Genomic DNA, 57,671 nt, shown 5'->3' with positions numbered 1-57,671 from the left:
TTCCGATATTAAAGGAAGCAGAGAAAGTACAAATTCCTTTAGAGAATAAAGTTAGTTCTGTACTTCCACCTCCAACATCTACATATAAATAGTCTTTCTGTGGATCAAGTTTATCTGCAATTTTGTTATCGAAAATGATACTTGCCTCTTCCTTCCCATTGATTATGTCAATTTTTATATTGCTTTCTTCCTCTATCTTTTTAATGATTTCGGCTCCATTGGCGGCTTCACGCATTGCCGATGTTGCACAAGCTCTATAGTTAACAACCTCATGTACATCCATTAGCTTTTTAAACGCTTTCATTGAGTTGATTAATTTATCTGCTTTTAGAGGAGATATAAACTTATCAATAAAAGTATCAGTTCCTAATCGAATAGGGACTCTGATTAAGGATGATTTTTTAAAGTACGTATTATCGCCAACCTCAAAAACATTCATAAACAACAAGCGGATAGCATTTGATCCGATATCAATGGCGCCAAATTTCATTATTTTCATACGTAGATTATTGAGTGAGTAACTACCATATGGATTCTACTAGTTTATTTATTTCTATATTATTTTTAAAAATTATGAACGATTATTATTTTGTTGAGTACTGAGATATTGAATAGATAATGCTTAATACGATCTATTCCACAGGTAAATAAATTTATTCTTAATCGCTGCTATTTTGTCTTAATTAAATTAAAGTAAATTTCACAAGAATGCAACTTGAAGTTTTTATAGTAGATTACTAGCCAATTCGGCAAGATGACTTCTTTCTCCTTTTATCAGATTTACGTGTGCAAATATATCTTGTCCTTTCATTCTGTCGGATAGATAAGCCAGTCCATTAGATTTTTTGTCCAAATATGGCGAGTCTATTTGTTCAATATCACCAGTGAAAATCATTTTTGTTCCTTCGCCTGCCCGAGTTATAATTGTTTTGATCTCGTGAGGCGTAAGGTTTTGAGCTTCATCAACGATAAAGAAGGTACTGGAAAGACTTCGTCCCCGAATGTAAGCTAATGGAGTTATCTGTAATTTTTCTTCTTTTAGTAATTCGTCGATTCTGAGAAATTCTTTACTGTGAATGTTGAATTTATGCTTGATCACACTAAGATTATCGAAGAGGGGTTGCATGTAAGGTCCAATTTTATCTTTTGCATCACCAGGTAAGTAACCTAAATCTTTATTTGCTAGTGCAACAATTGGCCTTGCAAGAAATATTTGGTCATACATGTCAATTTGTTGCAGAGCAGAGGCTAAGGCGAGCAATGTCTTTCCAGTTCCTGCACGTCCGGTTAAAGCAACTAATGAGATAGTTGTATCTAAAAGAGCGTGCATGGAAAAAGTTTGTTCGGCATTTCGTGGATAAATACCGTAAGAGCTAGGCTTTTCCACTCTGGTAATCGTCTTTTCAATAGGATTATAGTGTGCTAATGCACTAGAGGAATTACCTTTTAATATAAAATATTCGTGTCCTAAAATTGATTTACCAATGTTAAATTTAGATTCAGGAATTCCATTATTTGATTTGTATAATAAAGAAATTTTATCATCGTCGAAATTCTCTAAGGTTGAAATTCCCAGACTTAGGATATCATCTAAATCCTGCACTTGATCATTTTTGTAATCTTCAGCAGGAACGCCAAGGGATTTTGCCTTCATTCGCAGATTAATATCCTTTGATATTAGAACTACTTTTTTTCTTTTATTTTGATTGAAAATATATTCAGCAATAGCTAGAATCCTATGATCAGGAATATTCTCATGAAAAGAAGATTTCATCTGAGGTGAAAACTCTTTTCCTGTTTCGATAAATAATTTTCCTAGACCTTTCCCCAATTTAACTCCATCAGTAAAAAGGGAGTCACCGGATATCCGATCTAATTCTCTGCTAAATTCACGCGCATGATAATTGATTTGATCATTTCCTTTTTTGAATTTATCAAGTTCTTCAAGCACAGTAATTGGAATGATAACATCATTTTCTTCAAAATTGTAGATAGAATTAAAGTCATGAAGGATTACATTTGTATCCAAAACGAAAATTTTTTTGAGTTTTGTCATACTTATTAGGATTTAAGATGATTTAATACGAATAAATCATCATGTTTGATCAACTTATTCTGTCAAAGTGATTGACTTTTAGACATTTGATTACGATAAAATAAAATTGCTAAATAGGTCTATTTTATTCGGGTATAATTTGATACTATTAATGTACCAAATTTTAGAGGAAATATAGCGTAAGAGTCTCGTTTTTGGGAAATTTTTATTCTTCTTTGTAGCATCATAATTTGATAACTGTTGAAAAAATGAATTATCAAGAAACTTTAGATTTTTTGTTCACTCAGCTTCCTATGTATCAGCGAACAGGGAAGGCTGCCTATAAAGCAAATTTGGATAATACGATTGCCTTAGATACCTATTTTTGTCATCCACATCAAAAATTTAAAACAATTCATGTTGGAGGTACAAATGGTAAAGGTTCTGTTTCTCATGCACTTGCATCCGTGCTACAAACATGCGGATTGAAAGTTGGCTTGTATACTTCTCCACATTTGCGTGATTTCAGAGAAAGAATAAAAATTAATGGAGTACCTATACCGAAACAAGAGGTTGTGGATTTTATCGCTAATCATAAAGATGAGTTTAAACAAATAGAACCATCTTTTTTTGAGATGACAGTGGCATTGGCGTTTGATTTTTTTGCACGTAAAAAGGTTGATATTGCAATAATTGAAGTTGGTTTAGGCGGGAGATTGGATTCTACGAATATTATTTCACCAATACTCTCTGTTATAACAAATATTAGCAAAGATCATACTGTTTTGTTAGGAAATAATCTTATGCAAATAGCAAGAGAAAAGGCAGGGATTATTAAATCAGGAATACCTGTCGTAATCGGTGAAGAACAAAACGAGTCTGCTGATGTTTTTAGGGATATTGCTCTAGAAAATAATAGTGATATTGTTTTTGCCTCGAATTGTTATGAGCTCAAGAAAACTGAAATTTTAAACGATAAACAGTTATTATACTACAAAATAAAACGAACGGGAGAATTTGTTAGAATAGAATGTGATTTGCTAGGGCAATATCAACAAAAGAACCTTAAAACCATTCTTAGTGTTTTAGAATTATTGATACAAGCAGGAATTACTATTCATCAGGAAGATATTCTAGATGGACTTGGCAGAGTTGTTTCTAATACTGGCTTATTAGGGCGATGGCAGATTCTGCAAGAAAGTCCACGAGTAATTTGTGATACGGGGCATAATATTGCTGGTATTAAAGAAATAATAGAGCAAATACAACGAGTTGATTATAGAAAATTGCATGTTGTATTTGGAATGGTGAATGATAAAGAAATCGATGAAGTATTAAACTTATTACCCGAAAATGCCATATATTATTTCACTAAAGCTTCTATTCCAAGGGCTCTGAATGAAAATATACTTAAAGAGAAGGGCAGGCAGTTTAATTTGATAGGAAATGCTTATTCAACGGTAACCTTGGCATATAAAGCAGCTATTTCTGCATCCCATGTTGAAGATCTGATTTTTGTTGGTGGAAGTACATTTGTTGTGGCTGAGGTGATTTAATTAAACGATTGAAATATTGTTGTGCAGGATTTTTCTGCGTATATTTGCAGCTTTTAGGGCGGTTAGCTCAGCTGGTTCAGAGCACTTGGTTTACACCCAAGGGGTCATAGGTTCGAATCCTATACCGCCCACTAAATTTGATGTTTAGCTTTTTGCTAGTCTTATTTCCCCAGCGCCGGTTTTTCAAAATGCTAATTTGTCTAAGACAATTAATAAGGAAATTATTCTTTATTAAAAACTTATTTAATTTTGTTTTACGGAATAAGTAAATGACTATGATTCAAAATTCAAAAAAAATGCAAGGGGTACCAGAACCTACACTCAGACGCATGCCTTGTTATCTGGCTTTTGCGGAAGGATTACTAAGAAAAGGACAACAATTTGTTTCATCTACACAGATTGCAAACTACATGAATATTGATCCCACCCAAGTCACAAAGGATTTATCTTATACGAGTATCGTTGGTAAAACCAGAGTCGGCTATGAGGTTAAAGCCATCGTTGATGTGTTGTCAGACTTTTTAGGATTTTCTGTGATGGATAGTGCATTTTTGGTGGGAGCAGGCTCGCTTGGATCAGCGCTATTACATGATAATGGTCTAACACATTTTGGCCTTAATATTGTAGCTGCATTTGATATTAGTCCAATCACTATTGGTCGAAAGATCAATGATATTGAGGTCTTTCATATTGATCAATTTAGAGATCTGGCTCAAGAGTTAAGTGTAGTAATGGGAATTATTACTGTTCCGGCTGAAAATGCTCAAACGGTTGCAGATTTAATGGTTGCCTGGGGAATTAAAGCAATTTGGAATTTTACCCCTGCTAGAATTAAGGTTCCTGAAGATATAATAGTTCAAAATACCAGTTTGTATTCTAATCTAGCTATTATATTTAATAAACTGCACACCGAAAAAAATTAAAAGAATAGAGAATATCCTCTGATAAAGAAGGCGGATTAAAAAAGGGTCTTAGAAAATTATTCTAGGACCCTCTTTATTTATTTGATGATTCAATTTTTAGGCATTCTCCAAAATACGAATAGCGCAATCTAAAATAGTTGTATCGTCGAGTTCAACAATTCCTCCATCGGGACCTTGTTCTACGTGTATACCTACACTTTTGCCTTTTTCAAAATTTGTTCCACCAAAATAATTTCTAACTGTTTCAACGTTTAATTGTAAATCTTGTGCAATCCTTTGCATGCTTCCTTCTGGTAAGCGATCCTTAATTTGTCTTAACTCATTAAATGTTATTGTCTTAGTCATATGCTGTAAAGTTTATTAAGGGTTATAAATTGATTAGCCCTTTAAATTTAATGAAAGAATTTCTTAAATTAAAATTATTAGGAAGTTTAATTATATTCCTCTTTCCGATTAAAAAGTCAATGTAAAACTAGTTTTTTCATCTGGTACAGATTGAACTGTTATGGTACCACCATGTAGGCGTAGAATCTGTTTTGACAGACTTAGCCCGATGCCAGAACCCCTTGGTTTAGTTGTGAAGAATGGTATAAATACTTTGTCTAAGACCTCCTTAATTATGCCTTGACCGTTATCATTAACTTGAATAGATACACGTCCACGTTTATTTAGGAAAGCTTTTAATTCTATTTTAGGATTTGTTGTTTGCTCTAAAGCATGAATAGAATTTTTGATCAGATTTATTAATACTTGTTCAATTAATTGTTCATCAGCGGAAAGTTCGATACTTTCTGGTTTAATAATTATCTCACATGCAATATTGTTTCGTTTTATTTCCTCTTCCATTAAACGATTTATATTGCTAAAAAGCTTTTGAACCTGAAAAATACTAAAATTAGGTTTTGGTATTTTCGTTAAATTCCTATAAGTATCAACAAAGTGAAGTAGACCAGAACTCCTTTTATGGATAGTTTCCAAGGCTAACTTGACTTCGTTAAGTGTTTCTAAATCTTCTGATTTGAAATTATTTGTATTGTTTTCTCCAAAGTCATCTAAAATGGTTGTAAGTGTGGTTGAAAGAGATGAAATAGGAGTAATAGAATTCATGATTTCGTGTGTAAGCACGCGAATTAACTTTTGCCAAGATTCTATTTCCTGTTCTTCCAATTCATACTGAATATTCTTTATTGAAACCAATATAACTTGCCGGTTGTTGATTTTAAATTCAGTAGCATACACTGCTAATTGTAGAATATCTTCATTATCACTTACCTTAACCAGCGTATTTTCACCATGTTTTAATTTAAGTAATGCATCTACTAATTCCGGACTAAAACTATTTAAATCCTGGATTTTTTTAAGATTGCTCTTTTGGAAAAGTTTTTTAGAGGCATTATTTATCATCTCAACCGATCCATCTCGATGAAAAGCCACCAAACTAATGCCAATGTGCTGTATAACCGATTGCAGATAGAAATAGTGTTCTTCTTTTTCAGCTCGAATTTTTTGAAAATCAGTTATTACTGCATTAAATGATTCCTGCAATTTATCGAATGAACTTCCAAGACCTTGAACCTGAAAATTTCTCGTAAAATCTGAATACCTGATAGACTCCAGAAAGTTCTTTAATAATCGATTTGTTTTTTCTACATATTTTATGATTTCGTAGATTTGATACACAATCGCCAGGAGTGTTAGGCTCGCGGTGAAGTACAAATTCTTTTTTGTAAGCAGGTAGAATAGCAGGAAAATTGTAGCCGAAAGCACAATTATCCTAATAATAAAATTTATGCGGAAACTTTTATAAACCATATTTTTCTAATCTTCGATATAATGATGTACGGGTGAGACCCAATTCTCCTGCCGCTTTGGAAATATTTCCTTTATTTGTTTTTAATACTTTCTGGATGATATTTTTTTCGACCTCTTCCAAATTATAGGAATCAAATTCTACATCACCTTGCAAATTTCTTTCCATACTAATTTGGAAATCGGAAGGTTCAAGATTTTTCTCATCCGCCATAATAATTGCGCGTTCCATTAAATGTTGCAATTCTCGTACATTGCCTGGCCAGCTATAATCGTATAATTTATTTATACATGCCTTGGAGAGTGCGTTGATGTGTTTTTTGTATTTTTTTGAATAAATCTCTAAAAAGTGATTTGCCAGTAAGGGGATATCTTCATATCTCTCTCGTAAAGGAGGAAGATCTATTTCTACTGTATTAATCCTATATAATAGATCTTGTCGGTATTTTTCTTCAGACGCCATTTGTTTTAAAGGCATATTTGTTGCACAGATAAGTCTGATGTCGATAGGAATTGGTTTGTTTGAGCCGACTCTTATAACTTCTCTACGTTCCAGTACGGTTAGTAATTTTGCCTGCATCGGCATACTGAGGTTTCCAATTTCATCCAAGAATAAAGTTCCTCCTGATGCAATTTCAAATCTACCTGGCCGATCAGAGCGTGCATCAGTAAAAGCACCTTTAACATGACCAAACAATTCACTTTCAAACAAGTTTTCATTTATAGATCCTAGATCCACACTCACAAAAACTTCATCTCTTCTACTTGAATTTCTGTGTAGCGCTCTCGCAACTAGTTCCTTACCGGTGCCATTTTCGCCTAAAATTAAAACGTTAGCATCTGTTTTTGCAACTTTCGAAATGGTTGAAAAAACCTGTTGTATTTCAGGAGAGGATCCGATAAAATCATTAAATGGCTGATCTAGAACGGCATTTAACTCTTTTTGCTTGGTTTTCAGTTCACTTACTTCCTCTTTTGATTTACGGAGTTTGATAGCCGCAGAAATAGTAGCAAGTAACTTTTCGTTTTGCCAAGGCTTTAATATGAAATCTGTCGCTCCGGCTTTAATTGCTTTCACCGATTTTTCAATATCTCCATAGGCTGTAATAAACAAAACAACTGCCTGGGAATCTATCTGTAATATTTTATTCAACCAAAAATAGCCCTCCTGTCCACTTATTGCATCTTTGGTAAAATTCATATCTAATAGAATAACATCATATTGTTGCTGTTTCATTAGCTTGGGAATCATTTCAGGATCAGATTCGGAGTGGATAAGTTCAACATGTTGTTTCAAGAGAAGCTTTAATGAGAATAAAATATCTTCATTATCATCTATAGCTAATATTTTGCCACTTTTTTTAATTGTCATAACTAGAATGTATTAATAGTTTCAGGATTTGATTTATTATTAATGACTCAAGTTATCATTATTAAATCAAAATTAAAAGAAAAATGTTCGTTATCGTACATTAAATGTGCTAATTTCGGTCATATTGAGAGGGAGATATTTAGATTTACTTTATCTAAAGAATTGGTAGTCAGGTGTGAGTTTTGTTTGGCACGAAAGTAGCTAAAGAATTGTTGTGTTTGAAAAAGGTATAAAATAAGTAAAATAATGGATAGAACTATTGAGCGTAAGCCATGGTATCAGCGGAAAAAAAACTGGTATATGGCTTTAGGAGTTTTGGGTATTGTATTCCTTTATAGTGTTTTTCTTGGAAACTCAGGAAGCACGTTGAAAATCAAAAAAGAAAAATTATCTATTGCTGAAGTTAAGATGGACTTTTTTCAGGAATATATTGCTAGAACTGGTACAGTAAACCCGATTACAACGGTATATTTAGATGCGATTGAAGGAGGTAGGGTTGAGGAGATTTTATTGGAAGAAGGTAATATGGTTCAGAAAGGCGATGTCATCCTGAGATTGAGTAATTCTGAGTTAAACCTTCAGATATTAAATTCCGAAGCAGCTTTCACAGAACAAGTAAACAGGCTTAGAGATACTAAATTGAGTATGGAGCAAGATCGCTTAAATATCAAGCGAAGTTTATTGGACATCGATTTGAATTTATCAAAAAGTAAAAGAGAGTATAATAGAAACAGAATATTCTATGATAAGGATTTAATTTCTCGGGAAGAATTTGAATCCTCTAAAGATAATTTTAGCTATTATACAAAAACCCGAGAATTACTTTTGGAGCGACAAAAGACAGATTCTTTATCCCGAAGAATACAAATTCAGAATCTGGAGAACAATCTGAAAAATATGGAAAAGAATTTGATTTTGGTGCGTGCAAAACTACAGAATTTAAATGTAAAAGCTCCGGTGAGTGGTCAATTGGGAACTTTAAATGCAGAATTAGGAGAATCTAAATCAAGAGGACAACGCCTTGGGCAAATAAATGTGTTGAGTAATTTTAAAGTGAATGCTTTAGTGGATGAGTTATACATCACTAGATTAACGAAGGGATTGAATGCAAGTTTTCACTTTAATAATCATGATTATGATCTATTGGTTTCAAAGGTTTATCCTGACGTTAGAAATGGGCAATTTGAGATAGATCTGAAATTTAAGGGTGAACGACCTGTTGGGATTAGAACCGGGCAAACTTTTAGAACTAAAATTGAGCTTGGAGAACCTCGTGAAGCAATGGTAATTCCAAGAGGTGGTTTTTTTCAAAGTACAGGTGGGCAGTGGGTGTTTGTTCTTGACCCATCTGGAGATTTTGCAGTAAAGAGATCTATTAAATTAGGGAATCAAAATCCAAAATATTACGAGATCTTGGATGGATTAAAAACTGGAGAAAAAGTATTAACTAATAGTTATGAGTCTTTTGATAAATTTGACAAACTTATACTAAAATAAAGCATGATTAAAATTCTGCTGCATACCGTATTAAGAGGACTGTCTCGACAAAAGGTATATTCTCTGATAAATATTTTGGGATTGGCTACAGGAGTAACTTGTACACTTTTAATATTGATTTGGATAGAATTTGAGACTTCTTATGATACTTTTCACCAGGATGTTAAACAGATATATTCTGTGTATGAGAATCAAAAATATGCTGATGGTGATATTTTTTCGGTTTATTCTACACCTTCGCCATTAGCCGAAACTTTAAAAAAAGATATACCTGAAATAGAAAATGCTACCCGTATCGTTTCCTCGTGGGGGCAGTTGACGGTAAATGTTGGAGGGAGAAATTTCATTGAGAAAGGTGGAAAAATTGTAGATGCGGATTTCTTTAAAATATTTTCATTTGAAAAGATTTATGGTGACACTACAAATTGTTTTTTGAATCCAAACTCCATTGTATTATCTCAGAAAATTGCAAACAAATATTTTGGCGATATAAACCCTGTAGGGAAAACTGTTGTTATTAACTCTAAATATAAATTTGAAGTTAGTGCAGTACTTGAAAATGCAAGGGAAAATTCTTCCATTACTTACGATTTTTTGCTTCCGTTCAATTTTTTTCAGGAATTTTGGGACTATGATTTAAAAGACTGGGAAGCCAATACATTTCACACTTTCGTGAAATTACGTAAGAATGCAAATAGGAATGATGTTCGAAAAAAAATAAGTAAAATTATTTCAAAGCATGTTCTTAATTCAAATGTGGAACTAGACATGCAGGCATTTGGAGATTATCATTTGTATTCAATCAATAAGGGCAGTGCTGGACCTATTTGGTATGTCCGGTTATTTTTTATTGTTGCGATAGTAATATTACTGATAGCTTGTTTTAATTATATGAATTTGGCGACTGCAAGATCAGAAAGGCGATCTAAAGAAGTTGCTATTCGTAAAGTAGTTGGTGCTCAAAGGCGTGGTTTGGTTGGGTTATTTCTCGGAGAATCCCTTTTTTTTACCATTATCGCCCTAGGAATTTCGATTGTATTGGTTGAATTATTATTGCCGGAATTTGGAGATATGATTAATCGCCATCTGGAATTGAATCCCGGAAATTATAAATTTTTCTTTGCAACGATTATTGTAGTACTTCTTACAGGAATTGTATCAGGTAGCTATCCTGCCGCATATCTGTCTTCTTTTGCACCAATTCAAATAATTAGAGGATTTTCAAGACACGACTCTGCTCTGGTTAGAAAAATATTAGTTGTTATTCAGTTTACTATGTCTGTAGCTTTGTTTATCTCTACGGGTATAATTTATCAGCAATTAGCATTTTTAAAACGTTCGGATATTGGTTACAATAAAGATAATATCGTGTATGTAGAGTTGGGAGGGAATTTCAATAATAACTACGAGCAATTAAAGAATGAATGGATTAAGATACCTGGAGTTAATTGGGTTACAGCAGCGAATCAAATGCCTGTAAATTTTGCAAATTCAACATGGGATGTGAATTGGTCAGGAAAATTAAAGGAAGCAGGAGATATATTATTTCAACTTTCATTTGTGGATTTTGATTTTATCGAAACTTTTGAGATGAATGTTATACAAGGAAGAACTTTCTCGAAACAATATGGAGCAGACACGCTTCAATTCATTATCAATGAATCAGCTGCGAGTAAAATGAATATGGAGAATTCTATAGGAGAAAAGTTAACCATCTGGGGGAAGAAGGGACACATTATTGGGGTTGTTAAGGATTTTAATTTTAATAGTTTAAAAGTTGGAGTAGATCCCTTAATAATAATGCGAAATCCCGCAGCCTTTAAATATGTAGGAATTAGAATTGGTAAGGATAGGCAGCCTGTTATTATTAATAAAATAAGAAAATCCTGGAATAAAATATTACCGGAAATTCCTTTTACATACAGGCGATTGTCTGATGATTTCGACTATTTCTATCAAGCAGAATCTCGTATGAGTAAATTATTTCTATCGTTTACTCTGGTGGCATTTATCATTTCCTGTTTAGGTCTGTTTGGATTGGCATCCTTTATTACTGAGAGAAAAGCACGAGAAGTGGCGATGCGAAAAGTATTTGGGGCGAATATGGATCAGGTCTTTCATCTTCTATTAAAGGATTTTCTTAAATGGATGTTGTTCGCTATTGCTGCAGCATGGACGATGGCATATTTTGTCATGGAGTGGTGGTTGAATGGGTTTGCGTATAGAATACATATTGGCATTGGAATTTTTTTAATATCTGCTATGCTAACTTTTTTAATTGCCTTTTTAACCATTTACAAACTTATTTCAAGTCTATCTGGTATTGCGCCGGCAAACATGTTAAAATATGAATGATAATAAAAATATAAGGCTATGATTAAGACAAATAATTTAGTTAAAGTTTTCAGAACTGATGAGGTTGAAACTACAGCTTTGAATAATGTTAATTTGGAAATAAATAATGGTGAGTTTGTTGCTATAATGGGACCATCAGGTTGTGGAAAATCTACATTGTTAAATATTATAGGTTTATTGGATAATCCTAGCCAAGGCGAATTACATTTTAATGGATATCAGGTAGAGAAATATACCGAAAGACAAAGAACCAATTTACGTAAGGAAAATATTGGGTTTGTTTTTCAGAGCTTCAACTTAATTGATGAATTGACTGTTTTTGAGAATGTTGAATTGCCTTTGCTTTATTTAAAAGTTTCAAGCTCGGAAAGAAAGAAGAGAGTGAATGAAGCTTTGGAAAGAATGAATATTGCCCATCGTGCCAAGCATTTTCCTCAGCAACTATCGGGCGGACAACAACAGCGTGTAGCTATAGCAAGAGCGGTTATCTCCAAACCGAATTTAATATTAGCCGATGAGCCTACGGGTAATTTAGATTCTGGAAATGGAGAGGAAGTAATGAATCTATTGTCACAACTCAATGAGGAGGGAACCACTATTGTAATGGTAACACATTCTCCGTCAGATGCGGATAGAAGTCATCGGATTATTCAGCTTTTTGACGGTCATGTTGTAACCGAGAATATGCGTCAGAAATTATAATTGATAGGATTTAAATCCTGATGAATAAATAGATAAGTTTAAATCGTTCAAATTAGGAGACTCTCAATCTTCCCATCTAGAATTTTTATTTCTTAATTAAATGGCAAATGTATAGAAATTTTTTCATCAATATATTAAGGACTTTTGGTCGTAATAAATTTTATACAGCACTTAATATTATAGGATTAACTATTGGATTGGTTTGCACCATATTAATTCTGCTATTTATTCAGGATGAATTATCCTACGATAAGTATAATGTCAATTACGAAAGAATTATTCGCCTGGGGTCGGATTTCACATTAAATGGAAAGCGGGATCGGGTGGCAACCTCTGCTTTACCCTTTGGCCCTACTTTTAAAGAAGAGTTTCCTGAAGTAGAGGAATTTGTACGGTTCTTGGGTTCTGGGCGTCAGCAATTCAAATATGGAGACAAGATTTTTTATGAGGAAAGAATAGCTTATGTTGATTCTTCTGTATTTAAGGTTTTTAGTTTTGATTTGATAAAAGGGAATCCCGATAAGGCATTAACAGAACCGAATGAAATCGTATTAAGCGAGACCTTGGCAAAAAAATATTTCGGACAGATGGATCCGATTGGTAAAATATTACTTGTGGGTGAAAATAAGTCCTATAAGGTCACTGGTGTGATGAGGGATTTACCAAGTAACAGCCATTTTCGATACAATGCATTTTATTCTATGAAAACCCTCGAAAAAATAAGGGGGACGGAGGAATTTAATAGTACGAAACCAATTTCATTTTGGAGTTTTAGTAATTATACTTTTTTACTACTAAAAAAACATGCTAATAGTAAGGTATTACTGGAAAAGTTTCCAATGTACTACAATAAATATATGAAGACCTTAGGAGATCAGCTTGGAGTGTCTTATCATTTGATAATACAAAATTTAGCTGATATTCATTTGCATTCTGATTTACAATGGGATGCTCCAACAGGCAATGTAAAGTATATTTATATATTGTTCATTATAGTCATATTCATCCTGTCTATAGCTAGCATTAATTACATGAATATGGCAACCGCCAGATCTACAAAAATAGCAAAAGAAGTAGGAATAAGAAAAGTTGTAGGAGCTTATCGGGAAAATTTAATTCGACAATTCTTAGCCGAGAGTGTTTCGATCACTGTATTTGCATTTGGAATCGCCCTCATTATCGTGGAGTTAATTCTGCCATTATTCAATTCTCTGGTGAATAAGAATATGGTGCTCAGTTTTTCAAAAACACCGGAATTATTACTTTATAGCGTGGGGATTACCATTTTATTAGGATTGATTTCTGGAATTTATCCTGCCTTCTACTTATCTTCATTTCATCCATCTGTAATTTTAAAGGGGACATTTTATAAAGGGAAATCAAGTGGTTTGCTTAGAAAATTATTAGTGATTTCACAATATGCGATTTCTGCCATCATGATTAGCGGAACTATAATTGTTGCATCTCAATTTGTATATATGAACAATAAAGATGTTGGATTTAACCAGAAAGATATTCTAGTTGCCGTAGTTAGAGATTCTGTTTTAAGGGCAAGAATTGAACCGTTAAAACAGGAGCTTAAAAAGAATCCCAATATTACAGCCGTTGCAACATCGAGTGGATTAATCGGATTTGGAGGATCTAAAACAGTTCATTTGTTTGAAGGGACACAAGGGATGGAACAGTATGCACTTAATTTTAATATCGTAGATTTTGATTATATCGACCTGATGGAGATGAAGGTAATTCAGGGACGTAATTTTAGTCGGAAGTTTGCTTCAGATACCAGTAGCGCTTTTATAATTAATCAAGCGGCAGCGCGTAAATTTAATTGGAATGAAAATTCTATAGGTAAAAAGATGCAATTTGGAGTGAAAATTGAAGGAAGTGATGGTGATGTAAGGCCTGGAAATGTTATTGGAGTTGTTAGTGATTTTAATTACCAAACATTAGAGAATAAAATCGAACCTATTAATTTATTGGTTAGTGAAGATCCTCGAACAAGAAGGATCTTGCATATTAAGATTAATCCAAATAATCGTTCTGAAACTATAACCTATATAAAGAAGGTGTGGGATAAATTTAGTCCCAATATGTCTTTTTCCTATTTCTTTTTAGAGGACAGGATGAAGGAGAATTATCAATCAGAGGAACGGCTTCTTTGGATTTTTTCCATTTTTTCTATTATTAGTATCCTTATTGCTTCGCTAGGATTATTCGGTTTGGCGTCATTTATGACAGAACAGTGCACCAAAGAAATTGGAGTAAGAAAAGTTTTAGGTGCCTCTTCCGGTCGTTTGGTTTATTTATTAACCAGAGAGTTCCTTCAGTTAATAATCATAGCTAATATAGTAGCCATTCCTTTGTCATATTGGGCATTACAATCATGGTTGTGCGATTTTTCTTATCGGATAAATATCGGTTTGTGGGTATTTGTGGTTACTATACTAAGTTCTGTGATAATTGGTTTGTGCACAGTTTCCTGGCATTCATACAGAGCTGCCTCCTCGGATCCTGCTAAAGCACTTACATACGAATGATAATATTTGTGATCCTTTAATGTATGATATTATGAGAGAGATTTGTATTTCTATTCCATTTTCTAAGGAGAGTCAAATTACGGAAATTGAGATTAAAATTGGTGGTGAAAGTAAGGCATCTGTTTTTTATCGGTTGGAATCTTTTGATTGGGAAGTTCTTGAATTAAGTGAATATTTAGAAGATGATTTATCTAAAAAATTAGGTCGAATTGATAAGTTGAAATCTGCAATTGCTTCTTACGATAAGAATTGGGAGGTAATTCAAATATTTACTCCCCCGGAAACTGCGGAGGTAATTCAAGTATTATATCGTAAGAAGAACTTTTAGTTTTTAGCTCACTTTTCTGTAACTTTCTAAACTTACGATCGTCCTACAATTGTCGAAATGGCAATTAATAACAGAAAATATGGGATATTTAATTAAAATTCTATTGTTCTTTTTTCTATTTCTCAAGTTGTTGTGCAATTCTTTTGAATTAAATGCTCAAAACTATAGTTGCGATTTGTATGGATCGATAACGACAGTAGATAGTGTTGTATATACTGGTGCAATTCGTTGGAATAATGAGGAGGTCTTTCAAACTGATTTTTTTAATTCAAGAAAGGAATCTAATGCCTATCTTAAATATTTAGATCCCTTGGAACACCAGAAAACAAGAGTGAAATCAAGAAAGAATTATTGGGCAGGATTTAAATTTGTGAGGGAATCTAATGATAACGATTGGCAAACAAAGTATAGCCGAAAATTTCAATGTCGGTTTGGTGATATAAAATCCATAACTGTAACGGGTAGAGAATCGGTAGATTTAGAGTTGAAGACGGGCAAATTCATTCAGTTAAAAGGAGGATCAAATGATTTAGGAACACAAATTTGGATCCTTGATAAGGAGTTGGGACTCCTAAAAATAGATTGGGAAAGAATAAATGTAATAAATTTTTTTACCTGCTCAGATAATAATTGTCAATATTTTGGGAATCCAATATATGGTAAACTGATAAGCACAAAAGGGGAATTTGTTGGATTTATTCAATGGGATCATGATGAACGATTGCAAACCGATTTTCTCGATGGCAGAAGTGTGGATGGTGAAGTTTCTATTGCATTTAGTAATATTCTATCGATTCAAAAATTAAAGGAAGGATGTAGAGTAATGCTTAAATCGGGAAGAGAACTTGATTTGATTGGAAAGAATGATGTGAATAATAATAACAGAGGCGTTATTGTTGATATTCCTGGCGTAGGACGTGTAGATTTTTCATGGGAGCATTTTCTGTCATTAAAACTAATGCCTTTACCTGAAAAAATTGCAGGTTGCATGGATCAGTTTCCAAACTCACAGCGCTTATATGGTACAGTTTACTCTAATGCAGGAAGAATTTATAAAGGCATTATCGTTTATGATTTGGATGAAGCTATGGATTCGGAAATTTTGAATGGGTACAACGATAAAATAGAGTTCTTCCTTCCATTCAGAAATATTAAAATCATCGAACCAAAGGCATTTAATTATTGTATGGTAGAATTAAAAACAGGTCAGAAGTTATATTTAGGTGATCAAGCTGATGTTTCTGAACAAAATGCAGGGATACTTGTGTTTACCGGAATAAATGAATATTCTTTTCTTCAATGGAACGAAATAAAGCGAATAGATTTTGAGTAACATTCATAAGATCTAAGGTATAAATCCCGATTACAAAAATGTATATCGGGTTTTTTACGTTTTAATTTTAGTGGAGTTTAATTATTATCAGCCAAAAGAATATTCATAAAATTGAGTACAATTTTTAGGGTTTACTTAAAATTAAACGGTATTAATTATCAGTATGTTGAAATTTATTGCGAAATTTGAAACTTATTTATTTTTCTTTCGTCAAAACTAAATGATTCTTTATTGATGGAAATTAATGATATATCGATGCATTAAAGAATTAAAAGCTTTAGAAAACGAATCGTTATGAAAAGATATGGAGCACGTTTACTACTACTAATATTATTTCAATTTATATTCATAATCACTCAGGCGCGTGATTTTTACTGGATTGGCGGTTCCGGTAACTTCAATGATATTCAACATTGGAGCGATCAACCGGGCGGTAAAGTGAACCCTGACGCACAATTACCGGACAAGGATGATAACGTCTTTTTCGACCAATATTCATTTCCGTCCCCTAATGCAAATGTGGTGATAACTAACGTTGCCAGATGCGCTAACATGTACTGGGGTGATGTTAAAAATATGCCAACTTTAAAAACCGATGACATTTCCGATCACTATTTGGTTATTTATGGGGGAGTTACTTTCAATGATAAAATGATTATTGATTTGGATCGCCCATTGTATTTTCGTGCAAATACATTGGGAAATATAATAGATTTTGGAGGAAATGTTTTTAATGGAGATTTCTATTTTGAAAATAATGGAGGTTGGAGAATTACGAGTCCCTTAAATCTGTTCGATCATGATATTTACTTTAATCAGGGAACATTAAGTATTGAAGCAAATGTTAGTTGTGGTCGTATTCTTTCTGAAAATGCAGTTTCTCGCGAGCTTTATTTAAATTCTTCAGAAATTACCCTGCAGGAAAGTGGTGCTTCTGTATTGTATATTCAAACCGAAAACCTCAATCTTTACCCTGGTGATTCTAAAATTATTATTAGCTCTAATGATTCTAAAATTGAGACTTTTGGTACAAAAAGGATAGAATTTTACGATGTTGAATTTTCCGGAACTTCCGGAACTATTGAAACAAACGCAGCATTAGCTAGTTTTAATACGGTAATATTTGTACAAGATGGAAACTTGAAAGGGGAGAATGATTTTCAGGGACTTCATTTTTCCGAAGGACATAATTATTTCATTTTTAGTGGGGGTGTACAAAATGTGCATGGACTGTTTGAAGCGAAAGGACAGTGTTTTGCATACATTAATATTAGTGGGGAAAGTATGGGAGGAACGATCGCTGCCGATGCAGTAGATCTCGATTATTTGAAAGTACAAAATATAAAAGCAGATGGAGCAGCAATAGATTTTACTGCAAATAATTCCTACGATTTAGGCGGAAATATAAATTGGAATTTTATCCCTCCGGCTGCTGATGATTATACATGGACTGGTGCAGAAGATAATAATTGGGGAAACCCTAATAACTGGAATCCAAATTGTGTTCCTTCCCGGATTAATAATGTGATTATTCCGGGAACTTCAACCGTTGTTATAGATGTTGAAGCAGAATGTAAAGATTTAACTATTAGCGATAATTCAAGTTTAAGTGGAAGTGAGAATCTAAATATATTCGGTTCATTAAAGGCGGGTGATGCTACCTGGAATTTAACAGGTACAACTTCATTTCTGGGAGATGCCAGTAATACAATTTTAATTAATTCAACTTTGCCAGGATCTGTGATAGTTGATGGAAATGGAACCTGGACTTTATCTGCAAATTGTAGTATTGACAATATTTTAGAATTGGTTTCCGGAAACTTAATAAGTGGGGGATTTGATCTTTCTACTGGTCAGTTTGTTTCCAATAGCGATTTTAATCGAACATTGAATATTAATGGATCTGATGTGACCATCACAGATGGTGTTTCCAAAGCATGGGATGTAGAAGGTTCCAGATTTATCTTGTTGTTCGCAAATGCAAAAATCCTGTTCACCACAAGTGGAGCCGAATTATATACCAATGTTTCGGATGGTGTAGATTATGGATCTGTTCAGTTTAATCCTATTGATAGTCAGGTTTTTCTTACAAATGAAGGAAGTTCCGATCCCACATTTGTGGATTTAACCTTTAACGGAAATGCAAAAGTTATAGGTAATCATCAATATGAAAAATTAAGCTTTAATCAGGGAAAAGAATATTTATTTCAGGCGGGTAGCGAGCAAAAAATATTAAATAAAGATGGTTTAAATGCCATGGGTACTTGTTCTAAATATATTTCTTTTAAAGGAGATGGAGGCATTGCTTATTTTGATTGTGATGAAACTTCTGATTTTATTCAGCGGGTTCGGATTGAAGATGTTAGCGTAAAAGGTGGATTAATCGATAATGGGAACGAATTGGTTGCAAGTCAATCTATTGGTGTGTCAGGTTTTACGGGCTGGACTTTTCCTAATGATTTAATAGGAACAGTAGTAAAATGGACTGGAGCTAAAGACGACGATTGGTTTACAGCAGATAACTGGAGTACGGGATGTATTCCTACTCGTGTTGATACTGTAATTTTTGATGAAGTAAATGTAATCAATAGTAAATCTGTTAATATTTCTCAAAAAGGAAAAGTTGCCGAATGTAAAAATATGAGCTGGTCGAATGCCGCCTTAATGGAATTTTCTGGCGATCAGCCAATCCTTATCTTCGGAAGTCTTGATTTATCGGGTTTGACTGCAGATCATTATTACTTTTCAGGCGATATTTCCTTTAAGTCAGAACTTGCCGAAACTGTAAATACAGGACTAGTTAAACTTCAGGGTGATTTGAATTTTGAAGGAAATGAACAAGAAGATGGAACGTGGAAAGCATTGTCATGGACGCTAAAAAGTGATTTAAATACTGATGGTTCTGTATTTTTAAGGTATGGAAGTTTGATTACAGAAAATCATGATGTAAAAGCAAATACCTTATTTTCTAATTATGCTGCTGATCATATCAGATCCTTGGATTTGGGTACTTCAACGGTTCAATTGGAGAAAATGGAAATTTCTGCAGAGGCATTTACTTTGAATGCAGGAGCTTCTACAATTGAGTTTTCAAATGGTGGAAACCTTATAATTTCGGCAGGAACAGAAAGTCTTATTTTTAATGATGTCTCTTTTAAAGATGCAGACGGAAGTGCCTACCTTGATGTTACTGCTGATAATGTGAGTTTTAATGACATGGTATTTCAAGGAAATACTTTTTTCCGGAAACCAAATAACTCTAAAATCAGTTTTACTGCCAATAGCATTCAAATGGCTGTGGGAAAAACTTATGTGTTTGAAAGCGGACAAACCTTTATTTTAGGAAATATAATAGCCAATGGTGCTTGTGAAGGAACCATTGATATTACTGGTTCCAGGTCGGATGCAGCTATTTTCCAAGCCAAAGGGGGAGTATCCAATATTACTGTAAATTCGGTTAATCTTTTAAATATTAATGCCGAACCTACCGGAGTTTTTGTAGCTAAATCTTCTATTGATTTGGGAAATACTACCGGATGGGATTTCCAGGATGAATCAGCAGGAACCGATTTATTTTGGGTAGGAGGAACAGGAAATTGGGATGATCCTAACCATTGGTCAACATCTTCAGGTGATAATCCTGACGGTTGTGTGCCAACAGCAAAAGATAATGTGTTTTTTGATGATGGTTCTTTTACCGATACAGAGCAGACTGTTTTTACTGGGGCAAGTGATATTCGTTGCAAAACAATGGATTGGACCGGATCTGAACCAGCTCGTCCTAATTTTGAAATGGGAGCTACCGATATTTCAGGAGTCTATATTTACGGATCATTAATCTTTAATTCTGAAGTTAGTATAGATCTTTCCCCAATGGTGAACTTTTATTTCCGGGGTACTGGCAATTACCAGATCAATACATTTGGTTACATATTTCCTAATATTGTCGAATTCGATGGAAAAGACGGTGTTTGGAATTTGTTGGATGATGTGCAAATAGAAGGCGATTGTTTTATTCGCTACGGAAAATTAATTACCGATGGTAATAATTTGGAATGCAAGAGTATTACTTCAAAAGGTGATAATCCTCGCAGTTTGGATATAGAAAATTCAAATGTGTTTATTAATGGTAAAGAGGATAAATCAGGAAGATCAGTTTATTTTAATCTTTCAAATGTCTATGGTGATCAAGTATTTGAATTATTATCAGATAACAGTACAATAAAGTTTACTGTTGATGCTGAACTGGTAATTTTAAGGTCTAACATTAGTTCAATTTCCTTTAATTCACTTGTTTTTGAAAAAAATGGTGTTTTAAGTGGGGGATCTCAAAGTGGAACACCACCTTATTATTCATCTGTAAAATTTGGTGGAAATGGTGAAATTATAGGTAGAAATCAGTTTGGAACCCTTGAATTAGCACGTGGATTTGAATATAAACTGGAGGAGGGCAGATCCTATGATATGGACTATCTCTTAGCAGAGGGAAGTTGTTTTGCTCCTATTTATTTGCATTCCGATTCTGATGGAGATCAAACAACTGTTGTCGCTGCCAATAATGTTACTGGTCAGTTTTTGCAGTTGAAAGACATAAAAGGTGATACTTCGAAAGGTGCAAATTATACTGCAACCAATTCATTTGATTTAGGGAATGTTGATGGCTGGATCACAGATGGAGCTATCGCTCCTATAGCATTATACTGGGTAGGTAAAGGAGCCGATGATAATTGGGGTAATCACGAAAACTGGAGCAGAAGTGAAGATGGTAGCGAGGAAGGCTGTGTGCCAACCTTGAACGACGATGTGTATTTTACACAGTATTCTTTTTTAGGAAGTAAATTGGTTGAAATTACTGCTGATGCTCAATGTCACAATATTATTTGGAACGATGATATTGATCCTGCTGCAAATTTTAAAGTAAATGCAAAATTACAAATTGGTGGTTCCATGGATTTATCAGACAATATGTCCATCGATATGCAGGGGAAATTCGAATTTATAGGGGATGGAAAATTGGATACTAAAACAGTGGATTTTGCAGCTAAAACGATGAATGGTGATGTTGTTTTTCAAGGAGCAGGTCAAACGTGGAATTGGGTTTCGGAATTAATTACATCCGGAGATCTTTATATCGAAAATGGTGCTGTATCTACTCAAGGTCATGACTTTACAATTGGCAGGTTTAGTTCCTTATCCTTAGATGATTTTGATGCAGTAAGAAAATTTGATATGTCAGGATCATTGGTAACTGTTACTTCCGATGCAATTACCGGTTGGAATATGAAGATGAATACAGCCGGAGGACTCGATTTTACAGCTACAGATTCTAAAATCACCTTCCCAAATGGGGGTGGAATATTTTGTGCTACCGATACAGATGTTACTTTTGGTTTTGTTGATTTCTACAACAACGGTGTGATAAATATTAATGGTAATGGTCAGGGATTTTTTGGTTCAACACGCTTTTTACAGAAAGGTGAGATTTTTGGAGACAATACTTTTACGAACCTTGAGTTTACACTTGGTTACGAAAATAATACCATTCAAGGTGGAAAAACTATAACTGTAATTAATGATTTGAAAATGGAAGGTGTACGTTGTTCCTACATTTTCTTAAAATCAGATACTCCTGGTTTAATAGCCAGAATTTATAAACCAGCGGGAACTTTCAAACACATTTATAATGCTTCCTTTACGGATATTCAAGGAAGTACGGGTTCTGGTGTGGATCATCCGGTTCATTATAAGTGTGAGAAAATTAATAGTAGTGGTTTTGTTGAGGTTACTGATCCTAGTGGAGAGGATAATCCGCCATCATTCGAAGAATCATTCGACCAACCTCGTGAGGAATGGTGTAGTAATGTTGCTGTCTTAGATCATGTAAAACGATTTCCTATAAATAGTGCTACTACTTTTCAGTGGTATTTTAGTCCGGATGGAACTGCAGGAACTTATGCTGAACTTTCGGGAGAAACCAATGCTGTAATCGAAGTTTCGGAGAGTGGTTTTTATAAAGTAGAGGTAAATTATGGCCTTGATAATGTAGCAGCAGACGGCACCGTTTGTCAAATTGTATCGGTAATTGAAGTTTCGTTAAGAACGATTTCTACTGTTTCGCTCGAAATCACAGCTAATAATGTAAAATGTTTTGGACAAGGCGATGGTAGAATTGTTGCAGGTATAGCCAATATTCAATATCCCGATTACAGCTTTATTTGGAAGGATGAAGCAGGAAGTGATGTTGTTTCTTCTACCAATACTAGTACTTGGGAAAGTACTGCATTGCATCTTGCGCCAGGTAAATATTCTATTAATGTTACCGATAGCAAAGGCTGTGAATTCGATACCATTGTAAATGTGTTTGATGCTTATAAATTACAGATTGATGATATTGCTACCAAAGATTTAACCTGTTATACGGTACCTACAGGGGAAATTAATATTGATGCCTCTGGCGGAACCGGAAACTTATCGTATTATCTCAACGATAATTTACAAACAGCATCTAATATTACCGGTCTATTCTCTGGTGATTATACTGTATATGTTGCCGATGAAAATGATTGTAAAACCAATGAGGAAGCAGTTCTCTTGAATTCTAATCCTAAAATGGAAGTGAATTTAAATCCTAAAGATTTGCTTTGTTATCAGGATAATAATGGTGAATTTACACCAATCGTAAGTGGTGGTGTGCCAGATTATCAATACGCATGGACAGGTCCAAACGGATTTACTTCGAGTGATATAAATATTAGTGGTTTGCCTGGTGGCGATTATCAACTAAAGCTTACTGATGCTGCAAATTGCCTTGCAGACACCACACATAAACTAATTGAACCGGAAGAATTGACCACAAATGAATTAGTGGTGGAACCAACCAATTGTAATGGCGAAAATTCCGGGGAAATATTTGTAGAAGCTAAACAAGGAACTCCTGATTATAAGTACTTTTTAGATGATGTGGAAAGTACAGATGGTATCTTTTCTGATTTAGCACCCAAAAATTACACAGTAAAAATAACAGATGCCAATAATTGTGTATTCAATAAAGAAGTGGAAGTAACACAGCCAGGGAAAATGGGTTTCCTTGTGGATGATATTGTATTTCCTACTTGCGAGAAAACTAATGATGGTATTATTCGGGTATCTCCTTATGGTGGAAATAGTGGATATTCCTTTAGCTGGTCTGGTCCTGATGATTATCGATCATACAGCCAGAATATTGAAAATATACAATCCGGAAAATACAGTCTACTAATTACGGATAAGAAAAATTGTTCTGCAGTAGATACCGTTGCGCTAGATCTTGGTTTACCATTACAATTGGGTTTGGTGGTAGAGCAAAATGTTAGTGTTAATGGAGGAAATGATGGAATGCTTTCTATCGAAACAATAGATGGAACAGCACCTTATACATTTACGGTAACAGGTCCAGGGTTTACAAAAAATAGCCCCGATAATTTTGATGATCATACTTATCTTATCGATAATTTAGTTGGAGGTGTTTACAAAGTTGTAGCAACCGATGCTTCGGGATGTACTACAGTTGAAAAGTCAATTATCATTGAAGAGCCTAATGCTTTGTATGCATATATCGATCAAGTAAAACCAGTTGGTTGTGTTGGATCCAGTGATGGGGAGTTGAAAGCAATTACCAGTGATGCATCCGGTACTTATACTTACAGTTGGAATGGTCCTTCCGGATATACCGGAACAGGACAAACGGTTAGCGGATTGGCTTCGGGAACTTACACGGTAACAGTAAGTGGAGCAGGAAAAACAGCAACAGCAAGCTACGACCTGATGCCTGCTGATCCAATTCTTGTTAGTGTAACAAATTATAAAGATGTTACATGTAGTCAGGCTGCGAATGGCGAAATTGAAATAAGCGTAGATGCTGGAAATGCCGACTATCAAATCGAATGGACAAATGGAGCAGGCTTTTTATCTTCTGCGAAGCATATTCTTGATTTAGCACCAGGTACATATTTCTATAAAGTAATAACCACACCTGGTTGTTCGGTTAGCGGAAATCAATTGATTAGTGAGCCATCAGAATTGGTATTAACTGTTAATCCTACAGATATTACGGATGTTGGAAAAAGGGATGGAACTGTAAGCGCAAGTGTTACAGGTGGCACAAAGCCTTATACAATTATGGTTGCAGGTCCGAATGGATATTCCTATGCTGATGTTGGTAATACAAGTGGAAATATTAGTATAAACGGTTTAGAAATGGGAATCTATGAAGTTTCTGCCATCGATGCCAACGGATGTAGAATAGAGGAAAGCAAAAAGATACATGAACCTCAAAAATTATTGCTCTACGTTAATTCTTCAAAAAATGTAACCTGTCCGGGTGGTACTGATGGGGAGATAAGTATTGGAGTGGAAGGCTATAGTGCACCGGAGAATGTAACTTATTCATGGGCCGGACCGCATTATTTTAAAAGTACTGATAAGGATATTAGTGATTTATCGGCAGGGAAATATACCTTAACGATTTATGATTCTGCTGGAGATCCAGGTTACGAAGAACAGAGTATTATTGTAATGGTAAGTGAACCAGAACCACTTGAAGTAGAATATTGGAAAAAGGATATTTCCTGTCCGGGATTAACTGATGGGTACATTAATATTCATCCAAAGGGAGGAACACCAGGATATGCTTGCTTGTGGACTGGTAGCGTTGCATCCAATACCGATGAGGATCAACAGAATCTTGCTAAAGGATCATACAGTGTTGTGATTACAGATCAAAATTCATGTGTGTCGAAACCAGTTACAATTGATATCGTAGAGCCTCAGGCATTAACTGCCTCGGTTAGCGATTTTAAAGATCCTACTTGTTATGGATTTGAAAATGGATGGATTCATTTAGATATTGCAAATGGTACACAACCATATTCTGTTAACTGGGACAATTATGGGAGTGTTACCCAAAATATTGAAGAATTGGAAAAAGGAACCTATCACTATATTGTAACAGATGGTAATGGATGTGATTATAGCGGAGAAAAAATATTAAATGAACCGGATTCGTTAATTGCTCAGGTCAATGATGCAACAGATGTACTCTGTTATGGTGATGGTTCTGGTAGAGCTCTGGTTGATATTCAGGGTGGAACACCAGACTATTCGGTTACCTGGTCTGATGGTCAGGATAGTCCTGAAGCAACAGACTTGAAGTTGGGTAAATATGATGTAACCGTTATTGATGCTCAAGGTTGTAAAGACACTTCGAGTGTGGAAATTTTTGAACCGGAGCCTTTGGCAATGCAAGTGGAGGTAATTCGTCCAACCACTTACGACTCTAAGGATGGAAGTATCAATGTAAATATTACCGGAGGTGTTTTAGATTACAATATTGATTGGACCGATCAGGATTTGAATCCTTATGAAGGAGATAAAATTGATGATTTGGAAAGAGGTACTTACAATCTAGCTATTACAGATAAAAATAATTGTCCTCTCGATTCAACTATTGTTCTGGAATATTTATTTGAAAGAAGAATAAGAATACCAAAAGCATTTACACCAAATAACGATGGCTACAATGATTATTGGGATATTGATAGAATAGAATTCGTTCAAAATCTAAAGATTGTAATCTATGATCGATGGGGAAAAGCTGTTTTTAAATTCAGCGGAACTGGAAATGAATATAAAGGTGCTCCCTGGAGAGGTGCAGATGGTAATATGAAATTACCTATTGGTTCCTATTATTATGCCGTAGAGGTGGATGAGGAAAAACCAATGCTCGGAACGGTAACTATTCTTCGATAATTTATTACTTTTAAACCTGACCAGTAGATTATAATGAGAAAAATACATCTTCTAATAGTATTATTTTTATTCGCACTTACATCAGTAAAAGCCCAGCAATTACCTCTGTATAGTCAATATGTGGAGAATGGGTTTTTGTTGAATCCTGCTATGGCGGGGAGTAGAATGTACTCTCCCTTGCGATTGAGTTTGCGTCAGCAATGGGCTGGAGTGGAAGGGGCACCCGAAACTCAGGCTTTGAGTTTCAATAAAAATATGGGTGAAAAATGCTCTACCTGTAATGTGATGGGGAACCCATTGTCCCGAAGAAATAAACAAAATGGAGTTGGAGTAGGAGGATATTTTTTTAATGATAATTATGGAGCCATATCGCGAACAGGAATAGAGTTTTCTTATGCTTATCATTTACAGCTCACCCGAAAGCGATTGGGACAAACAGGAACTCGTCTCGCCTTTGGTTTGGGTGGCGTATTTTATCAGTATAAATTCGATGGCAAGGATATACCTGTAAACGATCCCTTATATACCGGAACTGATGAGGTTTCCTATGTACCGGATGCCAATTTTGGGGTGTTTTTGTATAACGATGATTATTTTGTTGGATTATCTGCTGCTCACCTATTTCAATCTGCTGTAAAAATGGGCGATAACAATATCAATGATGATATCATGATGCGTCATTTTTATGCTACTGCTGGCTACACTTTCCATCTAAGGGATTTGGTAGATTTAGAACCATCTGTCATCGTACGAAAAACCATTAATTCCGATCTGTATTATGATATTTCCACAAAACTTTTCATCAATCATTTTTGGATGGCTGTTTCGTATAGGACAAACGACCAAATTGTTGGTATGATTGGGGTTAATTACAATCAGTATTATCTCGGATATTCTTACGATCATTATACCGATAACCTTATTGCGGATAGTAGTAACGGAACACACGAAATTACGCTGGGAATCAATTTTGATATTCCTAACAAGATGAAACGGGCAAGTAGATTAAGAGAACGCAGGGCTGCCGATCGTAATTTTAGTAAAACAAAAACACAAAGAATTAAACGAAATAGTAAAAGCTATATCTTCTTCTAAGCTTTGTAATTCACATAAACTTGCTTAGCAAATCCATTTGGATTTTTGTCAAATCTGGGTTTCTGAATATCCAATTCGCAGAAACTTGCTTAGCATCTCCAAGATGCTTAGCAAATCAAATGGTATTTGCTTGAAATCTGAGTTTCTCAGACCAAAATGCGGTGGGTTTTCGCTAGATCTGGGTTTCTGAATATCCAATTTGCAGAAACTTGCTTAGTATCTCGAAGATGCTTAGCAAATCAAATGGTATTTGCCTGAGATCTGAGTTTCTCAGACCAAAATGCGGTGGGTTTTTACTAGATCTGGGTTTCTGAGACCAAAAAGCGTTGCGTTTTCCTAAAAGCTGGAGTCTGTTCATTAAAGTATGTATATTTGATTATCTTCGGTTTTGATTAAAATAATTGAAAATGAGTAAATCTCATCTGTATCTGATAATAGTATTGTTGCTTGCTTTTTGTTATGCTTGTGAAAAAGGAAATGACTTTTCTCTTGATAGGAATTCATCCTTGAGTTTTTCTGTGGATACACTTTCCTTTGATACACTACTAACAGGAAATGGATCTACTACAAAGCAAATTAAGATTTATAATCGCAGTACTAAAGAAATACATATTTCCCGAATATATCTGGAAGATGAAAATTCGCCATATCGAATCAATTTAAATGGAGAGCAAGGCAAGGAGTGGATTGATGTTGATTTGGCAGAAAATGATAGCTTATTTGCTTTTGTGGAAGTGGCACTCAACCCTGCAAATGAGGATGCCCCTCGATTATTAAAGGATCAATTGGTGTTTGATAGGGATGGCGAGCAGCAGAAAGTTGTTTTTGAAACCTGGGCACAGGATGTTTATAGAATCACAGGCAATATCAGCAATACGCAAACATGGACGGCAAATCGTCCTTATTTAATTGTTGATTCAACCTATTTGAATCAAGGTGTAACTTTGACGATTGAGGAAGGTGGCAGAGTTTATTTTAAAAAAGGAGCTGCTTTGCATATCAAGGGAGAAATCAATGTACTGGGGAGTTTCGAAAAACCGGTTTATTTTGGGAGCGAACGTCAGGAGAAATTATATGATCAGGTGCCTGCTCAATGGGGTGGAATCTACTTCTACGAGGAGAGTAAAAATAATAAATTCTCTCATTTCATTCTCGAAAATGGAAGTAATGCCTTACACTTTCAAGGGGCATCAAGCCAGAATAATTCGCTGGAACTGGAATATGGAATAATTAGAAATTTTAATCAGACTGGTATTTATATCTCTAATACACTTTTAAGGGCACATGACTTATTGATTTCAAATTGTGGCGAAGAGTGCTTGAGTATGGATGGGGAGAGTAAGTGTGAATTGTATCATTCCACTTTTTATAATACATGGTTTTATTTTTCACGCTCCAGTTCTATTCTTAAAATTTCGGAGAATCCTTTGCTAAGTCTTACCATCGGAAATTCTATTATTTGGGGAATTAAAAATGATGAAATAGAATTAACACAGACAGATAATATACAATTGGTAAATTCTCTTATCAAACTTAGCGACTCAAAACAAAACGAATATACTTCGGTATTTTCGGAATGTATTTTTAATGAAAATCCATTATTTTCTGATGCCGAAGTATCTGATTTTACCCTTCAGGTGAATTCATCTTGTATTAATATCGGAAATGTTGAATATGGAAATTTATTTCCTATAGACAGTAGGGGAAATAGAAGGAATGAAGATAATGCTCCGGATTTAGGAACCTACGAATATGCTGAATAAATTAATCCTTACCTTAATTCTCTTGACTTGTGGGCAGTTGCTTAAAAGTCAGAATGTGATCACCAATATAGGGGATGCTAAGCGGGGCGATTTTAGGGTGATGTTTTATAATGTAGAGAACCTTTTTGACCCCTTTGATGATACCTTGAGATTGGATAATGAGTTCCTTCCCAAGGGAGAAAGACATTGGACCTGGGAGAAGTATAAAAAGAAATCTCAGCAAATATCAAAAGTAATAATGGCAGCAGGGAGCTGGGATTTTCCCGACCTAATAGGGCTTTGCGAGATTGAAAATCGCTTTGTTCTGGATGGGATTTTTAAATTCGGTTACCTAAAGCAAATTGGCTATAAAATTATTCATCGCGATTCTCCGGATCACCGAGGAATTGATGTAGCATTGATTTATCAACCGGAACGATTTCGACCAATAGATACTACATTTTTGCAAGTTCACTATGCCGTAGGACGTGCTTTATCTACCCGCGAAATTCTTTACGTAAAGGGAATAGCACCAACGAAGGACACCCTGCATATTTTTGTAAACCATTGGCCATCTCGATGGGGCGGACAATTAGAATCGGAGCATAAAAGAATTTCTGCCGCAAAGGTACTTCATCAAAGTGTGGATTCTATACTCAAAGTTAATAGCAATGCATTGGTAATAGTTATGGGCGATTTTAATGATTATCCGGATAACGAATCTATTCGGAAAGTATTAGGTGCTTTACCAGCAAAACAGGATTATCTAAATGATAGATTATACAATCTGGCTTATTCCTATTTAAATAAAAGTGACATTGGAAGTCATAAATACCATGGTAAATGGGGAATGCTGGATCAATTTATGGTCTCTGGTTCCTTATTGAATAAAGCAAGCTATTTGTATTGTGAACCTTCCGGGATGAGTATTTTTGCTCCTGATTTTTTATTGGAGAAAGACAAAACCTATTATGGCGTAAAGCCATTTCGTACTTTTGCCGGATACAAGTATCAAGGTGGTTTTAGCGATCACTTACCTGTCTTGTTAGATTTATGGCGTAAATAAGTTAACTGTTGTAATCGATCTCAATTTCCATGAAAGAGCTATCTATATAAAATGGCTACCTTAAATTGGATAGCCATTTTTAAAATCATATTATGAAATTAGCTTGTTTACAGGATTATTAATCTTCCTCTGCAATTAATTCCGAAAGATTCTTTTCATATAATCTAGCTCCTGTCTTGGCATCAAAATTGGCACAAGGACCAGCAATACAGCCACCTTCGCATGCCATTACTTCAATAAAATTGCCACTTGTTTTGCCTGTTTTACCAAAGGCTTTAAGCATTTTAATTTTTTTCTTATCCAATCCGTTTACGATTACCGGTTTGATGTTCACATAAGGTTTCACATCTAAAACCGATTGGGCGACACCACCACTTGCAGCGTATGCTCTACCATGATTAATAATATTTTTATCCAATGAAATAGAATGCTCCGCTTCGATTTCTATTTTCCATCCTTTGAATAAAGCCGATAGCTCTTCAAAGGTCATCACATAATTCACATTTGGGTCTTTCATCCCTTCGCGACGCTTAGCAATACAGGGTCCGATAAAAACAATTTTGGCATTTGGATACTTTTTACGAGCAATTTCAGCAGTATAATACATCGGACTTTTAGTCTTCGATACATATTTTTCGATTTCAGGAATATGTTTTTCAACGGCTGAAACATAAGCCGGACAGCAGGAAGTTGTCATGAACGGATCTTTCTGCTCTAGTCTTTCAATAAGCTCATTTGCCTCATTTACGGTAGTAACATTTGCACCTTTCGCAACTTCAATAACGTGGTTAAAACCAAGCTCTTTTACTGCTGCTAATACATGCTCTGTCTTTGCTTTAAATTGACCAATAATTGCAGGAGCCACAATTGCTACTGTTTCTGTAATTTCATCCTTAATAGATTTCATCACATCTACGATTTGTGAGTTTTCCATGATGGAACCAAATGGGCATGCAGTAATACATTTTCCGCAATCAATACATTTCGCTTCGTCAATTCTCTCAATTCCATATTCATCTTTGGAGATCGCGCCAACAGGACAGGAATTTTCACAAGGAACTGGCATATATATAATAGAGTGATAGGGACAAACACTCATACAAATACCACAATTAATACATGTTTTTGGGTCAATCTGTGCTTGTCCATTCGCATTCCAACTGATTGATTGCTTTGGGCAATTCATCATACAAGGATGTGCGACACAACCTTTACAAAGATTGGTTACGATATAGGAATTTTTTACGCACGAGGTGCAGGCTTCATCTACTACGGTTAAAATTTTATTAATCGGATCTTTTCTTTCCAATGCTTCCTCAGCGTAGGAGGCCAGTGTTTTCAATTCATCTCGGTATTCATCTAAATCAAAGCCTAAAAGAGGAATTAACTTTTCCTTGATAATCACTCGTTCTTTGAAGATACAGCAGCGATCGGAACTCGGTTTTCTTCTGGGGGCCATTTCTAAAGGTATTCTATCCAATCCTTCAATAAATTTCCCATTGTTATAGAGCTCGGCCATTCTTGCCAATAAGTCTCTTCTGATAATCATGGTATTGTCAACGTATGCCATTTGATCGTGATATTTAGTTAGCTTGCTTTCTCAGGTCGGCAAAAATATATTTTATGAATGATTCATAAGCTGCTTTTTAGCATGCAAAGGTTAGAAATAGCAAAAAAAAACTCGGGATTATTCCCGAGCTCCATTTCATTTCTTTTTGGGGACAGGTTTCAGTCCCAATTCTTTCCCTTTTTTAAGCATAAAATCATATGCTGCTTCATATTCGTTTGGGATAATTCCATCCAGTATTGCATCTTTAATAGCAATTTTAATATCTCCAATCATCTTGCATGGAGACAAATTAAAGGTGTCGATAATCTCCTGTCCATCAATGGGTGGTTGAAAATTTCTAAGAGCATCTTTCTCCTCCACTTCTTTCAATTTAGTCCTAACCAGTTGGAAATTACTAAGAAATCGTTTTACTTTCTCTTCGTTTTTAGAAGTAATATCTGCTTCGCAAAGCTTCATCAATTCATCTATATCGTCTCCAGCATCAAAAAGTAGGCGACGGATAGCAGAATCTGTTACTTCTTCCTGCGACAAAACAATCGGACGCATATGTAGTAAAACCATCTTTTGAACAAATTTCATTTTTTCATTCAAAGGTAATTTCAGGTTCTTAAAAATGCGGGGAACCATTTTTTCACCCAGAAAGTTGTGAGCATGAAATGTCCAGCCAATCCCTTCAATAAACTTTTTTGTTTTGGGTTTCGCAATGTCATGTAACAATGCGGCCCATCTCAACCATAGATTATCGGTATTTGGAACCAATTGATCTAAAACTTCAAGTGTGTGATAAAAATTGTCCTTATGGCTGATCCCATTTCGGCTTTCTCTTCCTTTCAATCGTTGAAATTCAGGAAAAATGAGTTTTAGTAATCCACATTCTTCCAATAATTTAAAGCCAATAGAAGGTTTGTCAGATAGAATAATTTTATTAAGCTCTTCAATAATTCTTTCCTTAGAAATAATGTTAATTCTATCCTTATTTTCCTGAATAGCTTCAAAGGTTTCCGGAGCAATGGCAAAATTTAATTGGGTTGCAAAGCGAATCGCTCTCATCATTCTTAATGGATCATCCGAGAAGGTAATTTTGGGATCCATAGGTGTTTTGATGATTTTTCTTTTCAAATCTTCAATTCCTTCAAAAGGATCTAATAATTCGCCAAAATTATCCTTGTGTAAGCTAAGTGCTAAGGCGTTAATCGTAAAATCTCTTCTTTTCTGATCATCTTCCAGATTTCCATCTTCCACAACTGGTTTGCGGGAATTACGATTATAGGATTCCTTCCTGGCCCCAACAAATTCAATTTCTAAGTCTTTGTATTTAAGCATGGCAGTACCAAAATTCTTGAAAACAGAAACTTTGGGCTTACCTGATTTGGCTGCCACTTTTTGAGCCAATTCTATTCCACTTCCAATTACAACTAAATCTATGTCCTTTGATTCCCGCTCTAAAAATATGTCTCGTACAAAGCCTCCAATTACGTAACATTCCAGATTTTCTGCCGTAACAATTTCTGAAATAATAGAAAATATAGGGTGTTTTAAATATTTTTCCACTTTAATTTTTTTCTGATTGCTACTTGTGTAGCAGTTTATAAAACAACGATTCTGTTATGCTCGATGTATGAATTATTGCGCTGACAAAATTACAATTATTTATATTGATTCTGAAAGTTCTGTCAAAAATTGGTTTTGGCATACAAATTGTCAAAAATAAATGTATAGATTTGTAGATATATTAAAAAGTAAATTTAATTTTAGTATAAGTTATGGTTGAACATTTGACAGCAGAGACTTTTAAGTCTAAAGTATTTGATTTTGATCAAAATAAAGATTGGAAATTTGAAGGAACCAGACCTTGTTTGGTTGACTTTTATGCAGATTGGTGTGGACCTTGTAAAACGGTGGCTCCAATTTTAGAAGAATTAAAAGCAGAATATGGTGATGCGCTCGATATTTATAAAATTGATACCGAGAGTGAGCGTGAATTGTCTGCTATGTTTGGAATCCAAAGTATTCCTTCCTTGTTATTCATCCCCAAAGATGGACAGCCACAAATGGCGCAAGGAGCAATGACGAAAGAATCGTTTAAGCAGGCTTTTAACGAAGTTCTGGGAGTTAAGGAGTAGATAGATACAATTCATTTTAAGAATACGATAAAACAAATTACTTGTGTATTTTTGGAAACTTGAATTGTATGTTGAACAAGTGGTAGGCTCGAAATTTGGGATTATCCCTGAAAATATTTTAATATGAAGAAGGTATTATTGGTGCTGTTGGTTACATTTTTAGGTGTAAATGTGTTTGCTCAGGCAAACACTTCTGCAAAGGTGATTCATTTAGATGAGGACAGTTTTAAGCAAAAAGTTTTCGATTTTGAAAATAGTAAGGATTGGAACTTCAAAGGCGATAAACCAGTTATCGTGGATTTTTATGCTACTTGGTGTGGACCATGTAGGCGAGTGGCTCCAATATTAGAAGAACTTCAAAAGGAATATGGTGATGCCCTTCAGATTTATAAGGTAGATACCGATAAATCACCAAAGGTTTCAGCTGCATTCGGAATTAGAAGTATTCCCAGTCTGTTGTTTATTCCTACCAAAGGGAAACCAACAATGGCACAAGGAGCTCTACCAAAAGAAACATTTATTAAAGCTATTAAGGATGTTCTGGAAATATCTCATCCGGAATAATTATTATATAGGTTAGAAAAGTAATCGTTTAGGTTTTGAAAAAAGTCGGCATAATGCCGGCTTTTTTGTTTTTGATCAAATTCCAATTACCTTTGACGCGAAATCACAGTGGGGTGCCTTAATTACAGGCTGAGATCATACCCTTAAACCTGATCCGGGTAATGCCGGCGTAGGGAAATTGCGAAATAACTTTTCGCCAACCTGATCTTATCAATACCTCATTGCAATATTTTTAACGTTTTAACTTATAAACAATGTTTACAAGACAAATGAACTCTGTTTTGCGCAGAGTAGCCATGTTAATGGTATTGCAATTTGCATGTTTTATCGGATTTTCTCAGATCTCTCTGAGTGGGAGAATAACCGATAATAAAGGAAATTCTCTTCCGGGTGCTACAATTGCAGTAAAAGGATCTTATCTGGGGACAGTAAGTAATTCAAAAGGTGAATATCATTTTCGAAATCTGAAGAAAGGGGAGTATCAATTCGTGGTATCCTTTATCGGATTCGAAAAAATGGTGAGAGAAATTCAGCTGTCCGAATCGCAAGAGTTAAATTTTAAATTAAAAGCAACTGCCATTTTGACTGATGAAGTGATTGTTGCTGCCACTAGAGCAGGCAATAAAGCACCGGTTGCAGTAACCAATTTATCGGGCGATGATGTGAAAAGGCAGAATACCGGGCAGGATATTCCTTACCAATTGAGTTTAACACCATCCTTGGTAGAATCTTCTGAAGCGGGAAATGGAGTTGGTTATTCGGCCATGCGAATTCGTGGTACGGATGCTTCCAGAATTAATGTGACCATCAATGGTGTTCCATTAAATGATTCTGAATCGCAGGGAGTGTATTGGGTAAATATGCCCGATTTTGCTTCCTCTGTTAATAATATACAGATTCAGCGTGGTGTGGGAACCTCTACCAATGGAGCAGCCGCTTTTGGTGCAACAATTAATTTTCAAACCGAAACGGTAAATACAGAACCTTATGCAGAGGTGCAAAGTGTTGGTGGCTCATTTAATACTTTCCGAAATACATTTAAAGCCGGAACCGGTTTAATTAATGGAAAATTTAGTTTTGATGCGCGCTACTCTCGTTTGAAATCGGATGGTTTTGTAGATCGTGCTTTCTCTGATCATGAGTCCTTTTTTGTAAGTGGTACTTACTACACCGAAAAGAGCATGTTGAAATTCAACATCATGGATGGGGAAGAGAAGACCGGAATTAGTTGGTGGGGAAATCCTGGAATCCATAACGATTCAGATCCGAAAGCCAGAACATATAATCCGGCTGGTGAATATACCGATGAGGCTGGAAATGTTCATTATTACGACAATCAAACCGATAATTATAAGCAAACGCATTATCAGTTATTCTATTCACAGGAGTTGAGCTCGAATCTTAACATGAATGCAGCCTTGCATTATACCAAAGGAAAAGGATATTATGAGCAGTATAAGGAAGATGAAACCTATGCGGAATATGGTTTGGCAAATCCTGTTGTTAATGGAGCAGAAATCACAAGCACAGATCTAACCCGTCAGAAATGGATGCAAAACGATTTTTACGGATTTACCTATTCACTAAATTATAAGAAAAACAGAGTTGATGCCTCTATCGGTGGTGCATGGAATCATTACGATGGGGATCATTTTGGGAATATTCTTTGGGCACAGAATGGAGGAACAAAGAATGATTATCAATGGTATCTTAATAATGGTAAAAAGACAGATTACAATGCTTTTGCTAAAGTAAACTACGAGTTAAGTGATAAATTAAATGCTTATGGTGATGTTCAGTACCGCCATATTTCTTACGATATGACTGGTGTGGATGATGACTTATTACCATTGGTGCAAAATCATCAGTATGACTTCTTTAATCCTAAGATGGGATTGTATTATACCCTTAACGATCGTAATAATGCTTATTTTTCCTTTGGTGTTGCACACCGGGAACCAACTCGTGCCAACTTTAAGGATGCCAAAACCGATTTAAGTAATTTACCAACCGATGAGTCTCTTTTTGATTACGAATTGGGATATAACTTTAAATCAGCGAAAGTAACATTTGGTGTCAACTTTTACTACATGTATTATCGCGATCAATTGGTTCCTACCGGAGAAAAAAATAGTGTGGGATACGATATCATGACCAATGTAGATAAGAGTTATCGTGCAGGAGTGGAGTTGATTTGGGGGATGCAGATCTTACCAAAATTAAAATGGGATGCCAATCTAACTTTTAGCCGTAATCGTATTAAAGATTTTGTAGAATATTCCACTTATTACGACGAAAATTGGAAGGAAGAGTACAAAGGCAAAAAACTTGGCGACTCCCATATTAGCTATTCTCCGGAAGTTGTTGGTAGTAGTGTTTTAAGCTGGACTCCGGCAAAAGGATTGGGTATTAATTTTATCAGTAAATATGTGGGCGAGCAATATTTCGACAACACAAGTAATTCTGAAAGAAAGCTGGATAAATACGATATTCACAACGTGCGAATTGATTATTCCATTCATCCTTCGTGGATGAAAGAAATTGCCTTTCAGTTACAGGTAAACAATGTTTTCGATAAAAAATATGAGAACAATGCTTATGGTGGAAATTGGTATGAGCAGGGAGTGGAGAAGACCTGGAGATACTATTATCCACAAGCAGGAATTAATTTTCTGGCTGGTATAACATTAAGATTTTAATAATTTTGTAGAGACGTAGCATTGCTACGTCTCTTACCTAAAATACTTGCTACTCTAACGTAAAATACAGGAAATGAATTGGATTATTGATAATATCATTGAAATCGTTGGAACAATTTCCGGTTTGATTTTCTTATATCTGGAAATTAAACAGAACAAATGGCTGTGGCCGATTGGTTTACTTACCTCGGTAATGTATATCTACGTGTTTTTTGTTTCCAAATTTTATGCTGATATGTCCTTGCAATTCTACTATGTTTTTATCAGTATTTATGGTTGGATATTGTGGTCGAAAGGGAAGGATAGTACTGCGGAAGAATTACCGATAAGTCACTTAAGCAAACGTCTTTTTCTGATTTTATTTGGAATAAGTATGATTATTTATGTGCTTATTTCGTACATCCTGGTAAATTTTACCGATAGTCCGATTCCCTATTGGGATTCCTTTACTACCGCGCTAAGTATTGTTGCAACCTGGATGCTTGCCAAGAAAATACTGGAGCAATGGTTGGTTTGGGTAGTGGTTAATGCTGTTTCGCTGGCTCTTTATATTTACAAAGGATTGTATCCTACCTCTGTTTTATTCTTTTTCTATACTATTTTGGCTGTGGTTGGCTACTTACAATGGAAAAAAGATAAGTTTCGTACCGAAGCACTGGAGCGAAATAACTAATTTTGACCGATTGTGAAATTCGGATTAAAGACGCAAAATAAGGATGCATAAAAAAGCGGTAATATTAGCAAATGGTGCTTTTCCAACCCACGAAATACCATTACAGGAATTAAAGAACAGTAAGCATATTGTGTGCTGTGATGGTGCAATTAATAAGTTAGAGAAGGCTAAGATAGAACCATATGCCATTGTTGGCGATTTGGATTCACTGGATGCTGAATTAAAATTAAAGTACCATGATATCGTTCATCATTTCGCCAATCAGGATACCAACGATTTAACGAAGGCTATTCATTGGTGTAAGAAAAATAGTTTTTTAGATATTACTATAGTTGGAGCAACAGGCGAACGCGACGATCATATGATTGGAAATGTATTTTTACTTCCCAGATATGCCAAAATAGTTAAAGTGAAAATGTTGACCAGTTATGGTGTTTTTACTCCGATCATCCGATCCAAGAACTTCGAAAGCTATACAGGACAACAGGTATCCATCTTCTCTCCAAATTCAGACACTTTAATTTCTACGGCAAACTTGCGTTATGCTTTAACCAATCAGAAGTTGGAGCAAATGTGGCAAGGAACGCTCAACGAATCGATGGGAGATAGCTTTAGAATTGAGTTCGAAGGAGATTCCCTAATTATTTATCAGGAATATTAAAATGTTTTAAGGTACTAACTCGCCTTGGCAAAATGCTCCCGATGTTCAGAATTTGGGAAAAACCGCTGGCAAAATGCTCTCGCAGCTTTGAGTTGGCAAAAACCACGTGGCAAAATGCTCTCGTAGATCTGAGTTGGTAAAAACCAATGGTAAAATGTTCTCAATGGTTAGCTTTTGGGGAAATCACTAAAATAACGCTTCTATAACAGGAATATAATAGATGGAATAAGTCAGAATCCTGTTTATATTTGTGCCCGAAACAAAAACCTAACATTTTAGATGAAACGATTAAACTACTTACTGATATTATTGGTATTTCTTGGAGTAAGCACAAATGAGCTTTGTGCTCAAAAAAAATTAAGTGAATTACCGATTAGCCTAAAAATTGGTGGATATGTACATTCAGCCTTCACCTTTGATTCGCGACAAACTGTTAGTGCACGCGAAGGTCATGTATTATTGTATCCTAAAAATGTATTTTTAGATCCAGCGGGAAGAGACATTAATGCTGCCAGCAGTTACAATATGGCAGTGATTCAATCCCGCACATGGATGAGGATTACAGGACCTGAAATTTTAGGTGCTAAAACTACCGGCTTGCTGGAAGCTGAGTTTATGGGAAACTCCGAGGCAGATGTAAATGGATTCCGAATTCGTCATGCTTACGTGAATTTAGACTGGGGAAAAACCTCGTTGCTGATCGGACAGACTTGGGCTCCACTATTTGTTGTAGAGGTAATGCCGGGACAGATTGGTACTAATTCCGGTTTACCATTTAAACCATTTGCCAGAAATCCACAGGTTCGTTTTACCTACAAATCCGGTAAGTGGAAACTGTTGGCTGCACTTTTATCTGAAAGAGATTACACTAGTACCGGACCTGATGGTTCCAGTAATAAATATTTGAGAAATGCAGGATTGCCAATGGCTCAAGGGCAAATACATTTTTATCCTGGCAAACATATTTTTGGTGTTACTGGTGAAGTGAAAAATATTAAGCCTGCATTAATGACCTCGACGGGTTATAAAGCCGACGAAACCCTAACATCGTGGTCGGTTTTAGCTTATGCAAAGCTGAATTTTAAGCCTTTTACCTTTAAAATCCATTCTACTTACGGATCGAATCTTACCGATGTGTTGATGACAGGTGGTTATGCTGCAAAAAGTATTAATCCGGTAACGAACGAGGCTAGTTATACTCCCATTAAAATTTTAGCAGGATGGTGCGATTTGGATTATACTCCCGGTAAAATTGGATTCGGAATTTTTGGAGGATATTCTAAAAATTTAGGAGCTGATGATAAGGTTGTTTCAGGAATGGTGTATAGTCGTGGAAGTAATATTGGTGAGTTGTATAGAATTGCACCTAGAATTACTGCCAGTATGAAGAACATGAAAATTCAGTTAGAATCAGAATATACAGCTGCGGCTTATGGTGTGATCAACGAAAACGCAGAAGTAGATCACCAAAAATGGGTAGGAAATAATAGAATCACATTAGGTTTATATTATTTCTTTTAAGCAGAATATTTTTAAGATATAAAAGAAGACGGATATAGCATCCGTCTTTTTTGTTTTAGTAGGGAATGGTGAAATAAAAAGTAGTTCCTTCGCCAAGTTTGGAGCGAATCCATATTTGTCCGCCAAGTAATTCAACCAAACTTTTGCTAATAGCCAAACCCAAGCCAGTACCCCCATACTGACGAGTATTGGCATCCAATTCTGCTTGACGGAAACGGTCGAAAATAATTTCCTGCTTTTCCTCAGAAATTCCTATCCCAGTATCTCTTACAAAAAACTCCAAATATTTTCCGCTTACCTGATAACCGATCTCGATTCCTCCCGAATGGGTGAATTTTATAGAGTTCTCCAGTAAATTGGTAAATATCTGCTGCAGTCTCATGTAGTCCGTTGAAATTTCTTCAATATCCGTTGATTCTGGCAATGTCATTTTGAATTCCAGATGGCTATTTCCATAATGTTCCAATAGAGAAAAATAATTAGTTTTCAGAGTTTCAAATAATTCATTTAATCTATAGTTCGATTTAATAATTTTAATTTGATTGGTTTCTATTTTAGAAATATCCAGAATATCACTAATCAAACGAAGTAATCCATTGGTGTTTTTTTTAATAATAGAGATGAATCGTTTTCTTTTGGTACTTTCCAGATCGTCAGCCGAAAGTAATTCCGTGAAACCAAGAATAGCATTCATCGGAGTACGGATTTCATGCGACATATTAGCTAAAAAGGCAGATTTTAAACGATTCGATTCTTCGGCAATTTCAATGGCCTTCTCTAGTTTTTTATTGCTTGCTTTAATTTCTATGAGATGTGTCTTGTCTCTTTGCTCCCTCATTTTGCGCAAATGATTATTAATAGTCAATACGATAATGATAATGGTGAGCAGCACTAATATCGTGAGTGTGAGAATTACTATATCCTTATTTTCCCGCACAAAGCTAAAGGGAACATTTAGGATCTTTGAATTATTGGGTAATGTATTTTTTTTGATCTGGTATTTTTTGAGTTGTCTGTAATCAAACACATATTCATATTTCGCTAATTGTGGAGGTAAATCATCAACAGAAGTACCATTTAATACCAGTTTTGCCATATCGGATACCTGTTTTCCTTGCATTCTACCTGTTATTAAAGCACCTCCAATGGCACCTCTATTCATGTAAAAATCCCAAACACAATATATCGGAATCTTACAATAAGGTTCCACCGCTTCAAATCCTTTTTCATAGGTGCAATAATTGCCTTTGGCATCCCGGTTATAGGCAAGATATAATAGTACGCTATTGGGATCGAGAGAAACAAGTTTCGATTTCAGTTCAGAGATGTTTGCAGCTTTTAAAATTCGGTATCGTAAGGGGATTTTCATCTGATCGATACTCTTTTTTAGGAATTGAATTGTTGTGCGTTCAGTTGCACTATAATCCGTTACAACAACAAGTTCGGAATATTTGGGGTGGTTTTTTTTAATAAGATTCATGGTGAAGCTAAAATCCAGATTTTCGAATATTCCACTATATCCTTTTGGTGGATTTATGATAGAATTTAATCCGCAAAAAAGTACCGGTACCTTTCCAAATATTGCATCCAGATTATCCACTAAAAAATTGTAGGCATTATTATCGGTAGAAATGATTAAATCAAATTTTTGGTTTTGATATTTTTGGGTGTAGAATTGTTTTAATATTTGAAAATATACTTCGGAGAAATTCCGCTTGGTATCCATGTCTTCAATATAAATATTGTAATCTGGATTTACGGATAATTCTTCTTTTATGCTGTTTACAATAGAATCGGTCCAGCTTAAACCATTGTGGTAGGAATTAAGAACAAGAATATTTTTCTGATTGGAAGCCCAAACAGAAAAACAGATTAAGACAAAGAAGAATGGTAAAAATACTTTTTGTAGAATGGCTCTCATAAGGTGTCAATTCTAAATTTTAAAGTGCAATACTCCTCAATTTAAGAATTATACAACTGAATTAAAAGCTTTTGCAATTTATTGTTCAGGGAATGGAGCGATGTATAATTGTTAATTAATATGGTAACAGCTAATACCTTACCTTTTTTATTACTAATGTATCCACAAAAGGTTCGTACTCCTGTCATCGATCCTGTTTTAGATTTCCATTTTCCCTCGAGCGGTGTGTTTTTCCCAAAATATTTTAGAGTACCCGATTTTCCTGCCACAGGTAGGGAGCTGATAAATTCATTCCGTAACTTACTTTTATACATGTACCGAAGCAATTGGTCGAAAAATTGAGCAGTAACCAGATTGTAATGAGATAAACCACTACCATCGCACAAGCGGATGAAATTTGTACTTAATCCTTTCTCTTTCCAGTAGTATTTGATGGCTTTGATCCCTGTTTCCCAATCTGCTTCTCCTAATTTCGAATGACCAATTTCAAATAACAGATGATCAGCAAACAAATTCACACTTTTCTGATTGGTGATCCGCACAATTTCTTTTAATTCGGGGGAATTGAATTCGAAGAGAGGCGTTTTAATCTGAGCCTTAATTATCCGATGTTGAATGGTGATATTAGATTTCATACATGCCTTCTCCAAATCTTCCAGTAGATATGTTTTAGGAGACAGCATTGCTCCTTTCACAGCAAAATCTGTCTTGTTTTTCGGAATGCTACCTTCAATTATTCTCTGATTACTGATGTTACCCCCGAAAATATAAGCCAAATCCCGATTTTCAGCAGAACTAATTACTTTATTTTCGAATTGTAGATCAAGTTGTGGAGGATCAGTTCTGGTAATTTGGGTTAGATTTCCTGGTTTACCCGATTTAAAGTAGAGGGTATAAAGGTTATCGAGATAGTTTATCCCATGAGGAATAGCTCCATAGTAATTACCGATATCTTCCCATATCCAGCTTGGGGGAATACTTGCTTTTAAGTAAGTATCATCGATGATAATATTTCCATCGATGCTTTTTATACCTTTTTCCCGAAGTTGCTTAACAAACAGAGAAGCAATAGCATTTTTTTCAGGATAAAAATATTTTGAACCCAGAGTAGGATCGCCGTTGCCATGAATGATAATATTTCCGGTGAGCACTCCTTGTTTTGTGATACTTCCATCCGTTTCAATATTGGTTGTAAATTGATAATGTGCACCAAATAATTCGAGAGCAGTGGTAGTTGTGATCAACTTTTGGGTGGAAGCGGGAATCAGACCCAAATGAGCTTGATTGTGCGCTAGTATTTTACCGCTTTCTACATCCGAAATTACAATTCCAATTCCGGCAGTATAAAAGTTGGAATCGCTAACAAATTCCTGAACAAATTCTTGAATTTTGCGTGGTGATGACTTTTGTGCGGAACAGGAAACTCCCCAGAAAGCGATCATGATAAAAATTAAAAATTTATTCATGGATTTGGTTTGTTAAGTTTTTATTTAGCGGAACACCCTAAAAATAGTAAAGATATAAGTATTCTCTGCTCAAATTATTGCTAGGAATTAATTGGTTATTCTTCCATATCTTTCAGGATTTTCTCTACTTCTTGTTCTGTATTGTATAGTTTTTCTTTGCAAAACACAAGTAATTCAGATACACGTTTTACTTTTTCCGATAAATCATCTACGTCTAATTCTTCATTTTCAATAGAGGCAATGGTTTCTTCTATTTCAGTTATAGCTTCGCGGTAGCTTATTTTTTTTTTAGCCATTCGATTTATTTTTTAGGTTTGATATTCAAAATTTCACTTGTAACTGATCCATTTTTAAAACGGGTTTCTATCCTGTCTTTTTCAGATAAAAGATCAATATTTTTAATGATTTTACCAGCCTTAAGCGTTAAGGTATATCCTTTGTTTAAAATGTTTTCCGGATTTAAATAGCTAATAGATTGTTCAAATAAAGAAAGTTTGTTTTTCTTATTTTCTAATAAATGCTTTATTCTGATCTCCATCTTACCTTGCAGATGATCTAATTTATTTTTTTCCTGATTTGTTCTATTTTGCAAAGCATATTGCAATTTCGCTTGTGTCGATCTTAGTCGATAATCATGTCCGGTCAAACAGCGTTTACTGGATTGAATTAATTTCTCATCTGCAAGCAATAACTGTTGGGTTTTCCTCTCTAAAATTCGTTGAACCATTTGCGAAAATTTATTGGTCAGAAAACTTAATTGTTCCGATGAACCGTGGAGTATCTCATTTACTTCAAGCAATAAATTTTCTTGTAGATTTTCTTGATATTCCCTGCATTCATCAAAGTAATCAATTAACAATTCGGCTGCAGCAGTAGGTGTTTTTACCTTGGTATGGGAAACAATATCAACGATTGACTCATCTCTTTCATGACCAATTCCGGAAACTACCGGAAGTGGAAATTGTGCGATATTAAAAGCAAGCCAATAGCTGTCAAAACAATTCAAATCTGCTTGCGAACCACCACCTCTAATAATCACTACTACATCAAATAGATTTTCATATTCATTGATCCTATCCAAAGCTTGAATAATGGACTCTTCTGCTTTATTTCCCTGCATAATTGCCGGAAATAGTTTATAATGGAATTGAAAGCCATTTCCATTATGCTCTAACTGTTTCACAAAATCTTCATATCCGGCAGCAGTAGGGGAGGATATGATAGCAATTGTCTTGGGAATTTCGGGAAAGTCTAATTCTTTATTCATTTCCAATACCCCTTCTTCTTCCAGGCGAGCAAGAATTTCCCTTCTTCTGCGTGCCATATCCCCGAGGGTGTAGTTAGGATCAATATCCTTTATATTTAAAGAGTATCCGTATATTTCCTGAAACTCTATATGTGCACTCACCAAAACTTTAATTCCCGAGGTGAATCTTTGTCCGGTTGTAGTTTCAAAATAAGGTCGTAGCATTCGAAAAGTATAGGACCAAATTGTGGCTCTTGCTTTGGCGATAATTTGATCCGTTTCTTCATCTTTCTCTACCAATTCCAGGTAACAATGTCCGTTTTGATTCGAACGCATCTCGCTTATTTCGGCAACTACCCAAATATCTGCAGAGAATGAATCAGATAAAATATTTTTGATCTGATTATTTAAATGAAAAAGACGAATTCCTTCCTGTGCCATTGTAGTTGGGAGGTTTAATTAGAAAATTAAATTTATTATTTTCTCATTTGTGACTGCCGATAAGCATCAGGATCGTTTAAAAAATCGGAAGGATCCATAAAAAGATCTTTTTGAGATTCCATTTTTTTGAGCTTTTCCTGCTGCAAACTATCCAGTTCTTCCTGATTGGAGGCAATACCATTCTTGTATTCTACGCTAAGTAGAATATCTCCTTTATCAGAATAATAATCCCATTTCCCTTCTTTTTTATTCTGGATATATTTACCTCCATACTCTATTATTCCGTTTGGATAATGTATTTGAAATCCTCCGTTTAGTTTTCCCTGATCATAAACAGCTTCCAGGTAAATTTGTCCATTTTCGAAATATTTAGTCCATAAACCGTGCTTTTGCCCATCTTTAAACTCTATTTTTTCAGATGCGTTGCCATTTGTGAAAAAGTATTGACTCCAGCCATTCTTTACTTCCAGCTGATAGGTTTCCGAAGAGCGCAATCGTTGTTTCGTATCGTAATAATTCCAAATGCTATCCTTATGGGATTCAATATAATTACCTTTAGCTGTAAGTTCTTCTGATTTGTTGTATAATGAGGCTCTTACAAATTTTCCATGATTTGAAAAGAACAAAACAGCTTTCAAGTTTCCGTTTTCATGGAATCGTTTCATCTCACCAATAGGGTAATTATCCTGGAAAGTACCCGCATATATTAGTTTCCCTTTGGGGGACTTCTTTTCCCAATAACCTTGTTTTCTACCTAGGTCATCGGTTTGATTTTGACTTTGTGCCAATGAGAAGAATGGCATGCAAATAAGCAGGAACAGAAAAATTTTGTGGTTCATTATTGTATGTTTCTAAAAAGTGATTTTTTGATTGGTATGCACGAAATATAGCTTTTGATTTTCATACTAAATATTTCAGAAAGTCTATTTTGGTATGAATCCAGATCTATTTTATTTTTATTCAATCTATACAAAACTAATAAAAGATTGATGCGTGATAAAAAATTAATGCGATTTTACTTTCAATTTCAAGGCTTTTGCACAATTAAGATACTTCGTATGTTGTAGATCATCCGTAATATTTTTTGGTTCGTATTGATAATTTGTATTTTATGATTCGAATTCTTGATTATGTTTTTTGTTGAGGAGTCCGATCTAGGTGGTGAAGATTTCGGGCATGGACACAACAAGAAATAAGTCTTGACACATAAAGACAGGAATTCCTTTTCAATAGAAGTAATAATAAACTAATTAACAATCAGTATATGGAAACCATAGATTTTCCTTTTAGTTTTGATGAAATGCCAATCGCAGCAAAGTTTATTTATGACAATTTCACTCGGGATATTACTGCCTTTCATGAATTCTATCCGATATTCGACCAAACGTTTAAGAATCGTTTTTTAGAACAAATTCAAAAAGCAAAAGAAATGGTTTGCTGTAGTCCTGAAGGAATAAAAATCCAGACTATAAGGATTGGGATTTACAGAAAATTAGAAAGTTTGAATACGTTTATATTAGAAGTACAGGATTATTTTCCTGTAACGCGAATGAAGGATTTCGAATTGATAGTAGAAGTTATTGAAAAGAATAATATTAGTTCCGTATTATCTATTATCCCAGGCTTGTTGCAGCAATTGGAGAAGAATATCCCGATTAATAATGCAGATGTGGCACATTCTATTATTGATGGAATTCAAACCCTTTACAAAGTTTTAAAATCGGATAGAAGTGAACTCAATCGCTTGCTTAATTCCAGAGGTTTGCTGAAAGAGGAAGTATTTCGTTGTTTAAATCATCTGTGGGCTACCATGCAGGATGTTTTGGAGATAGGACAGAGTTTGTACAGAAAAGAGGATCCTATGAAATGTGTGGAGTATGAATTGAATTATATTAAAATGAAGGTGAAAACTTTCTGGGTGCATTCTACGCCGGATAGTGTAGCTTTTTAATCCTTTTTTATAGAATAAAAAAATGGCGATCAAATTTCTCTGATCGCCATTGGTATATATATGAAGTTTGAATTATTTCACTTCTTCGAAATCTACATCAGTAACTTCATCATCAGCTTTAGTTCCAGCATCAGCTTGAGGTTCACCACCTGGTTGTTGTTGCTGTTGATCCTGAGCTTGTGCATTATACATTTCCTGAGACGCTGCCTGGAAAACAGTATTTAATTCATCAAGAGACTTATTGATTGCATCAAGATCCTGAGCTTTATGAGCTTCTTTCAACTTGTTTAAAGCATCTTCAATTGGTTGCTTTTTATCAGCAGGAAGTTTATCTCCAATCTCCTTCAACTGTTTTTCAGTCTGGAAGATCATTCCGTCAGCTTTATTCAAAGTATCTACTTTTTCTTTAGCTTGCTTATCGGCTTCTTCGTTAGCCTTTGCTTCTTCTCTCATTTTCTCGATTTCAGCATCAGATAATCCGGAGGAAGCTTCGATTCTAATATTTTGCTCTTTACCAGTTCCTTTATCTTTAGCAGAAACATTTAAGATACCATTCGCATCAATATCGAAAGCAACTTCGATTTGAGGAATACCACGAGGTGCTGGTGGAATGCTATCTAAATGAAAACGACCGATAGTTTTGTTGCCATTAGCCATTGGACGCTCTCCCTGAAGAATATGAATTTCAACCGAAGGCTGATTATCAGCAGCAGTAGTAAAGGTTTCTGTTTTCTTTGTAGGAATAGTAGTATTCGACTCAATCAATTTAGTCATAACACCACCCATAGTTTCAATACCAAGAGAAAGTGGAGTTACATCTAAAAGAAGAACATCTTTTACTTCACCGGTAAGTACACCACCTTGAATTGCAGCACCTACAGCAACAACTTCGTCAGGGTTAACACCTTTTGAAGGAGCTTTACCGAAAAATTCCTGTACTTTATTTTGAATTGCAGGAATACGAGTAGAACCACCAACCAAGATAACTTCATCAATTTCCGAAGTAGAAACATTTGCATCTTTCAATGCAATTCTACAAGGTTCGATAACTGCCTGAATTAAACTGTCAGCCAATTGCTCAAATTGTGCACGAGATAATGTTTTAACAAGGTGTTTTGGAATACCATTCACTGGCATAATATATGGCAAGTTGATTTCAGTACTTGTAGCACTGGAAAGCTCAACTTTTGCTTTTTCAGCAGCTTCTTTCAAACGCTGAAGAGCCATTGGATCCTGACGTAAGTCAATTCCCTCATCTTTCTGAAATTCATTAGCCAACCAGTCAATAATTACCTGGTCGAAATCATCACCACCAAGGTGAGTATCACCATTAGTAGATTTAACTTCGAATACGCCGTCACCTAATTCCAACACTGAAATATCGAAAGTACCACCACCAAGGTCGAATACTGCAATTTTCATATCCGAGTCTTTCTTGTCAAGACCATATGCCAAGGATGCTGCGGTAGGCTCATTAATAATTCTTTTTACAATCAAACCAGCAATTTCACCAGCTTCCTTAGTTGCTTGTCGTTGTGAATCATTAAAATAAGCAGGAACGGTAATCACCGCTTCAGTAACTTCTTGACCCAAATAATCTTCAGCAGTTTTCTTCATTTTCTGAAGAGTCATAGCCGAGATTTCCTGTGGAGAGTATTTACGATCGTCGATTTCAACACGTGGAGTATTGTTATCGCCTTTAATTACTTTATAAGGAACACGATTAATTTCTTTAGTTACCTTTTCATAGCTTTCTCCCATAAATCTCTTGATAGAAGAAATAGTTTTTGTTGGATTTGTAATCGCCTGACGTTTTGCAGGATCACCAACTTTTCTTTCACCATTTTCTATAAAAGCAACAATAGAGGGAGTTGTTCTTTTACCTTCGCTATTAGGAATAACTACAGGCTCGTTACCTTCCATTACAGATACACAAGAGTTGGTAGTTCCTAAATCAATTCCAATTATTTTACCCATTTTAGTATTTATTTAATGTTCTAAATTTTTCTAATTTAATTCCGGATGTTTTTCTAATCCGTAAGGAAGTAATCAAAGGTTGTGCCATTTGATATTTTAAGCTTTGAGATGAAAAACTGACACCACAAAGCTTTAGAACCAGCAAAAACATGACAAAGGTTCTGCCAAAAAGACAGAAAGTAGAGATCTGTGGTAATTCATTAGCTTATTAGCTACGGAAGTTTTGAGCCAGGGAGTAAAAGGAATGATACTTACGGATTGAATCTTTTTATACCTTTGCAATCAAATGATATTGTAGATAAATTCATCTGCAATCTTTTACTATAGCCAAAAATTCGAAAAAAATGTCTATTCATAAAGAAACAGTGAAGAGAGTAACCACACATGTTCTCTCAGAAATGAAATTAAAGGGAGAGAAAATCTCCATGTTGACTTCTTATGATTTTTCCATGGCAAGGATTGTTGATAAAGCAGGGATTGATGTGATCTTGGTGGGAGATTCTGCTTCTAACGTGATGGCTGGTAATGAAACCACTTTGCCAATTACGCTGAATCAGATGATTTACCATGGTTCATCGGTAGTTCGTGCAGTGCAACGTGCTTTGGTTGTGGTAGATCTTCCCTTTGGAACTTACCAGGGAAATTCGAAGGAAGCCTTGAATTCTTCGATTCGGATCATGAAAGAAGCCAGAGCTGATGCCGTGAAATTAGAAGGTGGTCGTGAGGTATTGGAATCGGTAAATCGTATTTTATCAGCCGGAATTCCAGTTATGGGACATCTGGGATTAACCCCGCAGTCTATCCATAAGTTTGGAACTTATGCCGTTCGTGCCAAAGAGGAGGAGGAAGCTGAGAAACTGATTGAAGATGCTAAAATGTTGGAAGAGGCAGGATGCTTTGCAATCGTATTGGAAAAAATACCAGCGGAATTGGCCAGGAAAGTTGCCGAGAGTGTTATGATTCCAATTATTGGTATTGGAGCAGGTAATGGTGTTGACGGACAGGTGTTAGTGATTCATGATATGTTGGGCATTACTCAGGAATTTTCGCCTCGCTTTTTAAGAAGGTATCACAACTTGTTTGCTGAAATTAAGGGAGCAGTGGAGATGTATATCAGCGATGTAAAATCAAAAGAATTTCCGAACGAGAGAGAACAATACTAAAGTTCAAAGTTACAAGTTGACAAATATTCCAAGGACGAGTGACTAAATAAGAATAAGATGGCGAGAGAAAAATTAGAAATATTATACGAAGACAATCATATTATTGCAATTAATAAAAAGTGCAAGGATATTGTACAGGGTGATAAAACAGGAGATGAGCCTTTGAGTGAGAAGGTGAAAGCTTACATTAAGAAGAAATACGATAAACCAGGAGATGTTTTTATTGGTGTTCCTCATCGAATAGACCGCCCTGTGAGCGGAGTGGTGATATTTGCAAAAACAAGTAAAGCACTTACACGTTTAAATAAAATGTTTCAGCAGAAAGGGGAGGAGATTAACAAAATCTATTGGGCAATAGTTCGCGATTGTCCGAGAGCAGATGAGGAAAGATTGACTCACTACTTATTAAGAAACGAGGAGAAGAATAGAACTAATGTTTTTGACAAACCAAAGGGAAAAGCCAAAGAGGCAACTCTGGAATATCGCTTGTTGTCGCGCTCTCAAAAATATTTTTTACTAGAGGTGAAATTATTTACAGGCCGTCATCATCAAATTAGGGCACAACTCGCTAAGATTGGAATCCCTATTCGCGGAGATCTAAAATACGGAGCTCCACGATCTAAAACTGGTGGAGGAATTGGCTTGCATGCGCGGGAGATCTCCTTTATACATCCGGTAAAGCAAGAACCAATAACCATTAAAGCACCGGTTCCGAAAGATGATAACTTATGGAAAGAATTCGAAAAGATGGTAGAAGCTTAAATATTACAAGCCGATGTTGATACATCGGTTTTTTTATGCATTTATTTGGACATGCTACTTTTGTTGATTTTTGGCTTAATGCAATTTTTCTTACTAGTCCTCAAGCCGGACAGGCTTTTCCTTTTTTATTCATCAGATTATTTTCACGGGCATTCATGAGCTCACTCCGTTCGGTTCTTAGATAAAAAAGGAAACAAAAAATCAAGCCAATCGGATGCTGTACGGCATTTCATAGCAGCGGTATCTCCCGCATCACGCCTGATTGGCGACGCCCGCATTAAGAAAATAGCTTAATTCAGTTTTTTAAGTATGTAGTTATTTTAAACACTTGAGTAGGAATTTTCCCTGAGGAGGGAAAAATGCTGGTGTTAGGTTGGCATTCGGCGAGCCTGAAAGGCTCCAATTCCATAACCCGGGATAAAGGAGCCATAAGCGACTGCCATCCCGGGATACGGAATACTTTTCTTACCGTCGCGCACACTTTTCTTGATTAGAGTAAAAAGGAATATTCGCGACGGAATAGGAAAATGTGCAAAAAGACTGACCTAACGGGAGTAGCATCTTCACTGCCGAAGTACTCGAAAAATTAACAGCTGCCGAAAAGGAGAAGGAAGAAGTTGGTCCTGCCGATAGCGAGTATAACAGGGTACAAAAAGAGCTGGATGCCAAGCGCACACCTGTTGATGAATTGATTGGCGAAATTGCAGACACCATTCATTTTGTAATGCGTAAAGATTCAGCTTCTAATGTTCGCCGTGTGATGCGAAACTACGGTTTTAACTATCGCTACCTTAAGGATGAGCAGCCCGATGAGGCAGAAGTTGTAGAGAGTGAAAATGAACAGCAATAAAAGCTGAAAACAAGACTCAAGTTGCAAGTTTTAGGAATCAAATATCCTAATATACGTAACTTGAGTCTTTTCATTTAAATGTGAAAAATTCTTCGCATCCATTCAACTATTCATCCAGCATTTCCTTGTCGAAAAACAAAGGCAGCAATTGCTTGATGCTTTCCACTATTTTGATTTTTCTCTCCCCACATAAAATCACCTTAATGGGTTGCTTGTAACGATCTTCGGTTTCCAGCAAAACCTGACGGCAGGAACCACAAGGCGGAACCGGTGATTCTAAAAAGCTACCATTGGTATGCGAGGTAATGGCGATGGTCTTTACCGCCACATCGGGATATTGCGCGTTGGCATAAAAAACAGCAACCCGTTCGGCACATAATCCCGAAGGGTAAGCAGCATTTTCCTGATTGTTGCCTTGTACTAATTTTCCATTCTCCAATAATAGTGCGGCACCCACATTAAACTTGGAATAGGGAGTGTAAGCCCTAAGGGCAGCTTCCTTTGCATTTAAAACTAATTCCTGATCTTCTGTTGATAATTCATCAATAGAATCGTATTCAAATACCGTTGTGATGATTTGGGTTTTCTTCATAGAACGTAAAATATTTTAACAAGCCATCTTCCATCCACTAAACTATTCGAAGTACAACTATTTCCTTTTTAATCTATTTAGGAAATAAACTCTGATTACTCCGGGTCTAGTGTCTTAAAGAAACAAGTAAACAAATTTTTATCAATTATAATAATATAGAAAATATCAAGCTTACTATTTCAACGGAGAAAAGCTAATTTGTTAATTTTTCGCTTTTAATTACGAAGGCTAACAGGATTGTTATATTTTTATGGTTGTTTTGGAAATCGCAGCTAATATATACATAAATTCATTGATTTCCCATTTTACAATTTCGATTCACAAAAACCAATCTATGAAGAAGTTTATTCTCTATACCATATTACTATTAGCAAGCAGTACTAGTATATTCGCAAGTCGATATACCAGGAAACAATACATACAAAAATACAAACAACTAGCCATTCGCGAAATGAAACGAACCGGAATTCCTGCCAGTATTACCATGGCACAGGGATTACTGGAATCGGCAAATGGCAATTCCGTATTGGCTCGTAAAGGGAACAATCATTTTGGCATAAAGTGTCACGATTGGCGGGGACCAAGCATGAAAATGGACGACGACAGAAGAAACGAATGTTTTAGAATGTACGATAATCCTTACGATTCCTATAAAGATCATTCTGAGTTTTTAAGCACCCGATCGCGCTATGCTTTTTTATTTAAGTACCGATCGGATGACTACAGGCGATGGGCACATGGTTTAAAAAAGGCTGGTTATGCTACCGATCCTAAATATGCACACCGACTGATTAAGATTATTGAAGAGGAACACCTGCATAAGCTGGATAAAAAGAATGCCGGTAGAGATTATTGGATGGAGAAACCCGATGATACCGATTTGGCAGATATTGATTCCGGTTTGGAAATAGATCCTTTTGGTGCACGCCTCGAAATTGCAAATGGAGTGCACTACATCAAAGTGCAAAAAGGAGATACTTTCTTCAGTATAGCTAAAAATCTGGGGGTAGAACGCAAAAAGTTATTGCGTTACAACGATCTGCCTAAAGATTATATCCTTCAGATTGACCAGATATTATACCTGCACAACAAACGAAACAAGGCAGCACGCGGATATAATTTCCATCGGGTGAAGGAAGGTGATAATTTATATGATATTTCGCAAAAATATGGAGTGAAATTGAAGCGGATTTGCAAGTATAATGGTATTAAGAAAGATTATAAGGTAGAAGTCGGGGAGCGCATCTGGCTTCGAAATAAAAGGAGATAATAAAGCAATCCGGTTCTATTGAATCGGATTTTTTTTGATCTGGAAATCTGTGTGGGTCGATGAAAAGCAGCATGACGGCAGATAGCATAGAAGTACAGTAAGTCTGAATTGATTCTATTAGGATTTTCAGGATAAATCCTGTAAATTCAGAATCGATTATTTGTAAGATAATACACTTATTTTGAGCCGGGTGAGAAGGGAGGAAATGACTTCAGTTCCCGGTTTTTTTTATACCTAAAAACAAAACACATGAACACCTTAACAACTCGCTTGAAACATTCAAGTCTTTTATTTGTAATGATGGGTATCTTGCTGCTTCCCGGCAATCTGCTCGCCAAAAAGAAAACTATAGAAGTAACAAAGGATACTTTGCTTAATTCAAAAATGCTAAATGGTTTAAAATTCAGAAGTATTGGGCCTGCCACAACCTCAGGACGAATTGCTGATTTTGCAGTAAATCCCAATAATCACAGCGAATACTATGTGGGAGTAGCCAGTGGAAATATTTTTAAGACAGAGAATAACGGAACCACCTGGAAACCTGTATTCGATAAATATGGTGCCTACTCTATAGGAGTGGTTACCATTGATCCTAACAACAGTAATGTAGTATGGACAGGAACCGGAGAAAATAATCACCAGCGGGCTTTAGGCTATGGCGATGGTGTATATAAAACATTAGATGGCGGCAAAAACTGGAAAAATATGGGGCTCAAAGCTTCTCGCCAGATTGGGGGTATTGTAATCGATCCCCGCAATTCGGATGTTGTATTTGTTGCTGCCGAAGGTTCGGTTTGGGGACCTGGAGGCGATCGCGGATTGTATAAAACAACAGATGGCGGTGAAACCTGGAAGAAGGTTTTAAATATTAGTGACAATACCGGAGTAAATAATGTGGTAATTGATCCGGTAAATCCGGATATCCTTTATGCCACATCGGAACAACGTCGTCGACATGTATATGCTAAAATTGGCGGAGGTCCCGAATCTGCTATTTATAAATCAACCGATAATGGTGAACATTGGCGTAAATTAACAGCTGGTCTGCCTAAGGTTGATAAAGGAGGAATGGGTATTGCTGTTTCTCCGGTGAATCACAATATTGTATATGCCATTATCGAGGCTGCCGAAGGAAAGAGCGGCTTTTTCCGTTCTACCGATAGAGGGGAATCGTGGGTGAAGAGGAGCGACCATGCCAGTAGCGGGCAGTATTACAACGAAATTTATTGTGATCCACTTGATGTGGATAAAGTATATTCAGTGGAAACTTATACCCATTATACCGAGGATGGCGGCAAGACCTGGAAAAAGCTTGGACTGAAAAATCGCCACGTAGATGATCATGCACTCTGGATTGATCCTAATGACACCAAACATTTCATGATTGGTGGCGATGGAGGAATGTACGAGAGTTTTGATGGTGGCGAGAATTATTTATTCAAATGCAACCTGCCGGTTACCCAGTTCTATCGCGTACAGGTAGATAATGATTTGCCTTTTTATAATGTTTATGGTGGTACTCAGGATAATAATTCGATAGGTGGTCCATCAAGAAATACAAGTAAAAAAGGCGTAACCAATGCGGAGTGGCAGCCTATTTTAGGAGGAGATGGTTTCTGGGCTCAAATTGATCCTGTAGATCCAAATATCGTTTATTGTGAGTATCAATATGGCAATGCCTATCGTTACGATAAGAAGAGTGGAGAGAAGATCAGTATTAAGCCTCGGGAACGAAAAGGAGAGCTTGCCTATAAGTGGAACTGGAATGCTCCTTTAATTATTAGCGCTCATATGCATACCAGAATTTATGCAGCAGCCAATAAAGTATTTCAGAGCGACGATCGGGGAGATAGCTGGAAGGTAATTAGTGAGGATTTAAGTACCGGAAAAGATAGAGATTCCTTTAAAGTAATGAGTAAATATTGGAGTGCCGATGCTGTGAAGAAGCATATTTCTACCTCGCAATATGGAACTATTATAGCCATGGCAGAATCTAGTGTTGCCGAAAACTTACTTTATGTAGGAACCGATGATGGCTTAATTCAATACACCGATAATGGTGGCGAGAAATGGAATAAAATTTCCACTTTCCCGGGAGTGCCTGAATATACCTATGTAAGTGATATTCTACCTTCGAAATACGATGCTAATATTGTGTATGCTTCCTTCGATAATCGCAAGCGCGATGATTTTAAACCCTATCTTTTAAAAAGTAGCGATAAGGGTGCAACTTGGACAAGCATTGCTTCCAATCTTCCTGAGAATGGAACGGTTCATACCATCGAGCAAGATAATGTGAATCCAAACTTATTATTCGTAGGAACCGAATTTGGCGTATTCTTCACTATTGATGGAGGCGCGAAATGGACACAGTTGAAGGCTGGTATTCCAACTATTGCAGTTCGCGATTTAACCATTCAGCAACGCGAGAACGATTTGGTTGCTGCCAGTTTTGGTCGTGGTTTCTATATTCTGGATGACTATACTCCTTTGCGAAAGCTAAGCAATAGCATGTTGGAGGAGAAAGCTCATTTATTCCCTGTGAAAGATGCTTTGATGTATATTCAAAAAGGAGGAAAAGGAAATATGGGAGCTACTTACTATACAGCACCCAATCCTGAATTTGGAGCAACATTTACCTATTATTTGAAAGAGGTACCAAAAACAGCGAAACAAATCCGAAAAGAAAAGGAAAAAGAGCTGATGAAAACCAATGCTTATATTCCGCAACCAAGCTGGAAACAGCTAGAGGAAGAAGGCAGAGAAATAAGTCCTTATTTGCTATTCACCATTAAGGATGCCGCAGGAAACGAAGTTCGAAAGCTAGCTGTGAAAGCACAAAAGGGAATCAATAGAGCAAATTGGGATTTAAGATTTGAATCTACCCGACCTATTACAGCTAAGAAATTTGATCCTACTAAAAAGGCAAAATCTGGTATGCTGGCCATGCCTGGCGATTATCAGGTGGAAATGGGAATGGTAAGTAAGGAAAACTATCAGGCTTTAGCCGGTCCGCTTCCTTTCAAGGCCAAAACCCTAAATAATACGAGTCTGCCAGCTAAGAACAGGGCGGCTTTGGTGTCTTTCCAACAAAAAGTGGCCGAAATGGCGAGAGCTATTCAGGGAAGTACGCAATTGATTGCTGCTTATCATGCGAAAATAGCTGCCATGCGTATGGCTTTATTGCAAACACCTGCTTTAAATTTCGATTTAAATACGCGAATTCAGGATTTAGAATCGGAAATTCAGGCGATAGATTATTTGTTTAATGGATTAACACCAAAGGCTAGTTGGGAAGAAATTCCACCTGCACAAATTCCAATAGCAGAGAGAATAAATTCTATTATTGAAACACAATGGGCAAGTACTTCGGATGTAACCCAAACACAAAAAGATCAATTTGAGATATTGAAGGAAGAATTTCCTGTGGCATTAAAGCGTTTGCAGGATGCTGCGGCAAGTATGCAACAACTGGAGGCAGATATGGAAAAGGAAGGAACACCATGGACACCGGGAAGAATTCCAGCATATAAAGTAGAATAAAAATCAATTTAACGATGAACAAATTAATAATAGGAGTAGTTGCATTACTTGTTTTCAATGGCTGTGTCATGACTCAGACAGTTGTGGAAACTCCATCAAGTGTTAATATGCCTAAGAAGGCCTTGTTTATTTCGCAATCAGGTACTGAATCGAATTTGTTACAAACACTTATCGATTTAGAGAACAATGAAATGGTAGTTCTGACCTATAGTGATGTCAATGTTATCAATATTACGAGAACAGGCATATATCTAAACCCTGATGATTATAAAAACAAACAGGTGAAAGGGACTGATGCTCCCTTTAAAGAAAAGGTTAAACCTCCTAAACCAATAGAACCAATAAAATCAGAAGAGAAATAAATACATAAAAAGAGTCTGTATCAATTAATGAGGGCACTGAAAATCCCCTTTAAATTTCCATCGGGGTGAAAATATATAAGGTTGTAGAATGAGTATTTCACATACTTCCAGCTACAACCTTATTTTTTTGAAGTAAATTCCTGGTGCCTCAAATCGACGCTATTTGAGTTTTTATAT

General features: G+C 35.7%; 39 protein-coding genes, 1 tRNA gene and 1 riboswitch (1 of these 41 running past the window's edge). Of the genes, 26 read left to right on the top strand and 14 right to left on the bottom strand.

The features are described 5' to 3' along the window. Positions 1 to 499, bottom strand: the 5' portion of a protein-coding gene (locus tag DLK05_RS12585; RefSeq protein ID WP_127344360.1) for a Ppx/GppA phosphatase family protein. Its footprint begins 407 nt before the window's first position; the window shows 499 of its 906 coding nt (coding positions 1–499); its start codon is at positions 497 to 499; the stop codon falls past the left edge of the window. A 225-nt stretch (positions 500 to 724) separates the two neighbouring features. After that, positions 725 to 2,056 (bottom strand): PhoH family protein, encoded by a 1,332-nt coding sequence (locus DLK05_RS12580; RefSeq protein ID WP_127344359.1) that lies wholly within the window; start codon positions 2,054 to 2,056, stop codon positions 725 to 727. Between the two features lie 332 nt (positions 2,057 to 2,388). On the opposite strand from DLK05_RS12580, the gene DLK05_RS12575 reads away from it, so the two are divergent. From DLK05_RS12575 to DLK05_RS12565, 3 genes are all read left to right on the top strand, one after another. Beyond that, positions 2,389 to 3,591 carry a bifunctional folylpolyglutamate synthase/dihydrofolate synthase gene (locus tag DLK05_RS12575; protein WP_235832000.1) on the top strand — a complete coding sequence of 401 codons (1,203 nt, stop codon included), beginning with the start codon at positions 2,389 to 2,391 and terminating at the stop codon, positions 3,589 to 3,591. 56 nt (positions 3,592 to 3,647) lie between these two features. Beyond that, positions 3,648 to 3,722, top strand: a tRNA-Val gene (locus tag DLK05_RS12570). 144 nt (positions 3,723 to 3,866) lie between these two features. Beyond that, positions 3,867 to 4,514, top strand: coding sequence for a redox-sensing transcriptional repressor Rex (locus tag DLK05_RS12565; RefSeq protein ID WP_235831999.1), 648 nt, complete (start codon positions 3,867 to 3,869; stop codon positions 4,512 to 4,514). A gap of 96 nt (positions 4,515 to 4,610) precedes the next feature. Here DLK05_RS12565 and DLK05_RS12560 read toward each other — a convergent pair whose 3' ends face one another. From DLK05_RS12560 to DLK05_RS12550, 3 genes are all read right to left on the bottom strand, one after another. Then, positions 4,611 to 4,859 carry a DNA-binding protein gene (locus tag DLK05_RS12560; protein ID WP_127344356.1) on the bottom strand — a complete coding sequence of 83 codons (249 nt, stop codon included), beginning with the start codon at positions 4,857 to 4,859 and terminating at the stop codon, positions 4,611 to 4,613. 108 nt (positions 4,860 to 4,967) lie between these two features. Beyond that, the gene (locus DLK05_RS12555) at positions 4,968 to 6,194 is read right to left on the bottom strand and encodes a sensor histidine kinase (RefSeq protein WP_235831998.1); all 1,227 of its coding nucleotides are present in this window, start codon (positions 6,192 to 6,194) and stop codon (positions 4,968 to 4,970) included. Between the two features lie 121 nt (positions 6,195 to 6,315). Further along, positions 6,316 to 7,695 carry a sigma-54-dependent transcriptional regulator gene (locus DLK05_RS12550; protein ID WP_127344354.1) on the bottom strand — a complete coding sequence of 460 codons (1,380 nt, stop codon included), beginning with the start codon at positions 7,693 to 7,695 and terminating at the stop codon, positions 6,316 to 6,318. 246 nt (positions 7,696 to 7,941) lie between these two features. Between DLK05_RS12550 and DLK05_RS12545 the strand changes: the two genes are divergently transcribed. From DLK05_RS12545 to DLK05_RS12500, 10 genes are all read left to right on the top strand, one after another. After that, on the top strand, positions 7,942 to 9,192 hold the full coding sequence (locus tag DLK05_RS12545; protein WP_127344353.1) for an efflux RND transporter periplasmic adaptor subunit: 1,251 nt from the start codon (positions 7,942 to 7,944) through the stop codon (positions 9,190 to 9,192). A 3-nt stretch (positions 9,193 to 9,195) separates the two neighbouring features. Continuing rightward, entirely contained in the window at positions 9,196 to 11,547 is a 2,352-nt protein-coding gene (locus DLK05_RS12540; protein WP_127344352.1) for an ABC transporter permease, read from the top strand. Positions 11,548 to 11,565: 18 nt separating this feature from the next. Further along, entirely contained in the window at positions 11,566 to 12,249 is a 684-nt protein-coding gene (locus DLK05_RS12535; RefSeq protein ID WP_127344351.1) for an ABC transporter ATP-binding protein, read from the top strand. Positions 12,250 to 12,356: 107 nt separating this feature from the next. Next, positions 12,357 to 14,789 carry an ABC transporter permease gene (locus DLK05_RS12530; RefSeq protein ID WP_127344350.1) on the top strand — a complete coding sequence of 811 codons (2,433 nt, stop codon included), beginning with the start codon at positions 12,357 to 12,359 and terminating at the stop codon, positions 14,787 to 14,789. 31 nt (positions 14,790 to 14,820) lie between these two features. Next, positions 14,821 to 15,117, top strand: a complete 297-nt coding sequence (locus DLK05_RS12525) for a hypothetical protein (protein WP_127344349.1) — start codon at positions 14,821 to 14,823, stop codon at positions 15,115 to 15,117. Positions 15,118 to 15,196: 79 nt separating this feature from the next. Beyond that, the gene (locus DLK05_RS12520; protein ID WP_127344348.1) at positions 15,197 to 16,450 is read left to right on the top strand and encodes a hypothetical protein; all 1,254 of its coding nucleotides are present in this window, start codon (positions 15,197 to 15,199) and stop codon (positions 16,448 to 16,450) included. A gap of 294 nt (positions 16,451 to 16,744) precedes the next feature. Beyond that, complete coding sequence (locus tag DLK05_RS12515; RefSeq protein ID WP_127344347.1) at positions 16,745 to 26,236, top strand: T9SS type B sorting domain-containing protein; 9,492 nt, start codon at positions 16,745 to 16,747, stop codon at positions 26,234 to 26,236. 33 nt (positions 26,237 to 26,269) lie between these two features. Next, entirely contained in the window at positions 26,270 to 27,331 is a 1,062-nt protein-coding gene (locus tag DLK05_RS12510) for a PorP/SprF family type IX secretion system membrane protein (RefSeq protein ID WP_127344346.1), read from the top strand. Between the two features lie 407 nt (positions 27,332 to 27,738). After that, entirely contained in the window at positions 27,739 to 29,094 is a 1,356-nt protein-coding gene (locus DLK05_RS12505) for a beta-helix domain-containing protein (protein WP_127344345.1), read from the top strand. Continuing rightward, positions 29,084 to 30,139: an endonuclease/exonuclease/phosphatase family protein gene (locus tag DLK05_RS12500; protein WP_127344344.1), complete on the top strand. Its 1,056-nt coding sequence runs from the start codon at positions 29,084 to 29,086 to the stop codon at positions 30,137 to 30,139. Before DLK05_RS12505 ends, DLK05_RS12500 begins: the two co-directional genes overlap by 11 nt. A gap of 118 nt (positions 30,140 to 30,257) precedes the next feature. On the opposite strand, the gene DLK05_RS12495 is transcribed toward DLK05_RS12500, so the two are convergent. Both DLK05_RS12495 and DLK05_RS12490 read right to left on the bottom strand, forming a co-directional pair. Then, a complete protein-coding gene (locus tag DLK05_RS12495) occupies positions 30,258 to 31,709 on the bottom strand; it encodes a monomeric [FeFe] hydrogenase (protein ID WP_127344343.1) in 1,452 nt (483 codons plus the stop codon). A 135-nt stretch (positions 31,710 to 31,844) separates the two neighbouring features. Next, a complete protein-coding gene (locus tag DLK05_RS12490) occupies positions 31,845 to 33,260 on the bottom strand; it encodes a CCA tRNA nucleotidyltransferase (RefSeq protein WP_127344342.1) in 1,416 nt (471 codons plus the stop codon). Positions 33,261 to 33,472: 212 nt separating this feature from the next. Here DLK05_RS12490 and trxA (DLK05_RS12485) point away from each other — a divergent pair, with 212 nt between their 5' ends. The 6 genes from trxA (DLK05_RS12485) to DLK05_RS12460 all read left to right on the top strand — a co-directional run bounded on the left by trxA (DLK05_RS12485) (position 33,473) and on the right by DLK05_RS12460 (position 39,950). Next, positions 33,473 to 33,832 carry a thioredoxin gene (gene trxA / locus DLK05_RS12485; RefSeq protein ID WP_127344341.1) on the top strand — a complete coding sequence of 120 codons (360 nt, stop codon included), beginning with the start codon at positions 33,473 to 33,475 and terminating at the stop codon, positions 33,830 to 33,832. A gap of 123 nt (positions 33,833 to 33,955) precedes the next feature. Beyond that, a complete protein-coding gene (gene trxA / locus DLK05_RS12480; protein WP_127344340.1) occupies positions 33,956 to 34,396 on the top strand; it encodes a thioredoxin in 441 nt (146 codons plus the stop codon). Positions 34,397 to 34,496: 100 nt separating this feature from the next. Then, a riboswitch (TPP riboswitch) is annotated at positions 34,497 to 34,590 on the top strand. A gap of 60 nt (positions 34,591 to 34,650) precedes the next feature. After that, entirely contained in the window at positions 34,651 to 37,095 is a 2,445-nt protein-coding gene (locus DLK05_RS12475; RefSeq protein ID WP_235831997.1) for a TonB-dependent receptor, read from the top strand. A 73-nt stretch (positions 37,096 to 37,168) separates the two neighbouring features. Then, the gene (gene pnuC, locus DLK05_RS12470) at positions 37,169 to 37,768 is read left to right on the top strand and encodes a nicotinamide riboside transporter PnuC (RefSeq protein ID WP_127344339.1); all 600 of its coding nucleotides are present in this window, start codon (positions 37,169 to 37,171) and stop codon (positions 37,766 to 37,768) included. Between the two features lie 43 nt (positions 37,769 to 37,811). Further along, complete coding sequence (locus tag DLK05_RS12465; RefSeq protein ID WP_127344338.1) at positions 37,812 to 38,429, top strand: thiamine diphosphokinase; 618 nt, start codon at positions 37,812 to 37,814, stop codon at positions 38,427 to 38,429. Between the two features lie 279 nt (positions 38,430 to 38,708). Next, complete coding sequence (locus DLK05_RS12460) at positions 38,709 to 39,950, top strand: DcaP family trimeric outer membrane transporter (protein WP_127344337.1); 1,242 nt, start codon at positions 38,709 to 38,711, stop codon at positions 39,948 to 39,950. 55 nt (positions 39,951 to 40,005) lie between these two features. Here DLK05_RS12460 and DLK05_RS12455 read toward each other — a convergent pair whose 3' ends face one another. From DLK05_RS12455 to DLK05_RS12435, 5 genes are all read right to left on the bottom strand, one after another. Next, complete coding sequence (locus tag DLK05_RS12455) at positions 40,006 to 41,871, bottom strand: sensor histidine kinase (protein ID WP_127344336.1); 1,866 nt, start codon at positions 41,869 to 41,871, stop codon at positions 40,006 to 40,008. A 41-nt stretch (positions 41,872 to 41,912) separates the two neighbouring features. After that, entirely contained in the window at positions 41,913 to 43,337 is a 1,425-nt protein-coding gene (gene dacB, locus DLK05_RS12450; RefSeq protein ID WP_127344335.1) for a D-alanyl-D-alanine carboxypeptidase/D-alanyl-D-alanine endopeptidase, read from the bottom strand. A 95-nt stretch (positions 43,338 to 43,432) separates the two neighbouring features. Further along, positions 43,433 to 43,633: an exodeoxyribonuclease VII small subunit gene (xseB, locus tag DLK05_RS12445; protein WP_127344334.1), complete on the bottom strand. Its 201-nt coding sequence runs from the start codon at positions 43,631 to 43,633 to the stop codon at positions 43,433 to 43,435. Positions 43,634 to 43,638: 5 nt separating this feature from the next. After that, positions 43,639 to 45,024: an exodeoxyribonuclease VII large subunit gene (gene xseA / locus DLK05_RS12440; RefSeq protein ID WP_209319865.1), complete on the bottom strand. Its 1,386-nt coding sequence runs from the start codon at positions 45,022 to 45,024 to the stop codon at positions 43,639 to 43,641. Between the two features lie 35 nt (positions 45,025 to 45,059). Then, positions 45,060 to 45,863, bottom strand: a complete 804-nt coding sequence (locus DLK05_RS12435) for a toxin-antitoxin system YwqK family antitoxin (RefSeq protein ID WP_127344333.1) — start codon at positions 45,861 to 45,863, stop codon at positions 45,060 to 45,062. Positions 45,864 to 46,288: 425 nt separating this feature from the next. On the opposite strand from DLK05_RS12435, the gene DLK05_RS12430 reads away from it, so the two are divergent. Further along, positions 46,289 to 46,975: a hypothetical protein gene (locus DLK05_RS12430; protein ID WP_127344332.1), complete on the top strand. Its 687-nt coding sequence runs from the start codon at positions 46,289 to 46,291 to the stop codon at positions 46,973 to 46,975. A gap of 72 nt (positions 46,976 to 47,047) precedes the next feature. Here the strand turns inward: DLK05_RS12430 and dnaK are convergent, their stop codons facing one another. Further along, positions 47,048 to 48,952, bottom strand: coding sequence for a molecular chaperone DnaK (gene dnaK, locus DLK05_RS12425; RefSeq protein WP_127344331.1), 1,905 nt, complete (start codon positions 48,950 to 48,952; stop codon positions 47,048 to 47,050). A 344-nt stretch (positions 48,953 to 49,296) separates the two neighbouring features. On the opposite strand from dnaK, the gene panB reads away from it, so the two are divergent. The 3 genes from panB (at position 49,297) to DLK05_RS17925 (ending at position 51,727) form a co-directional block, all read left to right on the top strand. Beyond that, positions 49,297 to 50,115, top strand: a complete 819-nt coding sequence (panB, locus tag DLK05_RS12420) for a 3-methyl-2-oxobutanoate hydroxymethyltransferase (RefSeq protein WP_127344330.1) — start codon at positions 49,297 to 49,299, stop codon at positions 50,113 to 50,115. 57 nt (positions 50,116 to 50,172) lie between these two features. Then, positions 50,173 to 50,877, top strand: a complete 705-nt coding sequence (locus DLK05_RS12415) for an RluA family pseudouridine synthase (RefSeq protein ID WP_127344329.1) — start codon at positions 50,173 to 50,175, stop codon at positions 50,875 to 50,877. A 724-nt stretch (positions 50,878 to 51,601) separates the two neighbouring features. After that, the gene (locus tag DLK05_RS17925; RefSeq protein WP_262707825.1) at positions 51,602 to 51,727 is read left to right on the top strand and encodes a hypothetical protein; all 126 of its coding nucleotides are present in this window, start codon (positions 51,602 to 51,604) and stop codon (positions 51,725 to 51,727) included. A gap of 106 nt (positions 51,728 to 51,833) precedes the next feature. Here the strand turns inward: DLK05_RS17925 and DLK05_RS12410 are convergent, their stop codons facing one another. Continuing rightward, complete coding sequence (locus DLK05_RS12410) at positions 51,834 to 52,319, bottom strand: cytidine deaminase (protein ID WP_127344328.1); 486 nt, start codon at positions 52,317 to 52,319, stop codon at positions 51,834 to 51,836. A gap of 334 nt (positions 52,320 to 52,653) precedes the next feature. On the opposite strand from DLK05_RS12410, the gene DLK05_RS12405 reads away from it, so the two are divergent. The 3 genes from DLK05_RS12405 to DLK05_RS12395 all read left to right on the top strand — a co-directional run bounded on the left by DLK05_RS12405 (position 52,654) and on the right by DLK05_RS12395 (position 57,494). After that, positions 52,654 to 53,589: a glucosaminidase domain-containing protein gene (locus DLK05_RS12405; RefSeq protein WP_127344327.1), complete on the top strand. Its 936-nt coding sequence runs from the start codon at positions 52,654 to 52,656 to the stop codon at positions 53,587 to 53,589. A gap of 249 nt (positions 53,590 to 53,838) precedes the next feature. Next, complete coding sequence (locus DLK05_RS12400) at positions 53,839 to 57,132, top strand: WD40/YVTN/BNR-like repeat-containing protein (protein WP_127344326.1); 3,294 nt, start codon at positions 53,839 to 53,841, stop codon at positions 57,130 to 57,132. A gap of 14 nt (positions 57,133 to 57,146) precedes the next feature. After that, positions 57,147 to 57,494, top strand: a complete 348-nt coding sequence (locus tag DLK05_RS12395; RefSeq protein ID WP_127344325.1) for a hypothetical protein — start codon at positions 57,147 to 57,149, stop codon at positions 57,492 to 57,494. Positions 57,495 to 57,671: the final 177 nt, after the last annotated feature.

The organism is Ancylomarina longa (assembly GCF_003996985.1).
Lineage (GTDB): Bacteria > Bacteroidota > Bacteroidia > Bacteroidales > Marinifilaceae > Ancylomarina_A > Ancylomarina_A longa.
Note: the sequence above shows the minus strand (reverse complement) of the source record. Positions and strands in the feature narration are given on the sequence as shown.

Coding starts and splice junctions, on each gene's coding strand:
- DLK05_RS12580 (WP_127344359.1), bottom strand. CDS start 2,056: ATGACAAAACTCAAAAAAATTTTCGTTTTGGATACAAATGTAATCCTT.
- DLK05_RS12565 (WP_235831999.1), top strand. CDS start 3,867: ATGATTCAAAATTCAAAAAAAATGCAAGGGGTACCAGAACCTACACTC.
- DLK05_RS12560 (WP_127344356.1), bottom strand. CDS start 4,859: ATGACTAAGACAATAACATTTAATGAGTTAAGACAAATTAAGGATCGC.
- DLK05_RS12550 (WP_127344354.1), bottom strand. CDS start 7,695: ATGACAATTAAAAAAAGTGGCAAAATATTAGCTATAGATGATAATGAA.
- DLK05_RS12545 (WP_127344353.1), top strand. CDS start 7,942: ATGGATAGAACTATTGAGCGTAAGCCATGGTATCAGCGGAAAAAAAAC.
- DLK05_RS12540 (WP_127344352.1), top strand. CDS start 9,196: ATGATTAAAATTCTGCTGCATACCGTATTAAGAGGACTGTCTCGACAA.
- DLK05_RS12535 (WP_127344351.1), top strand. CDS start 11,566: ATGATTAAGACAAATAATTTAGTTAAAGTTTTCAGAACTGATGAGGTT.
- DLK05_RS12530 (WP_127344350.1), top strand. CDS start 12,357: ATGTATAGAAATTTTTTCATCAATATATTAAGGACTTTTGGTCGTAAT.
- DLK05_RS12525 (WP_127344349.1), top strand. CDS start 14,821: ATGAGAGAGATTTGTATTTCTATTCCATTTTCTAAGGAGAGTCAAATT.
- DLK05_RS12520 (WP_127344348.1), top strand. CDS start 15,197: ATGGGATATTTAATTAAAATTCTATTGTTCTTTTTTCTATTTCTCAAG.
- DLK05_RS12515 (WP_127344347.1), top strand. CDS start 16,745: ATGAAAAGATATGGAGCACGTTTACTACTACTAATATTATTTCAATTT.
- DLK05_RS12510 (WP_127344346.1), top strand. CDS start 26,270: ATGAGAAAAATACATCTTCTAATAGTATTATTTTTATTCGCACTTACA.
- DLK05_RS12505 (WP_127344345.1), top strand. CDS start 27,739: ATGAGTAAATCTCATCTGTATCTGATAATAGTATTGTTGCTTGCTTTT.
- DLK05_RS12500 (WP_127344344.1), top strand. CDS start 29,084: ATGCTGAATAAATTAATCCTTACCTTAATTCTCTTGACTTGTGGGCAG.
- DLK05_RS12495 (WP_127344343.1), bottom strand. CDS start 31,709: ATGGCATACGTTGACAATACCATGATTATCAGAAGAGACTTATTGGCA.
- trxA (WP_127344341.1), top strand. CDS start 33,473: ATGGTTGAACATTTGACAGCAGAGACTTTTAAGTCTAAAGTATTTGAT.
- trxA (WP_127344340.1), top strand. CDS start 33,956: ATGAAGAAGGTATTATTGGTGCTGTTGGTTACATTTTTAGGTGTAAAT.
- DLK05_RS12475 (WP_235831997.1), top strand. CDS start 34,651: ATGTTTACAAGACAAATGAACTCTGTTTTGCGCAGAGTAGCCATGTTA.
- pnuC (WP_127344339.1), top strand. CDS start 37,169: ATGAATTGGATTATTGATAATATCATTGAAATCGTTGGAACAATTTCC.
- DLK05_RS12465 (WP_127344338.1), top strand. CDS start 37,812: ATGCATAAAAAAGCGGTAATATTAGCAAATGGTGCTTTTCCAACCCAC.
- DLK05_RS12460 (WP_127344337.1), top strand. CDS start 38,709: ATGAAACGATTAAACTACTTACTGATATTATTGGTATTTCTTGGAGTA.
- DLK05_RS12455 (WP_127344336.1), bottom strand. CDS start 41,871: ATGAGAGCCATTCTACAAAAAGTATTTTTACCATTCTTCTTTGTCTTA.
- dacB (WP_127344335.1), bottom strand. CDS start 43,337: ATGAATAAATTTTTAATTTTTATCATGATCGCTTTCTGGGGAGTTTCC.
- xseB (WP_127344334.1), bottom strand. CDS start 43,633: ATGGCTAAAAAAAAAATAAGCTACCGCGAAGCTATAACTGAAATAGAA.
- xseA (WP_209319865.1), bottom strand. CDS start 45,024: ATGGCACAGGAAGGAATTCGTCTTTTTCATTTAAATAATCAGATCAAA.
- DLK05_RS12435 (WP_127344333.1), bottom strand. CDS start 45,863: ATGAACCACAAAATTTTTCTGTTCCTGCTTATTTGCATGCCATTCTTC.
- DLK05_RS12430 (WP_127344332.1), top strand. CDS start 46,289: ATGGAAACCATAGATTTTCCTTTTAGTTTTGATGAAATGCCAATCGCA.
- dnaK (WP_127344331.1), bottom strand. CDS start 48,952: ATGGGTAAAATAATTGGAATTGATTTAGGAACTACCAACTCTTGTGTA.
- panB (WP_127344330.1), top strand. CDS start 49,297: ATGTCTATTCATAAAGAAACAGTGAAGAGAGTAACCACACATGTTCTC.
- DLK05_RS12415 (WP_127344329.1), top strand. CDS start 50,173: ATGGCGAGAGAAAAATTAGAAATATTATACGAAGACAATCATATTATT.
- DLK05_RS17925 (WP_262707825.1), top strand. CDS start 51,602: ATGCGTAAAGATTCAGCTTCTAATGTTCGCCGTGTGATGCGAAACTAC.
- DLK05_RS12410 (WP_127344328.1), bottom strand. CDS start 52,319: ATGAAGAAAACCCAAATCATCACAACGGTATTTGAATACGATTCTATT.
- DLK05_RS12405 (WP_127344327.1), top strand. CDS start 52,654: ATGAAGAAGTTTATTCTCTATACCATATTACTATTAGCAAGCAGTACT.
- DLK05_RS12400 (WP_127344326.1), top strand. CDS start 53,839: ATGAACACCTTAACAACTCGCTTGAAACATTCAAGTCTTTTATTTGTA.
- DLK05_RS12395 (WP_127344325.1), top strand. CDS start 57,147: ATGAACAAATTAATAATAGGAGTAGTTGCATTACTTGTTTTCAATGGC.